The organism is Virgisporangium aurantiacum (genome assembly GCF_016863635.1).
Lineage (GTDB): Bacteria > Actinomycetota > Actinomycetes > Mycobacteriales > Micromonosporaceae > Virgisporangium > Virgisporangium aurantiacum.
Map to the genome: position 1 here is coordinate 111,502 of NZ_BOPG01000049.1, position 56,125 is coordinate 167,626.

General features: G+C 70.3%; 57 protein-coding genes, 1 pseudogene and 1 riboswitch (2 of these 59 running past the window's edge). Of the genes and pseudogenes, 32 read left to right on the forward strand and 26 right to left on the reverse strand.

Annotation, left to right across the window (positions count from 1 at the left end; genetic code table 11):
• Positions 1–887 carry the 5' portion of a phosphoserine transaminase gene (gene serC / locus Vau01_RS37205; RefSeq protein ID WP_239152165.1) on the reverse strand. It extends 235 nt beyond the left edge of the window, so only the first 887 of its 1,122 coding nucleotides appear in the window; the start codon lies at positions 885–887; its stop codon lies beyond the left edge, outside the window.
• A gap of 91 nt (positions 888–978) precedes the next feature.
• Positions 979–2,085: a citrate synthase 2 gene (locus Vau01_RS37210; protein ID WP_204003424.1), complete on the reverse strand. Its 1,107-nt coding sequence runs from the start codon at positions 2,083–2,085 to the stop codon at positions 979–981.
• A gap of 142 nt (positions 2,086–2,227) precedes the next feature.
• On the opposite strand from Vau01_RS37210, the gene pdxH reads away from it, so the two are divergent.
• From pdxH to Vau01_RS37275, 13 genes are all read left to right on the forward strand, one after another.
• Entirely contained in the window at positions 2,228–2,848 is a 621-nt protein-coding gene (pdxH, locus tag Vau01_RS37215) for a pyridoxamine 5'-phosphate oxidase (RefSeq protein WP_204003816.1), read from the forward strand.
• 5 nt (positions 2,849–2,853) lie between these two features.
• Entirely contained in the window at positions 2,854–4,098 is a 1,245-nt protein-coding gene (locus Vau01_RS37220) for an MFS transporter (RefSeq protein WP_239152166.1), read from the forward strand.
• Between the two features lie 11 nt (positions 4,099–4,109).
• Positions 4,110–5,039 (forward strand): aldose 1-epimerase family protein, encoded by a 930-nt coding sequence (locus Vau01_RS37225; RefSeq protein WP_204003430.1) that lies wholly within the window; start codon positions 4,110–4,112, stop codon positions 5,037–5,039.
• A complete protein-coding gene (locus tag Vau01_RS37230; protein ID WP_204003433.1) occupies positions 5,039–5,644 on the forward strand; it encodes a nitroreductase family protein in 606 nt (201 codons plus the stop codon). The genes Vau01_RS37225 and Vau01_RS37230 overlap by 1 nt, the downstream gene beginning before the upstream one ends.
• A gap of 97 nt (positions 5,645–5,741) precedes the next feature.
• Positions 5,742–6,050 (forward strand): type II toxin-antitoxin system VapB family antitoxin, encoded by a 309-nt coding sequence (locus Vau01_RS37235; RefSeq protein WP_204003436.1) that lies wholly within the window; start codon positions 5,742–5,744, stop codon positions 6,048–6,050.
• The gene (locus Vau01_RS37240) at positions 6,047–7,201 is read left to right on the forward strand and encodes an acyl-CoA dehydrogenase family protein (RefSeq protein ID WP_204003443.1); all 1,155 of its coding nucleotides are present in this window, start codon (positions 6,047–6,049) and stop codon (positions 7,199–7,201) included. Before Vau01_RS37235 ends, Vau01_RS37240 begins: the two co-directional genes overlap by 4 nt.
• A gap of 118 nt (positions 7,202–7,319) precedes the next feature.
• Positions 7,320–8,642: a UDP-glucose dehydrogenase family protein gene (locus tag Vau01_RS37245; protein WP_204003452.1), complete on the forward strand. Its 1,323-nt coding sequence runs from the start codon at positions 7,320–7,322 to the stop codon at positions 8,640–8,642.
• Positions 8,643–8,704: 62 nt separating this feature from the next.
• The gene (locus Vau01_RS37250; RefSeq protein ID WP_204003455.1) at positions 8,705–9,484 is read left to right on the forward strand and encodes a DUF4230 domain-containing protein; all 780 of its coding nucleotides are present in this window, start codon (positions 8,705–8,707) and stop codon (positions 9,482–9,484) included.
• 171 nt (positions 9,485–9,655) lie between these two features.
• Positions 9,656–10,933, forward strand: a complete 1,278-nt coding sequence (locus Vau01_RS37255) for an ABC transporter ATP-binding protein (protein ID WP_204003458.1) — start codon at positions 9,656–9,658, stop codon at positions 10,931–10,933.
• 71 nt (positions 10,934–11,004) lie between these two features.
• Positions 11,005–12,024 carry a hypothetical protein gene (locus Vau01_RS37260; RefSeq protein ID WP_204003461.1) on the forward strand — a complete coding sequence of 340 codons (1,020 nt, stop codon included), beginning with the start codon at positions 11,005–11,007 and terminating at the stop codon, positions 12,022–12,024.
• Positions 12,025–12,123: 99 nt separating this feature from the next.
• Positions 12,124–13,185 carry a hypothetical protein gene (locus tag Vau01_RS37265; RefSeq protein ID WP_204003464.1) on the forward strand — a complete coding sequence of 354 codons (1,062 nt, stop codon included), beginning with the start codon at positions 12,124–12,126 and terminating at the stop codon, positions 13,183–13,185.
• A complete protein-coding gene (locus Vau01_RS37270; RefSeq protein WP_204003467.1) occupies positions 13,185–14,765 on the forward strand; it encodes a VWA domain-containing protein in 1,581 nt (526 codons plus the stop codon). The genes Vau01_RS37265 and Vau01_RS37270 overlap by 1 nt, the downstream gene beginning before the upstream one ends.
• The gene (locus tag Vau01_RS37275) at positions 14,752–15,354 is read left to right on the forward strand and encodes a hypothetical protein (RefSeq protein WP_204003470.1); all 603 of its coding nucleotides are present in this window, start codon (positions 14,752–14,754) and stop codon (positions 15,352–15,354) included. The genes Vau01_RS37270 and Vau01_RS37275 overlap by 14 nt, the downstream gene beginning before the upstream one ends.
• A gap of 58 nt (positions 15,355–15,412) precedes the next feature.
• Here the strand turns inward: Vau01_RS37275 and Vau01_RS37280 are convergent, their stop codons facing one another.
• From Vau01_RS37280 to Vau01_RS37290, 3 genes are all read right to left on the reverse strand, one after another.
• Positions 15,413–16,009: a hypothetical protein gene (locus Vau01_RS37280; RefSeq protein WP_204003479.1), complete on the reverse strand. Its 597-nt coding sequence runs from the start codon at positions 16,007–16,009 to the stop codon at positions 15,413–15,415.
• A gap of 119 nt (positions 16,010–16,128) precedes the next feature.
• Entirely contained in the window at positions 16,129–16,797 is a 669-nt protein-coding gene (locus Vau01_RS37285; protein ID WP_204003481.1) for an RICIN domain-containing protein, read from the reverse strand.
• Positions 16,798–16,804: 7 nt separating this feature from the next.
• Positions 16,805–17,446 carry a nucleoside/nucleotide kinase family protein gene (locus Vau01_RS37290; protein ID WP_373320359.1) on the reverse strand — a complete coding sequence of 214 codons (642 nt, stop codon included), beginning with the start codon at positions 17,444–17,446 and terminating at the stop codon, positions 16,805–16,807.
• Positions 17,447–17,528: 82 nt separating this feature from the next.
• Between Vau01_RS37290 and Vau01_RS37295 the strand changes: the two genes are divergently transcribed.
• Together Vau01_RS37295 and Vau01_RS37300 are read left to right on the forward strand one after the other, a co-directional pair.
• Positions 17,529–18,812 carry a citrate synthase gene (locus Vau01_RS37295; protein WP_204003493.1) on the forward strand — a complete coding sequence of 428 codons (1,284 nt, stop codon included), beginning with the start codon at positions 17,529–17,531 and terminating at the stop codon, positions 18,810–18,812.
• An 8-nt stretch (positions 18,813–18,820) separates the two neighbouring features.
• Positions 18,821–19,993: pseudogene (locus Vau01_RS37300) on the forward strand (MFS transporter); the annotation flags it as partial.
• A gap of 39 nt (positions 19,994–20,032) precedes the next feature.
• Here the strand turns inward: Vau01_RS37300 and Vau01_RS63835 are convergent.
• Entirely contained in the window at positions 20,033–20,389 is a 357-nt protein-coding gene (locus Vau01_RS63835; RefSeq protein WP_308440506.1) for a DUF6401 family natural product biosynthesis protein, read from the reverse strand.
• Positions 20,390–20,509: 120 nt separating this feature from the next.
• Here Vau01_RS63835 and Vau01_RS37305 point away from each other — a divergent pair, with 120 nt between their 5' ends.
• Positions 20,510–21,961: a glutamate-cysteine ligase family protein gene (locus Vau01_RS37305; protein WP_204003818.1), complete on the forward strand. Its 1,452-nt coding sequence runs from the start codon at positions 20,510–20,512 to the stop codon at positions 21,959–21,961.
• Here the strand turns inward: Vau01_RS37305 and Vau01_RS37310 are convergent.
• Positions 21,903–24,428: an EAL domain-containing protein gene (locus tag Vau01_RS37310; protein ID WP_204003502.1), complete on the reverse strand. Its 2,526-nt coding sequence runs from the start codon at positions 24,426–24,428 to the stop codon at positions 21,903–21,905. The genes Vau01_RS37305 and Vau01_RS37310 overlap by 59 nt on opposite strands.
• An 82-nt stretch (positions 24,429–24,510) precedes the next feature.
• Here Vau01_RS37310 and Vau01_RS37315 point away from each other — a divergent pair, with 82 nt between their 5' ends.
• From Vau01_RS37315 to Vau01_RS37345, 7 genes are all read left to right on the forward strand, one after another.
• The gene (locus Vau01_RS37315; RefSeq protein WP_204003505.1) at positions 24,511–25,713 is read left to right on the forward strand and encodes a PP2C family protein-serine/threonine phosphatase; all 1,203 of its coding nucleotides are present in this window, start codon (positions 24,511–24,513) and stop codon (positions 25,711–25,713) included.
• Positions 25,714–25,813: 100 nt separating this feature from the next.
• Entirely contained in the window at positions 25,814–26,194 is a 381-nt protein-coding gene (locus Vau01_RS37320) for an STAS domain-containing protein (protein ID WP_204003507.1), read from the forward strand.
• Between the two features lie 10 nt (positions 26,195–26,204).
• Positions 26,205–27,239, forward strand: coding sequence for a chemotaxis protein CheB (locus Vau01_RS37325; protein ID WP_204003509.1), 1,035 nt, complete (start codon positions 26,205–26,207; stop codon positions 27,237–27,239).
• A complete protein-coding gene (locus Vau01_RS37330; protein WP_204003511.1) occupies positions 27,236–27,949 on the forward strand; it encodes an ATP-binding protein in 714 nt (237 codons plus the stop codon). The genes Vau01_RS37325 and Vau01_RS37330 overlap by 4 nt, the downstream gene beginning before the upstream one ends.
• Before the next feature lie 43 nt (positions 27,950–27,992).
• Positions 27,993–29,828: a CheR family methyltransferase gene (locus tag Vau01_RS37335; RefSeq protein WP_204003513.1), complete on the forward strand. Its 1,836-nt coding sequence runs from the start codon at positions 27,993–27,995 to the stop codon at positions 29,826–29,828.
• A gap of 57 nt (positions 29,829–29,885) precedes the next feature.
• Complete coding sequence (locus Vau01_RS37340; protein ID WP_204003515.1) at positions 29,886–31,028, forward strand: SigB/SigF/SigG family RNA polymerase sigma factor; 1,143 nt, start codon at positions 29,886–29,888, stop codon at positions 31,026–31,028.
• Positions 31,029–31,096: 68 nt separating this feature from the next.
• A complete protein-coding gene (locus tag Vau01_RS37345; protein ID WP_204003517.1) occupies positions 31,097–32,065 on the forward strand; it encodes a LysR family transcriptional regulator in 969 nt (322 codons plus the stop codon).
• Positions 32,066–32,082: 17 nt separating this feature from the next.
• Here the strand turns inward: Vau01_RS37345 and Vau01_RS37350 are convergent, their stop codons facing one another.
• Together Vau01_RS37350 and Vau01_RS37355 are read right to left on the reverse strand one after the other, a co-directional pair.
• A complete protein-coding gene (locus tag Vau01_RS37350; protein ID WP_204003526.1) occupies positions 32,083–32,391 on the reverse strand; it encodes an AzlD domain-containing protein in 309 nt (102 codons plus the stop codon).
• Positions 32,388–33,086, reverse strand: a complete 699-nt coding sequence (locus Vau01_RS37355; RefSeq protein WP_204003529.1) for an AzlC family ABC transporter permease — start codon at positions 33,084–33,086, stop codon at positions 32,388–32,390. The genes Vau01_RS37350 and Vau01_RS37355 overlap by 4 nt, the downstream gene beginning before the upstream one ends.
• 63 nt (positions 33,087–33,149) lie before the next feature.
• Between Vau01_RS37355 and Vau01_RS37360 the strand changes: the two genes are divergently transcribed.
• The 4 genes from Vau01_RS37360 (at position 33,150) to Vau01_RS37375 (ending at position 37,457) form a co-directional block, all read left to right on the forward strand.
• Complete coding sequence (locus Vau01_RS37360) at positions 33,150–33,710, forward strand: helix-turn-helix domain-containing protein (protein ID WP_204003532.1); 561 nt, start codon at positions 33,150–33,152, stop codon at positions 33,708–33,710.
• 37 nt (positions 33,711–33,747) lie between these two features.
• A complete protein-coding gene (locus tag Vau01_RS37365; protein ID WP_204003535.1) occupies positions 33,748–35,343 on the forward strand; it encodes a GGDEF domain-containing protein in 1,596 nt (531 codons plus the stop codon).
• Between the two features lie 342 nt (positions 35,344–35,685).
• Positions 35,686–36,747, forward strand: coding sequence for a hypothetical protein (locus tag Vau01_RS37370; RefSeq protein WP_204003538.1), 1,062 nt, complete (start codon positions 35,686–35,688; stop codon positions 36,745–36,747).
• An 80-nt stretch (positions 36,748–36,827) separates the two neighbouring features.
• On the forward strand, positions 36,828–37,457 hold the full coding sequence (locus Vau01_RS37375) for a hypothetical protein (protein WP_204003541.1): 630 nt from the start codon (positions 36,828–36,830) through the stop codon (positions 37,455–37,457).
• A gap of 51 nt (positions 37,458–37,508) precedes the next feature.
• Here the strand turns inward: Vau01_RS37375 and Vau01_RS37380 are convergent, their stop codons facing one another.
• Entirely contained in the window at positions 37,509–38,519 is a 1,011-nt protein-coding gene (locus Vau01_RS37380; protein ID WP_204003544.1) for a coiled-coil domain-containing protein, read from the reverse strand.
• An 11-nt stretch (positions 38,520–38,530) separates the two neighbouring features.
• Positions 38,531–38,667, reverse strand: a riboswitch (cyclic di-AMP (ydaO/yuaA leader).
• Between the two features lie 176 nt (positions 38,668–38,843).
• Between Vau01_RS37380 and Vau01_RS37385 the strand changes: the two genes are divergently transcribed.
• Both Vau01_RS37385 and Vau01_RS37390 read left to right on the forward strand, forming a co-directional pair.
• Complete coding sequence (locus Vau01_RS37385) at positions 38,844–39,512, forward strand: DUF2470 domain-containing protein (RefSeq protein ID WP_204003548.1); 669 nt, start codon at positions 38,844–38,846, stop codon at positions 39,510–39,512.
• A gap of 15 nt (positions 39,513–39,527) precedes the next feature.
• Entirely contained in the window at positions 39,528–40,613 is a 1,086-nt protein-coding gene (locus Vau01_RS37390; protein ID WP_204003551.1) for an alpha-hydroxy acid oxidase, read from the forward strand.
• A gap of 4 nt (positions 40,614–40,617) precedes the next feature.
• Here the strand turns inward: Vau01_RS37390 and egtD are convergent, their stop codons facing one another.
• From egtD to Vau01_RS37435, 9 genes are all read right to left on the reverse strand, one after another.
• Positions 40,618–41,589 (reverse strand): L-histidine N(alpha)-methyltransferase, encoded by a 972-nt coding sequence (egtD, locus tag Vau01_RS37395; protein WP_204003563.1) that lies wholly within the window; start codon positions 41,587–41,589, stop codon positions 40,618–40,620.
• Positions 41,586–42,344 carry an ergothioneine biosynthesis protein EgtC gene (gene egtC, locus Vau01_RS37400; RefSeq protein ID WP_204003566.1) on the reverse strand — a complete coding sequence of 253 codons (759 nt, stop codon included), beginning with the start codon at positions 42,342–42,344 and terminating at the stop codon, positions 41,586–41,588. The genes egtD and egtC overlap by 4 nt, the downstream gene beginning before the upstream one ends.
• 3 nt (positions 42,345–42,347) lie before the next feature.
• Positions 42,348–43,652, reverse strand: coding sequence for an ergothioneine biosynthesis protein EgtB (egtB, locus tag Vau01_RS37405; RefSeq protein WP_204003568.1), 1,305 nt, complete (start codon positions 43,650–43,652; stop codon positions 42,348–42,350).
• Positions 43,649–44,842 (reverse strand): ergothioneine biosynthesis glutamate--cysteine ligase EgtA, encoded by a 1,194-nt coding sequence (gene egtA / locus Vau01_RS37410; protein WP_204003570.1) that lies wholly within the window; start codon positions 44,840–44,842, stop codon positions 43,649–43,651. Before egtA ends, egtB begins: the two co-directional genes overlap by 4 nt.
• 140 nt (positions 44,843–44,982) lie before the next feature.
• Positions 44,983–45,297 (reverse strand): DUF397 domain-containing protein, encoded by a 315-nt coding sequence (locus Vau01_RS37415; RefSeq protein WP_308440505.1) that lies wholly within the window; start codon positions 45,295–45,297, stop codon positions 44,983–44,985.
• Between the two features lie 96 nt (positions 45,298–45,393).
• The gene (locus Vau01_RS37420) at positions 45,394–45,579 is read right to left on the reverse strand and encodes a DUF397 domain-containing protein (protein ID WP_204003574.1); all 186 of its coding nucleotides are present in this window, start codon (positions 45,577–45,579) and stop codon (positions 45,394–45,396) included.
• Positions 45,580–45,701: 122 nt separating this feature from the next.
• Positions 45,702–46,664, reverse strand: coding sequence for a helix-turn-helix domain-containing protein (locus tag Vau01_RS37425; RefSeq protein ID WP_204003576.1), 963 nt, complete (start codon positions 46,662–46,664; stop codon positions 45,702–45,704).
• Between the two features lie 151 nt (positions 46,665–46,815).
• Positions 46,816–47,241: a DUF6232 family protein gene (locus Vau01_RS37430; RefSeq protein ID WP_204003578.1), complete on the reverse strand. Its 426-nt coding sequence runs from the start codon at positions 47,239–47,241 to the stop codon at positions 46,816–46,818.
• A 174-nt stretch (positions 47,242–47,415) separates the two neighbouring features.
• Positions 47,416–47,820 carry a DUF6232 family protein gene (locus Vau01_RS37435; protein ID WP_204003581.1) on the reverse strand — a complete coding sequence of 135 codons (405 nt, stop codon included), beginning with the start codon at positions 47,818–47,820 and terminating at the stop codon, positions 47,416–47,418.
• Positions 47,821–48,071: 251 nt separating this feature from the next.
• On the opposite strand from Vau01_RS37435, the gene Vau01_RS37440 reads away from it, so the two are divergent.
• Positions 48,072–48,686 carry an MBL fold metallo-hydrolase gene (locus Vau01_RS37440; RefSeq protein ID WP_204003584.1) on the forward strand — a complete coding sequence of 205 codons (615 nt, stop codon included), beginning with the start codon at positions 48,072–48,074 and terminating at the stop codon, positions 48,684–48,686.
• A 12-nt stretch (positions 48,687–48,698) separates the two neighbouring features.
• On the opposite strand, the gene Vau01_RS37445 is transcribed toward Vau01_RS37440, so the two are convergent.
• On the reverse strand, positions 48,699–49,487 hold the full coding sequence (locus tag Vau01_RS37445; RefSeq protein WP_204003587.1) for an ABC transporter permease: 789 nt from the start codon (positions 49,485–49,487) through the stop codon (positions 48,699–48,701).
• Complete coding sequence (locus Vau01_RS37450; protein WP_204003600.1) at positions 49,484–50,428, reverse strand: ATP-binding cassette domain-containing protein; 945 nt, start codon at positions 50,426–50,428, stop codon at positions 49,484–49,486. The genes Vau01_RS37445 and Vau01_RS37450 overlap by 4 nt, the downstream gene beginning before the upstream one ends.
• Before the next feature lie 49 nt (positions 50,429–50,477).
• Between Vau01_RS37450 and Vau01_RS37455 the strand changes: the two genes are divergently transcribed.
• Complete coding sequence (locus Vau01_RS37455) at positions 50,478–51,245, forward strand: TetR/AcrR family transcriptional regulator (RefSeq protein WP_204003602.1); 768 nt, start codon at positions 50,478–50,480, stop codon at positions 51,243–51,245.
• Here Vau01_RS37455 and Vau01_RS37460 read toward each other — a convergent pair.
• From Vau01_RS37460 to Vau01_RS37480, 5 genes are all read right to left on the reverse strand, one after another.
• Positions 51,230–52,855, reverse strand: coding sequence for an asparagine synthetase B family protein (locus Vau01_RS37460; protein WP_204003605.1), 1,626 nt, complete (start codon positions 52,853–52,855; stop codon positions 51,230–51,232). The genes Vau01_RS37455 and Vau01_RS37460 overlap by 16 nt on opposite strands.
• 11 nt (positions 52,856–52,866) lie before the next feature.
• Positions 52,867–53,364 carry a hypothetical protein gene (locus Vau01_RS37465; protein WP_204003606.1) on the reverse strand — a complete coding sequence of 166 codons (498 nt, stop codon included), beginning with the start codon at positions 53,362–53,364 and terminating at the stop codon, positions 52,867–52,869.
• Positions 53,364–54,122: a hypothetical protein gene (locus Vau01_RS37470; protein WP_204003611.1), complete on the reverse strand. Its 759-nt coding sequence runs from the start codon at positions 54,120–54,122 to the stop codon at positions 53,364–53,366. The genes Vau01_RS37465 and Vau01_RS37470 overlap by 1 nt, the downstream gene beginning before the upstream one ends.
• A 73-nt stretch (positions 54,123–54,195) precedes the next feature.
• Positions 54,196–55,206, reverse strand: coding sequence for a hypothetical protein (locus Vau01_RS37475; RefSeq protein WP_204003614.1), 1,011 nt, complete (start codon positions 55,204–55,206; stop codon positions 54,196–54,198).
• Positions 55,203–55,844: a cupin domain-containing protein gene (locus Vau01_RS37480; protein ID WP_204003617.1), complete on the reverse strand. Its 642-nt coding sequence runs from the start codon at positions 55,842–55,844 to the stop codon at positions 55,203–55,205. Before Vau01_RS37480 ends, Vau01_RS37475 begins: the two co-directional genes overlap by 4 nt.
• Before the next feature lie 55 nt (positions 55,845–55,899).
• On the opposite strand from Vau01_RS37480, the gene Vau01_RS37485 reads away from it, so the two are divergent.
• On the forward strand, positions 55,900–56,125 hold the 5' portion of the coding sequence (locus tag Vau01_RS37485; RefSeq protein ID WP_204003620.1) for a YciI family protein. The gene runs 116 nt beyond the window's last position; 226 of the gene's 342 nt are visible here — the first part of the coding sequence; its start codon is at positions 55,900–55,902; the stop codon falls past the right edge of the window.

The window sequence follows — 56,125 nt, forward strand, 5'->3', positions numbered from 1 at the left end:
GTCGCCACCGAGGACTTCTCGGCCCAGCCGTACAGGACCGACGCGCTCTCCGCGCTGCGCCGGACGCCGAAGGCGAGCCCGCCGTTGGCGTTCAGCCAGTCGGTCGTCTCCGCCGCCAGGAAGATCGTGGCCAGCGCGGGCGTGTTGTAGGTCTGTTCGAGGCGGCTCTGCTCGACGGCCGTCGCCAGGTCGAGGAACGCCGGCGTCCACCGGTTCGTCGCCTTGATCTCCTCGATCCGGGCGATCGCGGCGGGCGACATCAGCGCGATCCACAGGCCGCCGTCGCTGCCGAAGGCCTTCTGCGGCGCGAAGTAGTAGACGTCGGTCTCGGTGAGGTCGACGTCCAGGCCGCCGGCGCCGGACGTGGCGTCGTGCAGCATGAGCGCGCCCGGGTCGGCGCCGACCACGCGCCGGACCGGAACCGCGACGCCGGTGGACGTCTCGTTGTGCGGGGTGCAGTAGGCGTCGATGCCGTCCTCGGCGACCAGGTCCGGCGCCGAACCCGGGTCGGCCTTGCGCACCGACGCGGGGCCGAGGTGCGGTGCGGTGTCGGCCGCCTTGGCGAACTTCGCGCCGAACTCGCCGAAGTTGGCGAACTGCGCCCGGTGGCGGATGAGCCCGAACGTGGCGGCGTCCCAGAACGCGGTGGTGCCGCCGTTGCTGAGGATGACCTCGTAACCCTCGGGCGCGCCGAACAACCGGGCGATGCCCTGCCGCAGCCGCGCGACCTCGTTCTTCACCGTCTTCTGCCGGTGTGAGGTACCGAGGAACGTGGTGGACACGGAGGCCAGCGCCTCGACCGCCTCGGAACGGACCTTGCTGGGTCCGCAACCGAACCGACCATCGGCCGGCTTGAGTGCGTCGGGAATCTGGATGCTCTCGGCCACGGGGAAATCCTCTCGGGCGACGGTTACCCCGAGAATCCTGCCATCTTCGGCAGGAAGGCCCGAAATTCAGAACCCCCGAAAGCAGTAGACGTCACACGCCGTGGGGAATCTCGGCCCACCCCTCGACCTCCTGCGGCTTGCGCGGGGCCGGGCCCACGTACGTGGCCGACGGCCGCACCAGCCGGCCGAGGCCGTGCTGTTCGAGGATGTGCGCGCTCCACCCGGCCACCCGGGCGCAGGTGAACATCGAGGTGAACATGTGCGCCGGTACCTCGGCGAAGTCGAGCACCACGGCCGACCAGAACTCGACGTTCGTGGCGAGCACCCGATCGGGCTTGCGGGCCTGCAGTTCCTCCAGCGCCGCCTTCTCCAGCGCCTCGGCCACCTCGAAGCGGGGCGAGCCGAGTTCCTTCGCGGTGCGCCGCAGCACGCGGGCGCGCGGGTCTTCGGCCCGGTACACCCGGTGGCCGAAGCCCATCAGCCGCTCGCCGCGGTCGAGCGCGCCCTTCACGTAGGCGGTCGCGTCGCCGATCCGTTCGACCTCGCCGAGCATGTGCAGCACCCGCGACGGCGCACCGCCGTGCAGCGGGCCGCTCAGCGCCCCGATCGCGCTGGAGATGCAGGCCGCGGCGTCGGCGCCGGTGGAGGCGACCACCCGGGTGGTGAACGTCGACGCGTTCATCCCGTGCTCGGCCGCGGAGATGAAGTACGCGTCGACGGCCTTGACGTGCCGCGGATCGGGTTCGCCCCGCCACCGCTTCATGAACCGCTCGACGATCGTGGTCGCCTTGTCGATCTCCTTCTGCGGCACCGCCGGCAGGCCGAGACCGCGCGCCGACTGCGCCACGAACGACAGCGCCGTGACCGATACCCGCGCGAGGTCCTCGCGTACCTGGGGAGAGTCGATGTCGAGCAGTTGGCCGAGCCCCCAGTAGGGCGCCAGCATCGCGACCGCCGACTGCACGTCGACCCGGATGTCGCCGGAGTGCACCGGCACCGGGAACGGCTCGGCCGGCGGCAACCCGGGCCCGAACCGCCCGTCGACGAGCAGCGCCCACACGTTGCCGAACGACACCTGACCGATCAGATCTTCGATGTCGACCCCGCGGTACCGCAGCGCGCCGCCCTGCTTGTCGGGCTCGGCGATCTCGGTTTCGAAGGCGACCACACCTTCGAGGCCCGGTTTGAAATCGGACATCGTGTACTCCCAGGTCAAACGGCGCGGCGGTGACAACTCTATTGCGAAAGCTATGTGGTTCCGCACATCTTCACGCATTTCGTTGACGTAACGGAAGGATGTCAGCGTGACACATGGCACATCTGAAGACCCGCTGGCCCGGATGCGGCGCGAGTACTCCGGAGCATTGACAGAAGACGATGTGACGGTCGGATGGCCGGAGCTGTTCTCCGCCTGGCTCGCCGCGGCCGTGGCCGCTGACCTGCCCGAACCGAACGCCATGGTGCTCGCCACAGCCGATGGGCAGGGCCGCCCGAGCGCGCGTACGGTGCTGCTGAAGGGCTACGACGAGCGGGGGTTCGTGTTCTACACCAATTACAACTCCCGCAAGGGCGTCGAGCTGGCCGCCAACCCGCACGCGAGCCTGGTGTTCCTGTGGCTGCCGGTGTCGCGCCAGGTGCGCGTCGAGGGCACCTGTTCACCGGTGAGCCGGGCCGAGACCGAGGCGTACTTCGCGCTGCGGCCCCGCGGCTCGCAGCTGGGTGCCTGGGCCAGTCCGCAGTCGGCCGTGGTCGGGTCGCGGGCCGAGCTCGACGAGGCGGCCCGCGCCGTCGAGGAGAGGTTCGCGGAGACGCCGGACGTGCCGCCGCCCCCGCACTGGGGCGGCTACCGGGTGCGGCCCGACACGGTGGAGTTCTGGCAGGGCCGGCAGGACCGGATGCACGACCGGATCAGGTACAGCCGCGCAGCGGATGAGTGGAAAGTGGAGCGACTCGCACCTTGAGCCTCTTGGGCTTCGTCAAAAAGCACGCGATCGACGTCCGGGCGCTGCGTTATCCGGCGTTCCGCCGGTTGTTCATCGGTAACGCGGTCTCGTTCATCGGGTTCCAGTTCACGGCGGTCGCCGTGCCGGTGCAGATGTACGCCATCACCGACTCGTCGCTCTGGGTCGGGCTGATCGGCATCGCCGGGCTCGTCCCGTTGCTCATCTTCGCGCTCTGGGGCGGCGCGGTCGCCGACGTGCGCGACCGCCGCTCGGTGCTCCTGGCCAGTTCCACCCTCATGTGGACGGCGACGCTCGGCCTCCTCGTCCACGCGCTGAGCGGCGTCGACAGCCCGCAGGTGCTGCTCGGCCTGGTGGCGGTGCAGTCGGCGGCGTTCGCGATCAGCTCGCCCACCCGGTCGGCGATCCTGCCGCGCCTGGTGCCGGCCGAGGAGGTGGCCGCGGCGAGCACGCTCGGCTTCACCGTCTCGAACATCGGACAGGTGCTCGGGCCGCTGGGCGCGGGGCTGGTGCTCGCGCACGGCGACTTCGCGCTGGCGTACGGCGTCGACGCGGCGCTGTTCACGGTCGCGATGTGGGCGGCGCTGCGGCTGCCGGAGATGCCGCCGGCCGTGCGCGCGCCGGACGCACCCACGAGCCGCCTCGGTGACCTCGTCGACAGCCTGCGTTACCTGCGTCACCAGCCGGTGCTGCTGCTCACGTTCGCGATCGACATCGCCGCGATGGTGCTCGCGATGCCGCGGGCGGTCTTCCCCGAGGTGGCGGCCGAGCGGTTCGGCGGCGACAAGGCCGTCGGCTGGCTCTACAGCGCGATCGCGATCGGTGCCGTGGTGGCCGGGCTGGGTTCGGGCTGGGTGACCCGGGTGCGCCGGCAGGGCCTGGTCATCGTGGCCGCGGTGGTCGGCTGGGGGCTCGCGGTGGCGGTGGCCGGCCTGGCGCCGGCGCTGTGGCTGGCGGTGCTCGGGCTGGCGCTGGCGGGCGCGGCCGACCTCGTCAGCGCCGCGTTCCGGCAGACGATCCTGCTGACGTTCGCGCCCGACGAGATGCGCGGCCGGATGCAGGGCGCGTTCATCGCGGTCGTGGCCGGCGGGCCGCGCCTGGGCGACCTGCGGGTCGGCGCGATGGCCGCCACCACCGGCGCGACGGTGGCCTGGGTCAGCGGCGGCGTCGCGGCGGCGGTCGTCGCGGTGCTGCTCGCTGTGGCGTACCCGGCACTGCTCCGCTACACCGTGCGCGAAGCCGAAAGGTAGGGTGCCGTTTCATGGACGCCGCGACCGAAACCGTCCCGTCACTGTCCGGTACCGAGTGGGTGATCTCGTCCGACGACCATGAGGCCGTCGTGGTCGAGGTGGGCGGTGGGCTGCGGGCCTACCGGCACGGCTCGGAAGATCTGGTGGACGGATATGAGCCCGGCGAGCTGTGCCCCGGCTCCGCCGGAAAGGTACTGACGCCCTGGCCCAACCGGGTCCGCGACGGCCGGTACGAGTTCGGCGAGGTCGGCCAGCAACTGCCGATCACCGAGGTGGCCCGGCACAACGCCATCCACGGGCTGGTGAACTGGGTCCGCTGGACGGCCACGGCGGTCGAGCCCGACGCGGTGACGCTGGAGCACGAGGTGGTGCCGCAGCCCGGCTATCCGTGGCCGCTGTTGCTGCGCACCCGCTGGGCGGTCGGGCCCGACGGGCTGACGGCCACCCACGAGGCGACGAACACCGGCGTGAAACCGGTGCCGTTCGGCCTGGCGACCCACCCGTACCTGCGGGTGCCCGGCGTGGCCGTCGACGACGTGGTGCTCGAGGTGCCCTGCCAGAGCCGCGTGCTGGTCGACGGCCGGCTGCTGCCGATCGGCACGGCGAAGGTCGCCGGCACCGAGTACGACTTCACCACCGGTCGGCGGATCGGCCCGGCCGTCCTCGACACCGCGTTCGGCGAGGTCGACGCCGGCGACAACGCCCGCAGCGTGGTCACGCTGCGCGGCCCCGACGGCAGGGGCGTCGCGTGCTGGGCCGACGACGTGTTCCGCTGGTGGCAGGTGTTCACCGGCGACACGCTGCACGGTGAGCGGCACCGCCGCTCGATCGCGGTCGAGCCGATGACCTGCCCGCCCGACGCGCTGCGATCCGGCAAGGACGTCATCACGCTCCAGCCGGGGGAGACCTGGCGGGGCACGTGGGGGATCATGCCGGTCTGATGGAACTCGACCGCGTGATCAAGCGTCGGCGGATGGTCCGCAACTACGACCCCGACCGGCCGGTTCCGCCCGAGGTGGTCGACCGGCTGGTCGACTACGCGATCCGGGCCCCGTCGGCCGGGTTCTCGCAGGGCTGGGGCTTCCTGGTGCTCGAAACGCCGGACGATCGCGAGCGATTCTGGACGGCCTGCTCGCCCGAGGTCACCACCTCGTGGTCGGACGGCATGCGCCGGGCGCCGCTGATCGTCGTGCCGCACTCCAACCGCGACACGTACCTCTCCCGTTACGCCGAGCGCGACAAGGGCTGGACCGACCGCGACGAGGCCCGCTGGCCGGTGCCGTACTGGGACATCGACGCGGGCTTCGCCAGTCTCCTGATTTTGCTGGGGGTGGTCGATGCCGACCTCGGCGCGTGCTTCTTCGGCATCCCGCCCGACCGGTTCGACGCGTACCGGAGCGCGTTCGGCGTCCCGGCGGAGTTCACGCCGATCGGCGCGATCACCGTCGGATTCCCGGCGCCCGACCGCCGCTCGCCCTCGCTGGCCCGCGGTCGCAAGCCCGTGACGGAGGTCGTCCATCGCGGACGGTGGGGTACGTCGTACTGACCGTTGCGAATCGGTGAAATGTCTGCCTCGGTCGGTACCCTGATCACTGGTGTTGTGCAACAGTGCCTGCTGGTCCACGAAAGGGAGGTGCCGCAACTTGATCTTCAAAGCTGTCCGGGACGGCCGGCCCTACCCGGATCACGGAACGACGATCAAGGATTGGGCCCAGATCCCGCCCCGCCAGGTTCGCCTCGACCAGCTCATCACCACCAAGCGCGAGCTGGCGCTCGACCGGCTGCTCGCCGAGGATTCCACGTTCTACGGCGATCTCTTCCCGCACGTGGTCGAGTGGCAGGGCGCGATGTACCTGGAAGACGGTTTGCACCGGGCGCTGCGCTGGGCACTCCAGCAACGTACGGCGATCCACGCCCGCGTGCTGGTTCTTCCCCGGGAGTCCGCCTCATGACCGACCTGCTGGGCCTCGACGAGCAGCACTCCGAGGAGGAGCTGCAGATCCGCGCCGTCGTGCGCCGGCTGGTCGACGACAAGGTGCGCCCCAACGTCGCCGCCTGGTACGAGGAGGGCCGGGTGCCGGTCCGCGAGCTGGCCAAGGAGTTCGCCCAGGTCGGCCTGCTCGGCATGCACCTGGAGGGCTACGGCTGCGCCGGCGCCTCGGCCGTCGCGTACGGGCTGGCCTGCCTAGAACTCGAAGCGGCCGATTCCGGCGTGCGCAGCCTGGTGAGCGTCCAGGGGTCGCTGGCCATGTACGCGATCTGGCGGCACGGCAGCGAAGAGCAGAAGCAGCAGTGGCTTCCGGCGATGGCCGCGGGCGACGCCATCGGGTGCTTCGGCCTCACCGAGCCCGACCACGGCTCCGATCCCGGTTCGATGGCCACCCGCGCCCGCCGCGACGGCGACGACTGGATCCTCACCGGCGGCAAGATGTGGATCACCAACGCCCCGGTCGCCGACGTGGCGGTGGTCTGGGCCCGCGCCGAGGAGGGTGTCGTCGGCTTCGTCGTGCCGATGAACACGAAGGGCGTCTCCGCGCGCGAGATCACGCGGAAGATGTCGCTGCGCGCGTCCAGCACGGGCGAAATCGTATTGGACGCCGTGCGCCTGCCCGCCGACGCTCAGTTGCCCGGTGCGCGGGGCCTGAAGGCGCCCCTGAGCTGCCTCACCGAGGCCCGGTACGGGATCGTGTGGGGGGCGCTGGGTGCCGCCCGCGAGTGCCTCGACGTCACCCTCGACTACGCCAGGACCCGCGAGCAGTTCGGCCGCCCGATCGCCGGCTTCCAGCTCACCCAGGCCAAGCTCGCCGACATGGCGGTCGAGTGGGAGAAGGGCTACCTGCTGGCCCTGCACCTCGGCCGGCGCGCCGACGCCGGAAAGCTGGAGCCCCACCAGGTGAGCGTCGGCAAGCTCAACAACGTGCGCGAGGCGCTGACGATCGCCCGCCAGTGCCGAACGATCCTGGGCGCCAACGGCATCAGCGGTGAGTATCCGGTGCTGAGGCACGCCAACAATCTGGAGAGCGTTCTCACATACGAAGGCACCAGCGAGATCCACCAACTGGTGATCGGCCAGAAGCTGACCGGCCAGAACGCGTTCGCCTGACAGTTCGGCGTCCCGGTCCTGTCCGGACATTGGGGCCTCTTACGACGAGAAGGTGACAGGGGTCCCGGCGGGATTGAGTAGAGTCCGTTGCGGCGACCCGGCAGTACTGGAGGTATCGATGCAGAACCCTCGCCTCACCGTCATCGGCACCGGATATCTCGGAGCTACCCACGCGGTGTGCATGGCCGCGCTGGGCTTCGAGGTGCTCGGCGTCGAGATCGATGAGCGGAAGGTGGCCCGTCTCGCTTCGGGCGAGGTCCCCTTCTTCGAGCCAGGGCTGCCGGAGCTGCTGGTCAAGGCGCTGGAGTCGGGCCGGCTGCGGTTCACCACCTCGTACGAGGAGGCGGCGGAGTTCGGCGACGTGCACTTCATCTGCGTGGGCACCCCGCAGAAGGAGGGCTCCGACGCCGCCGACATGACCTACGTCGACGCCGCGTTCTCGACGCTGGCGCGGCACCTGAGGCGCAAGACGCTGGTGGTGGGCAAGTCGACGGTGCCGGTGGGTACCGCGGCGCGGCTCAGCGCCCTGGTCAAGGAGCTGGCCCCGGCCGGCGACGAGGTGGAGCTGGCCTGGAACCCCGAGTTCCTCCGGGAGGGCTTCGCCGTCGACGACACGATGCACCCCGACCGCCTGGTGTTCGGCGTCCAGTCGGAGTGGGCCGAGCAGCAGTTGCGGGCCGCGTTCGCGCCGGTGATCGGCAGCGGCTCGCCGGTCAAGGTCACCGACCTGCAGACGGCCGAGCTGGTCAAGGTGGCGGCCAACTCGTTCCTGGCCACCAAGATCTCCTACATCAACGCGATGGCCGAGGTGTGCGAGGCCACCGGTGCCGACGTCCACGACCTGGCCGAGGCGCTGGCGTACGACGACCGCATCGGCGGCAAGTTCCTCAAGCCGGGCCTCGGCTTCGGCGGCGGCTGCCTGCCCAAGGACATCCGGGCGTTCACGCACCGGGCCCACGAGCTGGGCGTCGGCCAGGCGGTGGCGTTCCTGCGCGAGGTCGACCTGATCAACCGGCGCCGCCGGGCCCGCACCGTCGACCTGGTGCGCGAGCTCGCCGGCGGCGACCTGAACGGCGTCCGGGTGGCGGCGCTGGGTGCGTCGTTCAAGCCGAACTCCGACGACATCCGCGACGCGCCCGCGCTCGACGTGGCCACCACCCTCCAGAAGGCGGGCGCCGTGGTGCACGTCTTCGACCCGGCCGCGATGGACAACGCCCGCCGGACGTACCCGCAGCTCTCCTACGGCGACAGCGCGTTCGACGTCGCCCGCGACGCCGACGTGGTCGTCCTGCTCACCGAGTGGGCCGAGTTCCGCGAGATCGACCCGGCCACCATGGGCGCGATCGTCCGGCAGAAGCGCATCGTCGACGGCCGCCACGCCCTCGACCCGGTGAGCTGGCGGGCGGCGGGCTGGGAGTACCGGGCACTGGGCCGCCCGTAACGGTCGGGTTTGGCCTGTGGCGACACGTGGGCACTATTGAGTCACACAAGGGTGGTGACACGATGGCCGAGCGTACCGAAGCCGAGGTCCGGCGAGACCCGCCGACCGCCGAGTATCCCGAGGTCAGGGAACGGGAAGGAGAGCGGCAGACCGAGGAGATTCCCGATCCCGCACCCGCTCCTGCGACGAGCGTCAGCTCCAACCGGTTCCTGCGTGGCCTGTTCTGGGTGATCGCCTCGATCGGCCTGGTCATGGCCATGATCGTCGGCGCCCAGTCGGTCGGGTGGCTGCCGGAGTTCAAGAACCCGTTCGCCACCGAGAAGCAGGACCGTAGCCAGCCGCCGCTGCTCAACTCTATCCAGGATCTCAGCCGCTACGTGGCGGCCGAGGGCAACTTCCAGGTCATCATCGACGTGCAGGAGAACCGGAAGTACATTCCGGACTTCCTGGTCAACGACCGGGTGCTGTTCGTCGCGGCGGGCACCGTCGAGGCGTACGTCGACTTCGGCAACATCGGCGAGGGCGCGATCAAGGCGTCGGAAGACCGCCGGACGGTCGAGATCACGCTGCCCGAGCCGCAGATGGGCAAGCCGAACATCGATCCGGAGAACTCGCGGGTCTTCTCGCAGTCGCGGGGCCTGCTCAACCGGATCAAGGACGCCTTCTCGAACGACCCGAACCGCATGGCCGAGGTGTACCAGTTGGCCGAGGAGCGGATCGCAGAGGCGGCGAACGCCAGCACCATGGGCGAGCGTGCCAAAGAGAACACGAAGAAGATGTTGGAAGGCCTGCTCCGGTCGCTCGGTTACCAGGTGATCACCATCACCTACAAGGCACCGTAGCCTTTTCCAGCTTCCGCGCCCCGGCTCACCCCTTGGCCGGGGCGCGGTGCTGCTGTCCCGCGCCTGTAGTGCACCGATCACACGCCGTACTTGAGCCGTTTACCCGATGGTTCATCGTCCGTGGGGTTCGTCACAGTCACAGATCGCAGCGGATACATATGCGGAGGCAACGTGTCTACGGTCGGGCTGCGGGACGTGTCCAAGGTCTTTCCTGACGGCACAGTCGCCGTCGACGGAGTGAACCTAGATATCGGCAACGGCGAGTTCATGGTGCTGCTCGGGCCGTCCGGCTGCGGTAAGTCCACGATTCTGCGGATGATCGCCGGCCTGGAGGATCCGAGCATCGGTGAGGTGCTGCTCGACGGCGAGCCGGCCGCGACGCTCACCCCGCGCGAGCGCGGCGTGGCGATGGTCTTCCAGGACTTCGCCCTGTACCCGCACATGTCCGTCGGCGACAACATCGGCTTCCCGCTGAAGGTGTCCGGCCAGGCCAACCGGGAAGACCAGGTGTCCGAGGTCGCCGGCGCCCTCGGCATCGGCGACGTGCTGGCCCGTCGGCCCGGGCAGCTCTCCGGCGGCCAGCGGCAGCGGGTGGCGATGGGCCGGGCGATCGTGCGCCGGCCGCGGTTGTTCCTCATGGACGAGCCGCTGTCGAACCTCGACAGCCAGCTCCGGGGCGAGCTGCGGGCGGAGATCTCGTCGCTGGTGCGCGAGCTCGGCGTCACCTGCGTGTACGTCACCCACGACCAGGCCGAGGCGCTGACGATGGCCGACCGGGTCGCGATCCTGCGTCGCGGCGTGCTCCAGGACGTCGGCACGCCGACCGACGTGTACGGCCGGCCCGCCACGCTCTACGTGGCGGCGTTCCTCGGCAGCCCCCGGATGAGCCTGATGGAGGCCACCGTCAAGGTGGTGCTCGACCGGTACGTCGCCCTGCGGCTGGGCGACCAGGAGCTGCACATCCCCTGGAAGGACCTGCGGGCGCGGGCGGTCGCGCGGTACCACGGCGAGCGGATCGTGGTCGGCGTGCGCCCGGAGGCGCTGCTCCCGGTTCCGATGGACTCGCCCGGCGACGTGCTGCGCGGGCGGATCCGGCACATGGAGCACCACGGGCACGAGTCGCTGGCGTTCGTCGACGTCGGCGCCACGGCGGTGGTGGTCGACGAGATGGCCACGCCGGCCAACGGCCGGATGCCGGCCACCCGTGGCCTGCGGAAGTTCATCGACCGGCTGGTGGGCTCGCCCGCTCAGGTCGCCGTCGAGGAACGCGCCCACCACGCCGAGGACGGGGGCGGCGGCCGGCACAGCCGCAAGCCGGCCGAGCTCGTAGTGCGGCTCGCGCCGTACCCCGGCGTCAACGCCGGGCATCCGCTGGCGGTGGCGGTCCGCACCGACGCACTGCACTTTTTCGAGGAGAGCGGGAACCGGATCGACGTCGGTCACCGGTAACCTGCCAACTTTGGTGGGTCGCTCGGGCGTCAATACGTGTGACCCTCGTCATCTACCGACCGGGAGAGCACATGGCCACGGGCCTGCTCGTGATCGAGCGGATCCTCCGGGACCGCGACAGCATCTGGACGCAGATCGGCGACGAGCGTGATCTCAATCGCCTGATCCGGGACATGCTCACCAGCTCAACCCTCGCGCTCGCCTGCTACGGCGCCGTGCTCGGCGCGTTCAGCGACCACGCGCTGCTGCAGTCGCCGATCTCGGCGATCAAGCTACCCCTGTTGTTCCTCGTGACGCTGGCGATCTGCCTGCCGACGCTGTACCTGTTCAACCTCGTCTTCGGCGCCCGGCTACAGGTGAAGCAGGCGCTGGCGCTGGTGATGGTGGCGATCACGGTCATCTCGACGCTGGCGTTCGCGTTCGCGCCGATCAGCCTGTTCTTCCTGATCACCGCGAACCAGTACTCGTTCTACAAGATCCTCAACGTCGCGATCCTCACGCTGGCGGCGATCGTCGGGCTGCGCTTCCTCACCGCCGGCATGGCCGCCCTGAACAGCCACAACGAGGCGCGCGACAAGGCGAAGCACGAGGCGGTGCGGGCGGCACAGGAGTCCGAGCGCAAGGCCATCGAGTCGGCGGCGAAGACCCTCGACAAGCCGGCCGAGGAGAAGACCGAAGCGAAGGAGACGGGCGGGCTGGTGCCCGTCGACAGCGGCCCGACGCCCGCGCCCGTGCCGCCGCCCGGTGGCGCCCTCGCCCCCGCGCCGCCGCCCGGCAGCGCCCTCGTGCCCGCGGGCACGGGAGGAGGCGCGGTGGCCACCCTCGCGCCGGCGCCGAACGGCGCGACGATGCCGCACGGCCGGCCCGAGGCGCTCATCCCGTCGTGGGCATCCGCGCCGGCGCCGCCGGAGAAGCAGGCCAGCATGGGCCTGCTGTACGTGTGGATCCTGCTGTTCGGCTTCGTGGGCACCCAGCTCGCGTGGACCCTGCGGCCGTTCTTCGGCAGCCCCGACCGCGACTTCGCGATCTTCCGGTCGATCGACGGCAATTTCTACGTCGACATCGTGCGGACGCTGGGGAACCTCTTCTAGCAAGATCAAGTTAACAGGCACCGGGCGTTCACCCGGAGTTCGTCGAAGCTTCTCGATCCGTCTGCCGTAAGCGATCCGCGCAGGCGCCACCGTGAGGCCGTGAGACGAGTATTGAGCATAGTTCTCGCGGTGGCCCTCCTCGGCGGAGTGGCCGCCGCGATCTACTTCGGCCGCCAATCAGACGGCGAGAACTCCAGCCAGGACCTGACCGAGGTCCGCGGCGTGATCGGGTCGGAGAAGCGCACGCTCTTCGAGGACCCCGCGTTCGTCGGCGTGCTGGCGAAGCACGGCCTGAAGGTCACGGTCGACCAGGCGGGCTCGCGCCGCATCGCCGAGTTGAACCTCGACAACCTCGACTTCGCGTTCCCGTCCAGCCTCCCGTCGGCGGAGAAGATCCAGCGCACGAGGAACATCCAGAAGTCGTGGTCGCCGTTCTACTCGCCGATGGCGATCGCCACCTTCACGCCGGTGGCCGACGTGCTGCAGGCCCAGGGGCTGGTGCAGGCACAGGGTTCGTACCGCGTCCTCGACGTTCCGGCGTTCGTTGCCGCGGCCGAACGCGGCCTCCGCTGGGACGCGATCCCGAACAACCAGGCGTACCCGGCCGGCAAGGTCGTGTCGATCACGACCACCCACCCGCGCGACTCGAACTCCGCGGCGATGTTCGCGGCCGTGGTCTCGTACCTGCTCAACGGCAGGAACGTGGTGCGTGACCAGGCGCAGGTGAACAAGGTCATGGAGCGGGTCGTGGCGCTGTTCCTGAGCCAGGGCTACCTGGAGACCAGCAGCGAGGGCCCCTGGGACAGCTACCTCGCCACCGGCCTCAACTTCAAGCCGCTGGTGTGGGTCTACGAGGCGCAGTACGTCGGGCGGCAGTTGGCCGGCGGGGTCCGGCCCGATGCGGAGCTGATCTATCCGTCGCCCACGGTGCTGTCCAAGCACACGCTGGTTCCGCTGACCGACGCCGGCGACCGGCTGGGCAAGCTGCTCACCGAGGATCCGGAACTGCAGCGGCTGGCCGCCCGGCACGGGTTCCGCACCGCGCAGTTCGCCGACGTGGTCGGCGAGAAGGCGCCGGCCACCGTGCCGAACAGCATCGATCCACCGGCGTTCGAAATACAGGAGGCCATGCTCGACGAGATCGCGAGGCGGTACAAGTGATGAAGAGGTTGATCGCGCTGGCCGCCGTCGTGGTCCTGGTTGTGGGCGGTTGCACGGCAGATTCCGACGATCCGGAGCGAGGTGACGGCGGGGGCGCCGGTCCGGCGGGCGTGCTGCGGGTGCTGGCGGGAAGCGAACTGCAGGACCTGGAGCCGATGCTCGACGAGGTCCGCCGGGCCACCGGTGTCCAGGTGAAGCTGACGTACACCGGCACGCTCGACGGGGTCGAGCGGGTATACACGGGCGCCGCCGCCATGGACACCGACGCCATCTGGTTCTCGTCGAACCGGTACCTGGAACTGCACGGCGACGCCATCGACAAGATCTCGACGCAGACCAAGGTGATGTCGTCGCCGGTGATCCTCGGCGTGCGCTCGGCGCAGGCGGCCGAACTGGGCTGGGACAAGCGCCGGCCGACCTGGAAGGAGATCGCGGAAGCGGGCGCCTCGGGCCGGTTCACGTACGGGATGACCAACCCCGCGGCGTCCAATTCGGGGTTCTCGGCCCTGGTGGCCGCGGCGTCCGCGTTGGCCGACGCCGGTACCGCGCTCACCGGCGACCAGGTGCGCCAGGTTGGTCCGCAGCTCACGGCGTTCTTCAAGGGCCAGGCGTTCGCGGCCGGGTCGTCGGGCTGGCTGGCCGACGCGTTCAAGCAGCGTACCGACGTCTCCGGGCTGATCAACTACGAGTCGGTGCTGCTGTCGATGAAGGCACAGGGCGTCGACATCACGCTGGTGCACCCGAGCGACGGCGTCGTGACCGCGGACTACCCGTTGACCCTGCTGGCCGGGGTGCCGACCGACGTCCGCGACCGCTACCAGCGGGTGGTCGACTACCTGCGCCGCGACGACGTGCAACGGAAGATCGTGGAGCGCACCAACCGGCGTCCGGTGGTGGCCGCCGCGGCACCGGCCGACCGGTTCGTGGGTCCGCTCGTGGAACTGCCGTTCCCGGTGCGGCTCGACGTCGCCGACGCGCTGATCGGCGCGTACCTGAACACGTTGCGACGGGCGCCGCGCACGCTCTACGTCCTCGATCTTTCCGGATCGATGGCGGGTGACCGCATCGACAAGCTCAAGGCCGCGATGACCGCGCTGACCGGTGCCGACACCAGCCTGTCCGGGAGGTTCTCGCGGTTCTCGAACCGGGAGCAGGTGCTGCTGGTGCCGTTCAGCTCCCGGCCGAACGCCGTGCAGCGGTACGAGGTGCCGGCGGAGAACCCGGAGGCGGAACTGAACCGGATCCGGGGCGCGGTGCAGGCGCTGAAGGTGGGCGGTGACACCGCGATCTACGACGCGCTGGCGACCGCGTACGACGAGGCACGGAAGCTGATCGCCGCCGACCCGTCGCGGTTCACGACGATCGTGCTGCTCACCGACGGCGTGCGCACGGCCGGCCGCGACCTCGACGCGTTCACGTCCACGGTCGGCGATCCGAAGATTCCGGTGTTCCCGGTGCTGTTCGGGGAGTCGGTGGTCGCCGAGATGGACGAGGTCGCCCGCGTCACCGGCGGCAAGGTGTTCGACGGCCGGAGCGGGTCGTTGCAGGAGGTGTTCAAGGAGATCCGTGGCTATCAGTAGATACCTGGTGTCGAACCGGAACCTGGTGGGATGTGCGCTCGGGCTGGTCGGGCTCGGGCTGCACGTCGTCGGGCTGGCCGGGCGCTACTGGCCGCTGGTGGTGATCGGGCTGTACCTGGTCGGCGTGGTGGTGACGCCCGACCGGAGGGTGCGGCTGAGCGGGCCGATCGGCACCGGCCCGGAGGACCTGAAGGCGGCGTTCGACCGGCTGGTCAGGCGGGCCCGCAAGGAGAAGGTGCCCACGCTGGTGCTGGTGCGGCTGCGCCGGATCGAGGTGCTGGTCGACGGGCTGCTGGCCCGGCCGTCGGAACTGGCGGCCAAGCCCGACGCGTGGCTGGCGGTCGACTCGGCGGTGCGTACCGACCTGCCGGCGTCGTTCGAGGCGTACCTGAACCTGCCGCGTTGGTACGCCGGCCGCCGCCAGTTGCCGGGCACCGGACGCAGCGCGGAGCAGGAACTGGTGGAGCAGTTGCGCTCGGTGGAGCGGGTGCTCCGGGCGACCGCCGACGCGGTGCACGGTGACCAGGCGAGGTGGCTGGTCGAGCACGGTCGCCGGCTGGACGAACAAGCGGAACAGGCCGACCCCTGAGGGTCGGCCTGTTCGCTTTTTATGTGGCTGTGCGATAATTCATATATTTGTGCATTATTTAGACGGGCGTGCCCTTTTCGAGGACCTTGGTCGACACGCTGAGCGTCTTCGACTTCGGCTCGCCGGACCCACCGGTCGTGGTGATCGTGTACTTGTGCGTCTCGGTCGAGCCGACCGCGCCGCCGCAGCTGAACGTGAACTCCATCGTCTCTTCGAGGCCGTACGAGCCGTAGCTGCCGACCCGGTGCGGGTCGTCGACCGACAGCGCGACGCCGGTGGCGCCGGTGACCTTCCACCGGATCTTCAGCGGAACCGCGGGGGTCTCGTACTTGGTGGTGCCGCTCGCGCAGCGCGGCTGCTGCACGATCTCGAAGCTGACGATCTGCGCGCCGCCGTGTCCCGAGTTCTTGTCGCCGGAGCCGGAGCCGGTGCCCGTCCCCGTGCCGTTGCTCTTGCCGGTGCCGGAGCCCGCGCTCTTGCCCGGCCCGGGCTCGTCACCCTTGTGGCTGGCGCTCGCCGAAGCCGCCACCGGCTGCTGCGCCGGAGCCGCACCGTCGGCCTTCTTCTCACCGAAGGAAATGTCGCAGGCCGTCATCGACAGGACAGCGACCATGCCTCCCAGCGCCATCGCGCCGACCCGAACCGCCTTGCTCATTTCCGCCTCCGCATTGCGTTTTCCTGTTGCGAAAGACGCTATGGGTCACGGACCGTCGCGAGATCACACCTTCGTGCCACCTGCGGTTTTACGAGAGTCGCCTGCTTTACACCGGCTGCCTACACGGGTTGGAGGAACCAGCGTTGGGCCGGTGTCCCGTTGCAGCCGAACTGCTGAACCGGAGTGCCGGGTGCCGTCCCGCCGCCCTGGACGTCGAGGCACCGGCCGCTGTGCTGGGCGCCGAAGGATGCCGACCCGTCGGCGTCGAGGAACAGGGCCCAGCGCTGATGCGGCGCGTCTCCGCACGGCTCCTGCTGCACGCGGGCGTTGTCCTCGACGGCCGCTCCGGCCACGGTGATGCACAGCCCGGTGGCGCCGTTGACCATCATGCCGGTGGGCGTGCGTTGCCAGCGTTGGCTGGGGCTGCCCGGCGTGCAGGGGAGGATCATCAGCAGGCCGCCGGCGGTCGGCTGGTCGGGCTGCACGTCCAGGCAGAGGTTCGAACCCTGCCCACGCACCGCGCCGAACTGCTGGGGCTGCTGCGGGGGCGCGCTCGACGGCGGAGCACTCGTGGGCGGCGGGCTCGACGGTGGCGCCGGTCGGCTGGACGCCGGCGCCGGTGTGGGGCTGCCGGCGACCTTGACCGTGCCGATCGGGTCCGCGTCGTTGAGGGCCTGGAATCCCAGCGCGATGCCGGTCAGCACGCCGACCAGCAGCACGCCCAGCGCGATCAGGACGAGAGGGTGCGGCCCACGGCGGGGGGAGCCGTAGACGTTGGAGCGCGTCACCGCGACATCATGAACGTCCGGCCCCGATCATGGAAATCGCCGGATGGTCCGGATCGTCGGAGCGGACCACCACGTCCGCCCAGTCCGCCGGGCCGACCTCCGCGGCGTACCGCTCGTACGCGGGCAGCGTCCATCGGTCCGCGGCGTCCGTGCGGCGCTTCAGCGCCGCCGGGGTCATGAGCAGGTGGACGCTGTAGTCGACGGCCAGTCCGGCTCCGAGCAGCAGGGGACCGTGGAGCAGCAGCACCCCGCGCGGCGGCAGCTCGACGTAGGTGCTGCGGGTAGCCCGGTCGGTCACCGGGTCCCAGAGGTCGGGCAGCACCCGGCCCGTCGGCAGGGGGTCGAGCACCTCCCGGACGAGGGCCGGCAGGTCGAACCAGCTCTCGTAGAACGCGTCCGGGTCGGTGCGTCCGCGTTCGAACCGGACCGAGGCCGGACGGAGGAAACCGCTGGTGGCGACCGCCAGCGCCGCCCGGCCGCGGGCCCGGAGCGGATCGACGAGACTGGCCGCCAGCCGGTCGGGCCGGGCGGGCGGCGGGCCGTCGATCGCGACGCTCAGGTAGCCGCTCGGCCGGCGTTCGGCGAGGTCGTCGGCGAGGGTTTCGGCCAGGGCGACGGGCGCGATCGGGCGGAAGTGCACCCGTCCCATGGTGCCTGCCGGTGTGGCAATCAGTCGTGCGGGTGACAATGGAGCTCAGGCCCGCCAGCTACATCCGAACGGAGCGCCTCCCATGACCGACTTCAGCCTGGAACACCCGGGCGGAACGCTAGCTCTCTCTGTCCACGAGGCGGAAGAAGGCCCGGCCGGTATCGAGATCACCAAACTGCTCAAGGAGACCGGTTCGGTCACATATGACCCGGGTTTCGTGAACACCGCCTCGTGCCGATCCGACATCACGTACATCGACGGTGACGCGGGCATCTTGCGGTACCGGGGCTACCCGATCGACCAGCTGGCCGAGAACGCCTCCTTCCTCGAGGTCAGCTACCTGCTCATCTACGGTGAGTTGCCGTCCGCGACCGAGCTGGAGTCGTTCTCCGACAAGGTGCGCCGGCACACGATGCTGCACGAGGAGATGAAGGGGTTCTTCGCCGGCTTCCCGAGCGACGCGCACCCGATGCCCGTGCTCTCGTCCGCGGTGAGTGCGCTGTCGACGTTCTACCAGGACAGCCTCAACCCGTTCGACCGCGACCAGGTGGAGATCTCCACCGTGCGCCTGCTGGCCAAGGTGCCCACGATCGCCTCGTACGCGTACAAGAAGTCGATCGGGCAGCCGTCGCTGTACCCGGACAACTCGCTCGGATACGTCGAGAACTTCCTGCGGATGACGTTCGGCGTGCCGGCCATGCCGTACGAGGTCGACCCGGTGGTCGCCAAGGTGCTCGACATGCTGTTCGTGCTGCACGCCGACCACGAGCAGAACTGCTCCACGTCGACGGTCCGGCTGGTCGGTTCGAGCCAGGCCAACCTGTTCGCGTCGGTATCCGCCGGGGTGAACGCCCTGTTCGGGCCGCTGCACGGCGGTGCGAACCAGGCCGTGCTGGAGATGCTGCAGGAGATCCACGATTCGGACGACGACGTCGATTCGTTCGTGAACAAGGTGAAGAACAAGGAGGCCGGGGTCCGGCTCATGGGCTTCGGGCACCGGGTCTACAAGAACTACGACCCGCGGGCGGCGATCGTGAAGAAGGCCGCCCAGGACGTCATGGCGAAGATGCAGACGCCCGACCCGCTGCTCGAAATCGCGATGAAGCTCGAGGAGATCGCGCTCGCCGACGATTTCTTCGTTTCGCGCAAGTTGTACCCGAACGTCGACTTCTACACCGGGCTCATCTACAAGGCGATGGGCTTCCCGACGAAGATGTTCACGGTGCTGTTCGCGCTGGGCCGCCTACCCGGGTGGATCGCGCAGTGGCGGGAGATGATCAACGACCCCGACACCAAGATCGGTCGTCCGCGGCAGGTCTACACCGGGGCCGGTGAGCGCTCCTTCCTTCCGATGGACAAGCGCTGAGTCAAGGCCTGAAGAACCACGGGGACTTTCGCCGGCTCTGGGTCGGCGATTCGCTGAGCCAGTTCGGCTCGCAGATCGGGGTCCTCGCGCTTCCCCTGGTGGCGATCACCACGCTCGACGCCACCACGTTCCAGGTCGGCCTGCTGGTCGCGGTGCAGTCGGCGGCGTTTCTGGTCATCGGTCTCCCCGCGGGGGCCTGGTGTGACCGGATGCGCCGCCGGCCCGTGCTCATCACGTCCGACCTGGTGCGGGCCGCCGTCCTGCTCACCGTCCCGGCGGCGGCCCTGTTCGACCGGTTGACGCTGCCGCACCTGTACGCGGTGGCGATCACGCTCGGCGTCGCGACGGTGTTCTTCGACGTCTCCCACCAGTCGTACCTGCCCGCCCTGGTCGGGCGGGAACATCTGGTCGACGGCAACGGCAAGCTGGAGGCCAGCCGCACCGTCGCGCACGCCGCCGGCCCGGCCGCGGGCGGCTACCTGGTGCAGTGGTTGGGCGCGCCGCTCGCGTTGGCCGCCGACGCGCTGACCTACCTGTGGTCGGTGGGGTGGCTGGCTCGGATCAGGACCCGGGAGCCGGCGCCGGATCCGGCCCGGCGGGCGCCGCTGCGCACCGAGATCGCCGAGGGCGTGCGGTTCGTGTTCCGTCAACGGGTGCTGCGGGCGATCGCCCTGTCGGGCGCCACCGGGGTGCTGTTCGGCTCGGTTGCCCAGGCCGTCACGTTGATCTTCCTGGTGCGCGACATCGGGCTGTCGGCGGGCCGGGTCGGGCTGCTGATGACCATCGGCAGCGCCGGTGCCGTGGGCGGCGCGTTGCTGACCACCCGGCTGTCGCGCCGGTTGGGTACCGGCCGGTCGCTGATCGGGTTCCAGGTGGTGGTTTTCGCCTCACGCCTGCTGCTGCCGCTCACCGGGCCGGGGTGGCGGCAGGTGTTCTTCGTGGTGGCGAACACGATCGTGGCCGCGTTCGTGGTGGCGTACAACATCGTCCAGGTGAGCTACCGGCAGACGATATGCCCCGATCATCTGCTCGGCCGGATGAACGCCACGATGCGGTTCATCATGTGGGGAATGATCCCGGTGGGTGGCGTGCTGGGTGGTGTGCTGGGCACCGCGGTGGGTGCCCGTAACGCGCTGTGGATCTCCGGTGCCGGGATCGGGCTGTCGATCCTCTGGCTCGTCTTCTCACCGCTCGGGCCGGCGGCCTGGCACGGTGCGGAGCTAGAGCAGCCCGGCGCTCTCGGCCAGGGCGCAGATGCCGACCAGGCGGAGCACGTGCCCGTTGGCCGTGTTCCAGTCGATGGCGTCGGGCTCGGGGAGGCTGTGGCCGTGCCGGCTGAGCAGAGCGAGCACGGAGCGGGCGTACCCGGCCAGCGCGACCAGGTCGACATCGCGGCCGGCGGCGCGGATCGCCTCGCGGGTGGCGGCGGCGTTCTGGTCGACGGCGGCCAGGAGGCCGGGGTTGCGCAGGGCGGCGACGAGACCGTCGACACCGACGCTGGCCATGAGCTGGTCGAGGACGGCGTGGGCGGTGAGAACCCGAGCTGAGTGCGTCATGTGAAGACCGTATGGGGGCATGGCACCCCCTTACCCACGGAGCAACTCCCAAGCACTTTTTGATCCACCAATCTGCAACTCGCCGAAACAGAAGGTGGGAGGCCGGTGGCGGGCCGGTTGCGGTTGTGCCACGGTGACGACGTGGGCAAGGACGTGGAGCACCGCGAGTTCAGCCGCGAAGACCGCATGCGGTACCGGGAGAAGGTCCGCACCAACCTCGACGCCCTGACCAGGATGCTGGCCGAGACGCAGTTCGAGTGCGACCGGCCGCTCACCGGCCTGGAAATCGAGCTGAACCTCGTCGACGAGCAGGCCGAGCCGGCCATGCGCAACGCCGAGGTGCTCGACGCGGTCGCCGATCCGGACTTCGTCACGGAACTCGGCCAGTTCAACATCGAGATCAACGTGCCGCCCGACGTGCTGGAGGGCGACGGGCTCGCCCGGTTCGAGAAACGCATCCGCGGCAGCCTCAACGCCGCCGAGGGTCACTCGGCCGCGCTCGGCACGCACACCCTCATGATCGGCATTCTGCCGACGCTGGAAGAGCGCCACATGCACCTCGGCGCGCTGAGCGACAACCCGCGGTACGCGCTCCTCAACGAGCAGATCTTCGCCGCGCGCGGCGAGGACATGCTGATCGACATCGACGGCGTGGAGCGCCTCGTGACGCGCACCGACTCGATCGCACCCGAGGCGGCGTGCACGAGCGCGCAGCTGCACCTGCAGGTCGCGCCGACGAACTTCGCGAACTACTGGAACGCCGCGCAGTGCATCTCCGGCGTGCAACTGGCGCTGGGCGCGAACTCGCCGTACCTGTTCGGCCGGCAGCTGTGGCGAGAGACCCGGATCCCGCTCTTCGAGCAGGCCACCGACACACGGTCCGATGAACTGAAGGTCCAGGGCGTCCGCCCGCGGGTGTGGTTCGGAGAGCGCTGGATCACCTCGATCTTCGATCTTTTCGAGGAGAACGTCCGGTACTTCCCGTCGCTGCTGCCGATCTGCGACGACGAGGATCCGGTGGCCGTGCTCGACAGCGGCGGCGTCCCGAAGCTCGGCGAACTGACGCTGCACAACGGCACCATCTACCGCTGGAACCGCCCGGTGTACGCGGTGGTCGACGGCCGGCCGCACCTGCGGGTGGAGAACCGGGTGCTGCCGGCCGGGCCGACCGTGATCGACATCATGGCCAACGCGGCGTTCTACTTCGGGCTGGTGCGCATGCTGGCCGAGGCCGACCGTCCGGTGTGGACGCAGATGTCGTTCAACGCGGCCGAGGAGAACTTCCACGCCGGCGCCCGCGACGGCATCGACGCGTTCCTGTTCTGGCCCGGGCTCGGCACCGTGCCGGCAACCGAACTGGTGCTGCGCCGGCTGCTGCCGCTGGCCCACCAGGGGCTGGACCAGTGCGGCGTCGACCCGAGCCACCGCGACCGCCTGCTGGGGTTGATCGAGCGGCGCTGCGTGGCCGCCCGCAACGGCGCCTCCTGGCAGGTCGACGCCGCCTCACGGCCCGGAGCGACGCTGGCCGGCATGCTCACCGAGTACCGCTCCCTGATGCACGAAAATGTTCCGGTACACGAATGGCCGGTATGACCTCGTGGTCGCGTAGCCAGGTGGCGAAGGCGTCGGCGGCCAGCGGGCGGGAGACGTAGTAACCCTGCACCAGGTTGCAGCCCTCGCGGGTGAGGTGCGCGTACGTCTCGATGTCCTCGACGCCCTCGGCGACCACCTCCAGGTCGAGCGCGTGGCCCAACTGCACGGCGGAGCTGACCACGGCGCGGTCGCGGCGGTCGACGGCCATCCGCTGCACGAACGACTTGTCGATCTTCACCTCGTCGATCGGCAGGTCGCGGAGCCGGCCCAGCGACGAGTAGCCGGTGCCGAAGTCGTCGATCGCCAGCTTGACGCCGAGCGTGTGCAGCCGGTCCAGCGTCCGGATGCTCCGGGTCGGGTCGGCCATGATGCTGCTCTCGGTGATCTCCAGGGTCAGTGACCCCGGCGGGACACCGGTCTCGTGCAGCAGCCGGGCCACGACGTCGGGCAGGTCGGCGTCGAGCAGGCTGTTCGGGGACAGGTTGACCGCGACGTCCAGGTCGTGTCCGGCGGTCCGCCAGGACGCGCACCGGCGCAGCGCCACGTCGAGCACGTGCAGGGTCAGCGGACGGATGAGGCCGGAGTGCTCGGCCAGCGGGATGAACTGGTCGGGTGGGATGAACCCCTGCTCCGGGTGCTGCCAGCGGGCCAGCGCCTCGGCGCCCGTCACGTGACCGGTGGCCGGGTCGACCTTCGGCTGGAACACCACCTGGAGGTCGCGCCGTTCGACGGCCTGCCCGAGGTCGCCGATCAGGGCCAGCCGCCGGGGCGTGTTCCGGTCCTGCTCGGGGTGGTAGACGCGTTCGCCGGAGCGGGTGTCCTTCGCCGAGTACATGGCGACGTCGGCGCGTTGCAGCAGCGTGCGGGCGTCGGTGCCGTGCACGGGCGCCAGCGCGATGCCGGCGCTGGTGCGGGCGGTGAGGCGCAACGAGCCCACCGGGATCGGCTGCTCCAGGGCGCCGGTCAGTTCGGCCGTGACGGCGGCGGCCGCGTCCTCGGTACCGGCACCGGGCAGGAGGACGGCGAACTCGTCGCCGCCGAGGCGGGCGACGACGCCGCGCCCGTCCAGTTGGCTCTTCAACCGGGTGCCGATCTCCCGCAGCATGGCGTCGCCGATGTCGTGGCCGAGCGCGTCGTTGACCTCCTTGAAGCGGTCGAGGTCCATCAGCACCACGGCGGCCGGTTGGTCGCCGGCGACGGCCTCCTGCACCAGTTCGTTGAACCGGGTGCGGTTGGGCAGGCCGGTGAGCGGGTCGTGCTGGGCGAGGTGCTCCTTCTCGGTGACCTCCTGGCGGAGCCGGTCGACCAGGGTGGCGTTCGAGAGCGCGACGCTCGCGTGGTTCGCCAGCGCCTGGAAGAGCTTCGCGTGGTCGTCGGTGAACGTGGGACGGTCGGGGAGGCTGTCGGTCACCGTGAGCACGCCGGTGCCGTCGCCCATCGGCAGCGGCACGGCGATGCCGTCGACCGGGTCGGCGCGGTCCTCGTCGAAGCCCAGGAGCACGGGCCTGCCCGCGGCCGCCGGCGTCCACCAGCGGGCCGGTGCGTCGGCCGGGAGCCAGTCGCTGGTCAGGTCGTCGGCGCCGGTCAGCCGAGTGTGCAGCAGCCCGCGTCCGTCGGTGCCGGGCACGATCAGGTCGGCCGATCCGGCCCGGAGCTGGTCCCGTACCTGGGTGAGGACGATCCGCGCCACCTCGGCGGTGTCGCGCGACCCGTCGAGCGCCCGGGTGAACGCGTACAGGTCCTCCACCTGGGTATGGCCCTGGCTCTGCTTCACGTAGGCCCGGTAACCGCCATAGGTGACCACGGCCGCGACGCCGAGCAGCAGCAGCGCCCACGCGTCGTACTGCACCGCCATGGCCCCGATCAGGGCGACGGTCGCGGTGATCGCCACCAGCGGCAGGCCGTGGAACGCCTGGCTGAGGCGGCGCAGCTCGCCCGGGTCGTCGTGCAGCGCGATGACCACCGTGATCAGCACCGCCGCGAGGGCGTCGGACGCGAACACCGCGACGTAGGTGGCGAGCCACTCGTTCGGCCCGACCGCGGTGGGCCGGCCGACCAGCGCCGCGAAGATCAACGCGGTCACGGTGGCCTGCACGCCGAGCAGCACCACGTTGAAGCCGAGCTTGATGCCGCGCTGCTTGCGCAGCACCGCCAGCCCCAGGCCGCCGCCGACCACCCGCGCCACCAGCAGCGTCACCGGGTCGGTCCAGAGGATTCCGAGGACGACGGGAAACTCGCCGACGTTCATTGCGTGCCCGCCGCGGCGGACCCGCAGGTGGATCACGAACCCCTCGCTGACGAAGAAGATCGCCGCCAGCGCGGCGACGCCCGGGAGTTGCCCGACCAGGTCCGGGGTGCCGGCGCGCAGCAGGTGGACGCCCTGCGTCACCGCGGTCGCGGCGGTGAGCACCAGGCTCAACGCGACGACCCGGTTGCCCGGATGTGACCACCAGTGGCGCGTGCTCAACCTCGGCTCCCCGTCGTCGGTGTCCACCTTGGGGTTCGGCCGGCAGAGCGAGGATCTGAACGTTCCCGGGTACGGTCGCCACATGCCTGATTCGGTCGGTGACAGCGCGTGGGGGTGGCGTACGGCGACGGCCGAACTGGTTGCACGCACCCGCTTCATCACGCCGAGCCGGCTGCCGGAGGCGGTTGCCGCCGCGGCGGCGACCGCGGGCTCCGCGACCACGCTGTACCTGGTGGATCACGAGCAACGCCGGTTGCGGCCGTTCCCGCCCGGCGGCGACCCGCTGCACGTCGACGCGTCCCCGGCCGGAACCGCGTTCCGGACCACGACGCCCGAGCGCGACGGTGCCCGGCTGTGGAACCCGCTGCTCGACGGCAGCGAGCGGCTGGGCGTGCTCGGCCTGGACTCGGCGGCCGCCGACCGGTCCGATCCGGCCGTGCGGGTCGAGGTCGACCGGTTCGTGGCGCTCGTGGGTCACCTGATCGCGGTGATGTCGGCGTACGGCGACGCGTTCGAGCACGTCCGGCGGACCCGGCCGATGTCGGCGGCCGCGGAACTCGTATGGCAGATGCTGCCGCCCCTGACCTACGGTGCGGACAGCTTCGTGATCTCGGCGATCCTTCAGCCGGTGTACGCGGTGGGCGGCGACGGCTTCGACTACGGCGTCAGCGAGTCAACGCTGTACCTGGGCATCTACGACTCCACCGGGCACCACCTGCGGGCCGGGCTCACCACCGCCGTCACGCTCTCGGCCGTTCGGGCCGCCCGCCGGGCCGGTTCCGGGGTGCTGGAGCAGGCGACCGCGGCCGACGCGGCGCTCGCGGAGGAGTTCGACGATTCCCGGTTCACCACCGCCGTGCTGGCCGGCGTCGACCTGGCCAGCGGCGCCGTCCACTACGTGAACGCCGGCCACCCGCCGCCGCTGGTGCTGCGCGGCGACCGGCTCGTGGCGACCCTCGACGGTGGCCGCCGGTTGCCGCTCGGCCTGGGTGGCATCGCCGGTGGCCCGACGACGCCGGGCAAGCTACGGCTGGAAGCCGGTGACCGCCTGCTCGCCTACTCGGACGGCGTGGTCGACGCCCTCGACCGCGACGGCGAGCCGTTCGGCGTCGACGGGTTGACCGCGCTGGCCCTGCGACACGCGGCCGACGACCTGCCCGCGCCCGAGACGCTGCGTCGAATGAACCATGATGTCCTGTCTCGACAAGATGGTCCGTCGGCCGACGACGCTACGCTGCTGCTCGTGGAGTGGTCGGGCGAGGCGGTCAGGCGGTTGGCGCCGTGATCGAGGGAAGCGAGATCACAATTCAGTTCAGCAGAGCTGGTGCGCTCGCGGAGCGAGCGGACCGGCGGCACGGGCGCGGCTCGCGCAGCGAGGCGCGACCGTGACGGACCTGTCGGTCACGGCGGACGCCCATCCGCACCACACGGTCCTGTGGGTGCGGGGAAAGATCATGTTCGACTCGCAGGAACCGCTCGGCGAGGCGCTCACGGTGGCGCTGACGGTGCCGGCGCCGCGGATCGTCGTCGACCTGCACGAGGTCGCCATCTGCGACTCGTCCGGCCTGCAACTGCTGATCGACGCGCACCGCCGGGCCGCGGCGGCCGGTGGCTGGTTGCGCTTGAGCCGGCCGCAGGGGCTGGTCGAGCGGGTGCTCAAGATCACCAACCTCGACGCGATCCTGCCCGTCCACCGCAGTGTCGACGCCGCTGTTTCGGATCCCGGCCCACCGGGTAGCGGTGCCCTTTCCGACGGCACAGTTTAAGAGGCAGAGAATGAGCAGCCCGGCGCTACCGTCCGCGTTGGTCGTGGTGGGTGCCTCGGCGGGCGGGGTGGAAGCACTCCGTGCCCTGGTGGCCGGCCTGCCTGTCGATCTCGACGCCGCGGTGCTCGTGGTGCTGCACGTGCCGCGCGAGGGGTCGAGTGCCCTCCCGCAGATCCTGAACCGCTGCGGCACGCTCCCCGTCACCCATGCGGTCGACGGGGACCCGCTGGTCCGCGGCCAGGTGCTGGTCGCGCCGACCGACCATCACCTGATCGTGTCCGACGGACAGGTCCGCCTCTCGCACGGACCCGCCGAGAACGGTCACCGGCCGGCCGTCGATCCGCTGTTCCGGTCGGCCGCCCGGGCGTGGCGGGAGCGGACGATCGCCGTCGTGCTGTCGGGAACCCGGGACGACGGGACGTCCGGCGCCGTGGCGGTCGCCGACCTGGGCGGGACGGTGATCGTCCAGGACTCCGACGACGCGCTGTACCCGTCGATGCCGCGGTCCGCCCACGAGCACGTGTCCACCGCTCTGGCGCTGCCGGCGCCGGCAATGGGAGAGTCGATCCAGAAGGCCGTGGCGGCGCTGGGTCCGGCCGAGGAACCGGAGCCGCGAAGCGGAACCGACCTCCTCGCATGGGAGACGGCGATTGCCACCATGGCCGACATCACCACAGACGAGTCGAACGCGATACCGGCGGGGTTCGGTTGCCCGACCTGTCATGGCGCCCTGTTCGAACTGCCCGGCCTGCCCGCGCCGCGATTCCGCTGCCGGGTCGGCCATGCCTGGACGGCGGAGAGCCTCATCGGCGAGCAGTCCGCCGCACTGGAGGGCGCGCTGTGGATGGCGCTGCGCAGCCTGGAGGAGAAGGCGTCGCTCAGCCGGCGGATGGCCGTAGCGGCCCGGGAGCGCGGCAACACCATGGCCGCGGCGCGCTTCGACGCGACGGGCCTGGACACCGAGCAGGCCGGGCACCTGATCCGGCGGCTGATCGGTCGGCTGGGCGGAGTGATCGACCTGCCCCATCCGGATGGCACCCCATGATCGCCGAGGTCACCGAGGTGGCCGGGCCGGCGGGAACGGCGGCGGTCGTCCGGCTGGCCGGTCCGCTGACGTTCGACACCGCCCCGAGCGCGCGCACCCACCTGTTGAAGGCGGTGGCCGTCCAGCCGGTGGTGGTGGTCGCCGACGTGGCCGAACTCGAGGTACGCGACGACGTCGCCCTGACGCTCTTCCCGGCCGTCGCCCGGCACGCCGCGGCCTGGCCGGGCATCCCGCTCGTGCTGGCCGCGCCCAGCCGATGGTTGCGGGCGGCGCTCGAACGCACGGCCGTGATGCGTTACGTGCCGGTCGAGGCGACGGTCGCCGCCGCCTGCGCCGCCGTCGACGGGACCCCGCCCCGCCGCGTCACCGAGTTGATGGCGGGTGGGCCGGAGACGGTGTCGACCGCGCGGGCCGTGGTCCGCGCCGCCTGCCTCCGGTGGGAGCAGTCCGCGATCAGCGAGACCGCGGAACTGATCATGTCCGAACTCGCGAGCAACGCGGTCCGGCATGCCGGCGGCATCATCGAGATCTCGGTGAGTGTGCGCCGGCGTTATCTGCACCTCTCGGTGCGGGACCGGTCATACGAGCAGGCCCGGATCGGTCGCAACAACGGGCGCGGGCTCATGCTGGTCGACGCGATGACGACCGGCTGGGGCAGCACCGAACTGCCCGACGGAAAGGTGGTCTGGGCGACCCTGCCGCACGCGTGAGTGCCCGGTGTGACCACAGTCACCAACGCGCTACCGTGAGGCGGTGAGCGAGCCCGACCCCCAGTTCGAAGCGCTGCTGGTCTATCTGAAGGAGGCGCGCGGCTTCGACTTCACCGGGTACAAGCGATCCAGCCTGATGCGGCGGGTGAGCCGCCGGATGAGCCAGGCGGGCATCGAGTCGTACGCCGACTACGTCGATCACCTGCAGGTCCACCCGGACGAGTTCACCGCGTTGTTCAACACGATTCTGATCAACGTCACCGGGTTCTTCCGCGACCCCGAGGCCTGGGACCACCTGCGCGCGGAGGTGCTGCCGCCGATCGTCGCCGGTACCGAGCCCATCCGGGTCTGGAGCGCCGGCTGTGCCAGCGGCCAGGAGGCGTACACGCTCGCCATCGCGTTCGTCGAGGCACTCGGCCCGGACGAGTTCCGGCGGCGGGTGAAGATCTACGCCACCGACGTCGACGAGGACGGCCTGAACCAGGCGCGGCACGCGTCCTACAACGACCGGGAGCTCGCCGGCCTGCCGCCCGAGTACGGCGAGCGCTACTTCGAGGCCAACGGCACCCGGTACACCTTCCGGAACGACCTGCGCCGGTCGGTGATCTTCGGCCGCAACGACCTCATCCAGGACGCCCCGATCTCCCGGATCGACCTGCTCGTGTGCCGCAACGCGCTGATGTACTTCAACGCGGAGACGCAGTCGCGCATCCTGTCCCGGTTCCATTTCGCGCTGGCCGCCGCGGGCGTGCTCTTCCTCGGCAAGGCCGAGATGCTGCTCAGCCACGGCGACCTGTTCACGCCGGTGGACCTGAAGCGGCGGATCTTCCGCAAGGTGGCCCGACACGCGCCGGCGACCGGTCCGTTCCCGGCCGAGGCGATTCCGGCCCGGCCGAACGCGGAACTGTTCGGGCTCGACCGGGTGCGCTCGGAGGCGTTCCTCGCGAGCCCGGTGGCGCAGGTGGTGGTCACCGGCGACGGGTTCATCGCGCTCGCCAACCGGCAGGCCGAGGTGATGTTCGGCGTCTCGGGCCGCGACGTCGGACGGCCGTTCCGCGACCTGGAGCTGTCCTACCGGCCGGTCGAACTGCGCGGCTACATCGAGCAGGCACAGGTCGAGCGGCGTCCGCAGCGGGTCACCGACGTGGAGTACGCCCGGGGTTCCGGCGACGGGGTTCACCTGGAGATCCAGGTGAACCCGCTGGTCGACAGCGACTCCCGGCTGCTCGGCGTGGTGCTGGTGTTCCTCGACGTCACCGCGGCCCGCCGGCTGCAGGACGAGCTGGAGCACGCCAACCGCCAGCTGGAGACCGCGTACGAGGAGCTCCAGTCGACCAACGAGGAACTGGAGACCACCAACGAGGAGCTCCAGTCCACGGTCGAGGAACTCGAGACCACCAACGAGGAGCTGCAGTCGACCAACGAGGAACTGGAGACGATGAACGAGGAGCTCCAGTCCGCGAACGACGAGCTCCAGAGCATCAACGACCAGCTGCGTGACCGCACCGCCGAGCTGGACTCCGTCAACGAGTTCCTCGAGGCCGTGTTCGTCAGCCTGCAGGCCGGTGTGGTGGTGATCGGTAGGGACCTCCAGGTGCGGGTGTGGAACCGCCGGTGCGAGGACCTGTGGGGGCTGCGCGCCGAGGAGGCGGTGGGGCAGCACTTCCTGAACCTCGACATCGGGCTGCCCACCGACCTGCTGCGGCCGATGATCCGGCAGCTGCTCGGCTCCGAGAATGGCAGCAGCGAGGCGCGGTTGCCGTCGGTCAACCGGCGCGGCCGGCAGATCGAGGTGCGGATCGTCGGCACCCCGTTGCGCCGCAACGGCAGCGGCACCACCGGCGTCATCCTCGTGATGGACATGGAAGAACCGACGTAATCCGTTTCGGGGGCCCGGCGCCGTGGTACGAGCTATGGGTTGACCCCTGGAGGTGACGTGGACGAAACCGGCTTCCACATCTGGCGGATCGGCGACGTCGACGTCGTACGCGTCGAGGGCGTCCTCGATTTCAGCGCCTCGGTGCGGCTGCGTCTCACGCTGTTCGGCCGGCTCGACGCGGGCGCCCGGCACATCGAGGTGGACCTGTCGCGGGTCCGCCTGCTCGACGCCAGCGCGGTCAACGTCCTGTTGAAGGTGCGGGAGCGGCTGGTCGAGGACGACGGGTCGCTGGCCGCCCGCGGCGCGACCGGCCTGGCGCTTGAGGTGCTGGAGATCGCCGGGGTCGCCAAGCAGCTGGGCGCGCACGAACCGCTGGCCGAGCGGCTGTCCGATCCGACCGCCGACACCGCGACACCGGCCGCGGCACCGGGCCGTGGCGCGCAGGGTCGCTGGGGCGACGAGATCAACGAGATGATCGGCCAGATGTGCCGCGCGCCGGCCGGTTCGCCGGCCCGGGCCGCGTTGCGGGACCGGGTGATCACGCTCTGCCTGCCGTTCGTCGAGCGGCTGGCGCGGCGGTTCGGCGGGCTCGGCGAAGCGTCCGCCGACCTCGGCCAGGTGGCGGCGTTGAGCCTGGTCAAGGCCGTCGACCGGTTCGACCCGGAACTCGCCGTCGACTTCGCCGCGTACGCGACGCCCACGGTCGTCGGCGAACTCAAGCGGCACTTCCGCGACCGGGGCTGGGCCGTGCGGGTGCCGCGCCGCCTGCAGGAACTGCGGATCGACATCAACCGGGCCCGCGACGACCTCACCCACGACCTGAACCGGTCGCCGACCGTCACCGACATCGCCCGCCGGCTCGACGTCGACGAGGAGCAGGTCATCGAGGCGATGACCGCGGCCGGCGCGTACCGGACCACCTCGCTGTTCACGCCCGTCGGTGGCGAGGACGGCAGCACGCTCATGGATCTGCTGGGCGAGGAGGACGCCTCGATCGCGGCGGTCGACGCCCACGAGTCGCTCAAGCCGTTGCTCGCGACGCTGCCGGCGCGCGAGAAGGACATCCTCGCGATGCGGTTCTTCGGCAACCTCACCCAGGCGCAGATCGCCGAAAGGCTCGGAATATCCCAGATGCATGTATCACGGCTTTTGGCCCGTACGCTGGCGCAGCTCCGGCGGGGTATGGAGGCCGACGCGTGAACGTTCGAGGGAACGGAGGGGGGCCGTAGGGCTTCCTTGCATCCTCCGTTCGGCCTAACGTCGGCGGTATGGAACTGGAGTTGCGCCACCTGAAAGTGGTGTGCGCGATCGCGGAGCTCGGCAGCGTCACGAAGGCTGCCTCCGCGCTGGGTCTCGCGCAACCCGCGTTGACGGCCCAGTTGCAGCGGATCGAGCGCACTCTCGGTGGCGCGTTGTTCGAACGCGACCGGCGGGGCGCCCGTCCGACGGCACTAGGCGAACTGGTACTCAACCGCGCCCGGGTGGTGTTACCAGCGGTCGACGGCCTGCGCGACGAAGCGGCGCGCATGGCCGGCTCCGGCACCTCGGAGTTGCGGTTCAAGATCGGCACCGTCGGTGGCCCGATCCTGGGCGGGCTGGTCGACCGGCTCGCCGTCGAGCGTCCCGACGTGCAGCTCACCACGTACACCTCGCACTACGCCGACGAGTTGGCCTCGATGGTGCTCGCCGGCCGGCTCGACCTCGCCCTGATCGGTGTCTGCGGCAACGCGGGTCCGCCGGTGGCGCCCGGCATGATCTGGCGGGAGGTGGCGGTCGAGGCGGTGGCGGTGCTGTTGCCGGCCACACATCCGTGCGCGTCGCTGTGCGAGGTCGATCTGGTCGATCTCGCCGATGCCGACTGGATCGCACTGCCCGGCGACGGCTGTTTCGCCGAGTGTTTCGCGAAGGCCTGCGCCCGGGCCGGGTTCACGCCCCGGCCGGTGCAGGAGGTCGACCATTTCAGCGCGCTCGACCTGGTGGCGGCCGGTCGGGCCGTCGCGTTGTGCAAGCCGACCATCCGCACCCCGCCCGGGGTCGAGTTGGTCCCGCTGGCCACCGGGCCGTTGCGCTGGCGGCACCTGCTCGGCTGGCATCAGGACGGGCGGGTCGCCCCGCTGGCCTCCGAACTGGTGTGGAACGCCAACCGGGGCCACGCCATGGCGGTCCGCCGCACCACCCGGTACGCCGAGTGGCTCGCCCGCAACCCCGGCCTGGTCACGGACCCCCTGGCCGCCTGAGTCCGAACTGCTGAAAGTCAGGGCACCCCGGCCAGCCGCAGCAGCGCGGTGGTCACCGCCGCGCCCACCACCACGACCACGAACGGCAGCCTGCGCCAGGCGGCGAGCGCACCGGCGAGAACGCCGGCCGGCCGGGCCCACCCGGCGAACTCCGAGCCGACGAACAGCGCCGCGGTCGCGATGAGCGCGGCGAGCAGCGCCACCGCCGAGTGCGAGAGATAGGTCTGCACCACCGCGGGTAACCGCAGGCGGCTGCGCAGCAGCGGCCCCGCGATCCGCAGGCCGTAGGTTCCGGCGGCCAGTGCCGCGATCGCCAGCCAGGTCATCGACTTCCCACCTTCTGCGACTCCGGGCGCCCGGCGCGCGGCAACGGGAGGGCGAACACGAGGCCGAGCAGGGCCGCCAGCACCGGCAGGCCGGGCGGCAGGAACGGTGCGGCAGCCAGCGCCAGCACGGCGGCGCCGAGGGCGACCCGCAGCGCCGGACGCTCCTTGAGCGCGGGCAGCAGCAGCGCGAGCATGCCGGCCGGGAACGCCGCGTCGATGCCGAACGCGTTCGGGTCACCGATCGCGCTACCGGCGACGACGCCGACCACCGTGCCGACGTTCCAGACGACGAACAGCGTGCCACCGGCCAGCCAGAACGCCTGGCGACGGCTTCTCGACCCGGTGCGGGCGAGGGTAAACGCCACGGCCTCGTCGATGATGAGGTGGCTGCCGAGGAGCCGGTGGCGGCCCAGGACGTCGCCCATCGCCAGCCCGAACGGCAGGTGGCGGGCGTTGAGCACCAGCCCGCCGAGCACCGCGGCGAGCACGGTGCCACCGGCACCGACCACGCCGACGGCGAGGAACTGCGCGCCGCCGGCGAACACGAACACCGACATCACGACCGCTTTCGGTCCCGACACGCCCGAGGCGATCGCGATCGCGCCGAACGAGACGCCGACCACGAACGCGGCGGCGGCGAGGGCCGCGACGTCACGCGCCAGCCCGGGCGGTAGTGTTCGGAGGAACGAACGCATGTTCTCTACCATGAACGCTGATCGAGTGTTCGTCAAACCGAATACTTGTACGGGAGGCCGAACGTGGATGCTCGACGCAGCGCTCCCATCGATGCCATCGCGGCGGCGATCCGTCGGGAGCGCGAGCGGGTGGGGCTGTCCCTCAGCGAGTTGGCGAAGCGCGCCGGGGTGGCCAAGTCGACGCTGTCGCAGCTCGAAGCGGGCACCGGAAACCCGAGCGTGGAGACGCTGTGGGCGCTGGGGACCGCGCTCGACGTCCCGTTCAGCCGGCTGGTGGAGCCCCGGGTCGCCCCGATGATCGTGATCCGGGCCGGTGAGGGTCCGGCGGTGCCCGCCAGCAAGGCCAACTACTACGGCACGCTGCTGTCGGCGTGCCCGCCGGGCGCCCGTCGCGACATCTACCTGATCACGGTCGAGCCGGGCCCGGCCCGGGAGGCCGACGCGCACCTGCCGGGCAGCATCGAGCACGTGGTGGTGATCTCCGGCCGGCTCCGGGCCGGGCTGCCCGGTCACCTGGTCGACCTCGACCCGGGCGACTACGCGATGTTCGCCGGTGACGTGGACCACCGGTACGAGGCGCTGGCCGCCGGGACCGCGGCCGTGCTGGTGATGGAGCACGTGTAAGGCTCAGGTCGGCCGCGCTGCTACCGAGTGTCGTGGCATGCTCACCCGCTGGATGATCCGGCTCCCCCTGTGCGCGTTTGTCGTCGCTGCCGGGGCCATGCTGGCGTCCGGGCTGGCGCCCGGTGCGAACGGGGAGCCGGCGACGGCGGTGACGAGCATCTGCATCGGGGTCTTCAACCTGTTGGCGCTCGGCTTCGGGATCGTGGCCGCGGCCGGCCCGAACACCGACCGGCGCAGCCGCCGGGCCTGGCTGCTCCTGGTCGGCGTGTTCGTACTGCTCGCGATCAGCGGCGCCGCGTTCGCCCACGGACTCGCCGACGGCAAGCTGGAACTCGACGAGGCCATGATCGGCTACGCGGTCCGGATGGCGACCGTGCCCGTGCTGATGGCCGGCGTCCTCTCGTTCCCCCGGCAGCCGCCGACCCGGCAGCAGCGCCAGCGGCTGGTGCTCGACATGGTCATGGTGGTCATGGGTGGCCTCATGCTGCTCTGGTACTCGATCGTCGGCGCCGCGATGAACCGGGGAATCTCGGACGCGGCGTGGGCTTCGGTGCTGTTTCCGCTGTGCGACCTGTTCCTGATCTTCGGCGTGGGCGCGGTGCTGCTGCGCGGCTCTCCGACGGCGCACCGCCCGTTGGTGTTCCTGATCGGCGGCCTCGCCTTCTACCTGGTGGTCGACCTGATGTCGACGAACGCCATGCTCAGCGGATCGAGCGACGTGACGCTCGGCTCGTCGATCGACTACCTCGTGCTGGCGGCCATGGCGCTGGTGGCGCTGGCGGCCGCCGCCGGCGCGGCCAGGGGCTGGACCCGCGCCGACCGCCCGGCCGCGCGTTCCGTCGTCCGGACGGGGCTGCTCCGGCCCGCGTGGCTGAAGCGCCCGGGGTGGCTGGCGCGGCCCGGTTCGGGCGGCGGGGAGGGCCGACCGGTGACGATGCTGCCGTACCTGGCCCTGGCCGTCGGCTACGCGTCGCTGTTCCTCGGCGAGGTGCGCAACGGCGTCGACGAGTCCGACGTGATGGTGTTCGCCGCGATCGTCCTCACCGGCACGGTCGGCCTGCGCCAGGTGCTCGCGATGCGGGAGAGCCACCGCCTCGTCGTCACCGACAGTTTGACCGGCCTGGCGAACCGCCGGCGGCTGCGTGACAACCTGGACCGGGCGATCGACCAGGGCCGCCGGACCGGTGAGCCGGTCGCGGTGCTGCTGATCGACCTCGACGGGTTCAAGGAGATCAACGACGAACTCGGCCACGCCGCCGGTGACGCCGTGCTGGTGCATTTCGCGTCGGTGCTGAGCCGCCAGGTGCGCGGCAGCGACACCGCCGCCCGGCTGGGCGGTGACGAGTTCGCGGTCGTGCTCACCGGAATGACCGGTGCCGACGCGGGTCACCTCGCGCAGCGGGTGCTCGACGCCGCTCGCGAGCCGGTGACCGTCGCCGGCCGGACGCTGCCGATCCGCGCGAGCATCGGTGTGGCGGTCTCCGAGCCCTGCGGCACGGAGGCGCGCGACCTGCTGCACCGTGCCGACGTCGCGATGTACCGGGCGAAGCGGCAGCAGACGCACACCTGGCAGCTCTTTTCGGGCACCGAGGCGGAGCCCAGGCTCGACGTTCCGGTCGCCCACGCCGCCTGATCATCCTGGTCAACCAGCTTTCGGCGTCACCCGACAGGGGCCCGGCAATAACGCTTCAGTAACACTGGATCTCTATTACGCCCGTTTTGTGGGTAAAGATCACTGATCTCGCTCATTCAGAGTGACTGTCGAGTTGCTGTGCGAGATTCACGCTTGTCATGGCCTTTCGGCATCCTTTGATCTGCCTTTATGCTCCTCCGGTCATCGATTGAGACGCCTGTTCCCGATGGCGCCCGTGAGACCAGAAGCCTTTCTCCCCAAGGGTTCCCTCGAAACCCTTGCCCGGACGAAGGCCGCTCCGGCGCGCCCGTCGACGGGCGACTGAGACCTTTGGGGGCTCGTTTGCGCCGCTTTGCTCGGCTTCCCAGCCGAATCCTGGCCGTATCCGCCGCCACCTTCATCGGCGCGCTGGGCGCCGTCGCTCTGACCGCCGCCCCGGCCAGCGCCCACCACGCCACCCTTGTGTCGACGACCGAATGCGTCGTCGGCAAGCCCAACACGGCGAAGGTGACCTGGACGATCACCAACACCTGGCGCGGGCAGGCCACGGTCACCGGCGTCGTCCTCGAGGTCGCCGGCAGCGCCCCGGCCGCCGAGGTGGGCGACATCAAGAACACGGCCACTGTCAGACGGAACAACGGCACCCTCGTCGGCTCGAAGGAGTTCAGCACCACCGGCAAGCCGCCGACGCTCAAGGCCACCGTCGGCTGGGACGACAAGGTCGCCGAGGACGTCGGCAACGAGGCGGTCTGGCCGAAGGACAACTGTGCGCCGAAGAAGGTGCCGACCTACAAGGCCGTCAGCAACTGCGACGGCACCCAGACGATCACGATCGTGAACACCAGCGACGCGACGCGGAAGTTCGTCGTCAACGGCAACGGTGCGTGGAAAGAGACCAAGGACCTGAAGGTCGGCGAGGAATGGGTCGTCCTGGTTCCCCAGGAGCACGCCCGCAAGCCGTCGATCAAGTGGAAGTTGGACGGCGCCAACAAGTGGGAGGTCGACGAAGAGGTCTCCTGGGTCAAGCCCGACACCTGCTTCACCGCGAAGTCCGAGTCGACCTGTGAGGCTCTGAAGATCACGGTCGAGAACACCGGTGCCAAGGCGATCAAGGCGGTCATCACCGTCGGCGAAACGCCCAAGGAGACGACGATCGAGCCCGGCAAGAACAACGTCTTCACGGCCGAGGGCGTCGAGGGCCTGGTGGCCAAGCTCGTCGTCAACGATGGCAAGGCGCAGGAGTTCACCTGGACCAAGCCGACCGACTGCGGTGGTGCCGGCGGTGGCCTGCCGACCACCGGTGTCAACGCCGGCCTGCTCGCCGGTGCGGCGTTCGTGCTGGTGTCCGGTGGCGGTGGCCTGTTCTACCTGGCCCGCCGGCGTCGCATCCGGTTCGCTGCCTGACCTGAACTGATCTGAAGCACCCCGCAACCGGGGCCGGCGACATGCCGGCCCCGGTTGCTGTTGCCGGTAGGGTCTTCGATGTGAGTTGGTCCGACTACGCTCGCGCCGCACGGGAACTGGCCGAGTTGCGCCGGGTCGAAGACGCGGCAGCCGCCGACCGCGCGGCCGTCACCCGCACCGCCGCCGACGACCTCGACAATCTCACCCGCCACCTCGAGGCGCAGCGGGACCTGCTGCACAAGCTCGCCGGCACGCTCAAGCTGCCCGAGCCCTGGATCGGCCGGGCCGACCGCAGTTCGGTCACCGACGTGGCGCAGGCGCTGCACCTGGCCGCCGACGCCGCGAACGCCGCCGACGTCGAGGCGCGCCGGGCCGAGCACATCGGCACCCGGCCCATCCTGCTGCCCGACGTCTCACCCACCACCCGCAACGTGATCATCTACAGCGTGTGGGCGGGGCTCGGCTGGCTGCTGCAGTGCGGGCTGATGACGTTCAGCTCGGAGACCGACTTCGGGGTGCTGGCCTGGTCGCTGTGCGGGCTGCCCGCGCTGGCGTTCTTCGCCGGTTACCTCACCGTGTCGACGCTGGGCCAGCCACGGGTCGGCGCGAGCCTGCCGAAGCAGGTCAGGCTGGGCGGCGTGATCTGCTTCGGCGGCATGACGCTGGCCTGGATCGCCCTGATCGCCGCGTTCTCGTTCCTTCGTGGATGAAAGCAAAGGCCGCGGCCCCCTCGGGGAGCCGCGGCCGGTTGTCGCTCCGAACTAGACCACCGACAGGTGGACGTGGTTCGTGTGGTCGCAGGACGGGCTGCCGCACTGACCGCCGTACGTCTTCCAGTTGCCGGTCGCGGTCTGCCAGATCTGCTTGAACCAGATGACGTACAGCACGCCCAGCGCGTCGGCGTTGCGGATGTAGTACGCCGCGAGGTTGTTGCCGTACGTCCGGGAGTCACCGGCGGCGACGCCGCCGAAGCCACCCTTGTCGGCCGCCCAGTCGCAGGCGCGGCCGCGCGGGTGCTCACCGCCGTCTTCACCGGAGCGGTAACACGAGACGTAGTGGTTGAACCCGGCCGCCTTCGTCTGGTTGTACGCGTGCAGCAGGCGCGGGGTGACACAACCGCCCGTGGTGGGGTCGTCGACGTTGCACGACTCCTTGGGCCACGAGCCGTCGGGGTTCCGCGGTGCCCGTTGGGCCTGTGGCGACGTGGCGCTGACGAAGCCGGCGCTGTTCTGGCCGCCGACCTGTGCCACCGCCTTCTCGGCGTCCTTCTTCCGCTTCTCCATCGTGGCGAGTTGCTGCTCCTGCACCGCGACCTCGGCATCGACCTGCTTCTTGGCCTCGGCCAGTTCGCGGTTGAGCTGGTTGAACTCGCGCAACTTCTTGTCGTTGCGCAGGGCCATCTCGTTGGCGGCCGCCGCCCGGTCGACGAAGTCGTCGGGCGAGGCGCTGGACAGAATGGCCGCCGCGGTCGCCAGACCGTTGTTGCGGTAGGCCATCTGGACCAGGCCGGCGGTCGCCTCCTTCGTGGCGTCGATCCTCTTCTGCAGATCGGCGATCTTCACGGTGAGCTCGGCCTGCCGCGCGCGGGACCCTTCCAGCAGTGCCTTGGCTTCGACGAAGCCGCGGTTGGCCGCTTCGAGCTCGTCTTTGAGGGTCTTAGGCGTACCGGCGTCCTCACCGGGCTCGGCGGCGGCGGGGCTCGCGATGAACACCGCCAGGATCGCGGACATCACCGCGACCAGCCATCGCCGACTGTGCCTGTCGGTCACCATGGGTGTGGAACTGTTCCTTCCGTCGGCCGCCGACCGGGTTAGCTGACGGGTTCGGGACGGAACAGTGGTGCCCCTACCGCTTTCGCGGATTCACCCCAAGGTGCGTGGGTCCCCGGCTCGCTCGGAAGCGATTAGGCGGCAGCCACCACCGGCACCGGGGGGCGCCGCCTGGCAGTAGCCGAGCGCCAGATTAGCCAACATCGCAACCCCGTCGCACCCCTGCCGTCCGACTACTACCGGTAGCCGACTCCACATGTACGCCGCGTGAGTGTTTTGCTTGTTTCCGGCCTTGTTCTAAGGTAAGCCTTACCTATGGAGGTGGACATGAACCAGCCCTCGCCCGCGGAGCGACTCCGATCGCTGCTCTGCTCCGCCTCCTCGCTGGACATCGTCGCGGCGAGCCGCCGGGTGTCGCTGCTCGACGGGCACGCCGTCGACGACGCGGGCAGGTTGACCATCGAGGTACCGGGCGACAGCGCCCTGGCGCTCGACCTGTCCGATGGCCCGTTGCCGGCGCTCATCGAGATCACCGACGTGTCGCCGGTTGCAATGCGTAATCGGATTCGCGCCCGGGTAACCCTCGCCGGCGGGCTGCGCCCGGCCGGTGGTACAACAACGATCTTCGATATGGCTGCCGCCGATCTCACCGAGCGCGGCGTCACGACGTACGTCGCGCCGGCCGAGTTCGCCGCTGCCGCACCCGACCTGCTCGCCAGCCGCGAGGCGGCGCTGCTCTGCCACCTCGTCGACGCGCACGCCGACCTGGTGAGCTGGCTCAGCCGGCTGGTGCCGGTCGAGCGGTTGCACGGGGTCACGCGCGTGTACCCGCTGCACCTCGACCGGTTCGGCATCGTGCTCCGGCTGGAGTTCCCCAGCCACGACCGCGACGTGCGGCTGCCGTTCGGCCAGCCGTGCGTCGCCGTCGAGGACGCTCCCAGCCGCATGCTGGAACTGCTCGCCCGCGCCCGGGCCTGCCGGCGACGCGTCCCATGAGCCAAGCTGTTGCGCATGGTCGATCAACCACTGTGTCTTGACGACTTCGAAGCGCTGGCCCGGGCGAAGATCCGCCAGGACTACTGGGACTACATCGCCGGCGGCGCCGGTGCCGAACGGGCCCTCGCGGCGAACCGGGCGGCGTTCGCGCGCATCGCGCTGCGTCCCCGCGTTCTGGTCGACGTCTCCGCCTGCACCGCCGCGACCACGCTGCTCGGCCACGAGCTGGCGAGCCCCGTGGTCGTCGCGCCCACGGCCTATCACCGGATGTCGCATCCGGAGGGCGAGCTGGCCACGGCCCGGGGCGCGGCCGACGCCGGTGCCCTGTACATCCCGAGCATCTTCTCGAACTATCCGCTGGAAGACGTCGCGGCCGCGGGTGGTGCGGCGCCGCGTTGGCAGCAGCTGTACTGGCTGCACGACCGGGAGGCCTTCGGCGCCGTCGTCGACCGGGCCACCGCCGCCGGCTACTCGGCGCTGGTGCTCACCGTCGACGCACCGGTGATCGGGCTGCGCCTGCGCGACGCGCGCAACGCGCTGACGCTCGACGCCGACACCCTGCCGGCCAACCTGTTCGCCGCGCAGGACCTGCTGACCACCCGCTCCGAGGGCAGTTCGGCGGTGGCCACGCAGTCGTTGCAGGCCTTCGACGCGTCGATCACCTGGGACGACCTGGCCTGGCTCCGCGACCGGTCGCCGCTGCCGCTGGTGCTCAAGGGCATCGCCACCGCCGAGGACGCGCGGCTGGCCGTCGAGCACGGGGTGGCGGCGATCGTGGTGTCGAACCACGGCGGGCGCCAGCTCGACAACCCGATCGGAACGCTCGACATCCTGCCCGAGGTGGTCGAGGCGGTCGCCGGCCGGTGCCCGGTGCTGTTCGACGGCGGGGTGCGCACCGGTCACGACGTCGCGGTCGCGTTGGCGCTGGGCGCCGACGCGGTGCTCGTCGGGCGGCCGGCGCTGTGGGGTCTCGCGGTCGGCGGGGCGGCCGGTGTCACCCAGGTGCTGCGGCTGCTGCAGACCGAACTGGAACGGGTGATGGCGCTGATCGGACGGCCGACGGTCGAATCGATCGACGCGTCGGCCGTCCGCCGGGCATGACCGCTCAGCCGGCCTGGGCCAGCGTCACCAGGAACCGGCCGTAGCTGTCGGTCCACCGGTGGGTGGTGGTGAAGCCGGCGGCAGCCAGTTCCGCCTTCACGCCGTCGGGGTGGAACTTGGCCGAGATCTCGGTGCGCAGCTCCTCGCCGTCGGCGAAGTCGACGGTGAGGTCCAGGGCCCGCACCGTCACCCGGTACGGGCGTGACGCGCGCAGCCGCATCTCGATCCACTCGTGCCGCGCGTCCCAGACCGCCACATGCTGGAACCCGTCGGGATCGAAGTCGGCACCGAGTTCGCGGTTGATGACGCGCAGCACGTTGCGGTTGAAATCGGCGGTGACGCCGGCGGCGTCGTCGTACGCGGGCACCAGGACGTGCGGCGACTTCACCAGATCGGTGCCGACGAGGAGCCACTCACCCGGGTCGAGTTCGGCCCGCACCTCGTGCAGGAACGCGGCCCGCTCGGCGGGCACCAGATTGCCGATGGTGCCGCCGAGGAACGCGACCAGTCGCTTTCCGCCGGCGGGCAGGGCCGACAGGTGCCGGGTGAAGTCGCCGACGACGCCGCGCACGCTGATGCCCGGATAGGCGGTCGCAATGTCCACTGTGGACTGTTCCAGCGCGCTCGCCGACACGTCGAGCGGCACGAACGCGCCCAGTTCCCCGATGCGGCTCAGCGCGTCGAGCAGCAGCCGGGTCTTGTCGGACGAGCCGGAACCCAGTTCCACCAACGTCTTCGCCCGCGTGACCGCGGCGATCTCGGTGGCCCGCTCGGTGAGGATGGCCCGCTCGGCACGGGTCGGGTAGTACTCCGGCAGGCGGGTGATCTCCTCGAAGAGTTCGCTGCCGCGGGCGTCGTAGAACCAGCGCGGTGGCAGCACCTTCGGGCTGCCGGTGAGCCCGGTGCGCACGTCGTCGCGCAGGGCCCGGGTGATGTCGTCGTCGGAAATGAGATACAGCAGGGTCTCGGCTGTCATCGGATTCCTTCGGTCAGTGGACGTATGTCGACGTCGCCGGCGGTCGCGGTGACCACGTGCCGGTCGGGCACGGGTTGCCAGGCGGGGTCGTCGTCGAGCGGTTCGGAGCTGATCAGGGTGCTCGTGCCGGGAACGAGCCGCACCGAGAGCGAGTGCCACCAGGCGGTGGCCACCGCGGTACGGCCGTCGGTGAGCAGCAGGTTGAGGCGAGACGCGGGAGCGGCGTCGATGACGGCCGTCGCGGTGTCCACAATGGACTTCTCCGGGTCGGCACCCGACCGGAGCCGGTGCCGTACCAGCGCCCACAGGAATGCCGCGTCTGTGGGCGCGTCCAATGTCATCAGGTCGCGGACCGGAAGCGTCGCCGCGAGCCCGGCCACCGAATCCGGCCAGCCCGCGACGACGCCGTTGTGGCTGAACAGCCACGGGCCCTCGGCGAACGGCGCGGCGGCCGTTTCCGTGACGGGCATGCCGACGGTGGCGTTGCGCACCCCGGCGAGCACCGCACCGGCGGACGTGGCCGCGGCGAGCGGCGGCAGCGCCGCGTCCGTCCAGATAGGACAGTCGCGGCGGTACCGGATCGGGGTGGCGGCGCCGGGCGGATACCACCCGACGCCGAACCCGTCTGCGTTGACGCTGCCGCCGCCGCGCATGTCCCTCGGCGCCCAACTCTGCCGCAGCAGCGAGTGGGGCGGATCGAGGAGCAGCGCGGCGAGCGGCACCGTCGGCCCGAGATAGGCCAGGTGCCGGCACATCGGTCAGCTGGCTCCCATGTCTCTGGCGCAGCGGAAGCCGCTGAAGATCTGGCGCCGGATCGGGTAGTCCCAGTTGCGGAACGTGCCGCGGCAGGCCGCCACGTCGGTTCCGAACGAGCCACCGCGCAGGATCTTGTATCCGGGCCGGAAGAAGACCTCGGAGTACTCCCGGTACGGGAACGCGGTGAAACCGGGATAGCCGTGGAAGCCGGTGTCGCACCACTCCCACACGTCGCCGATCAACTGGTGCACGCCGAGCGGCGACGCGCCCTTCGGGTACGCACCGACCGGTGCCGGTGACAGGTGGCGCTGCCCGAGGTTGGCCCGCTCGGGCGTCCAGTCGTCGTCGCCCCAGGGGTTTCGCCGGCTGTGCCCCGTTGCCGGGTCGAACCTGGCTGCCTTCTCCCACTCGGCCTCGGTGGGCAGGCGTTTGCCCGCCCAGCGCGCGTATGCCTGCGCCTCGTGGAAGCAGACGTGCACCACCGGCTCGTCGGGGCGCACCGGTTCGGTGACGCCGAACCGGGTGTACGTCCCGTCGCCGTTCCAGTGCATCGGCCCGCCGAGCCCGGCTTCCTTGCGGTGTTTCCAGCCCTCGACGGTCCACCAGCGTTCGTCGTCGTAGCCGCCGGCGTCGACGAACGCCTGATACTCCGCGTTCGTGACCGGTGCCGCGTCGATGAAGTACGGCGGCAGGTGCACCTCGTGCGCCGGGCGTTCGTTGTCGAGCGCCCACGGGTCGGCCGACGTGCCCATGGTGAACGGGCCGCCGGCGACCAGCACCTCACCACGCACCGCAGTGCCGGACTCCGGCGGCGGCTCCGGTGGCGGCTGTGCGCCGAGCACCGCCGGACCGCGCCGGAGCTGGTGCGTGGCGAGCATCGTTTCGGCGTGCTGCTGCTCGTGCTGCACGATCATGCCGAACGCGAAGCCGCCCTCGGTGAGCCGCCGGCCTTCCAGCGCGACCGTGTCGACCAGGTCGAGCACCTTCGAACGCACCTGACCGATGTAGCGGCGCGCCTCGGCCGGGCCGAGCAACGGCAGGGCCGGCCGGTTGACCCGGGCGTGTTTGAACGCGTCGTACAACTCGTCGATGTCGGACCGCACCGGCTCGCGACCACCCACGTCGCGGACCAGCCACAGCTCCTCCTGGTTGCCGACGTGGGCCAGGTCCCACACCAGCGGCGACATCAACGGCGAGTGCTGGCGCACCAGGTCGCCGTCGTCGACGACATCGGTGAGGTACGTGGTGCGCTCACGGCTGCGGATCAACTCGGCGGCGACGCGCGAGCGCAGTTTCTCGATCGTCATTCCGTTCCCCTGATCTCGTCGAGGCGTCGCCGGATGAGGTCGCCGGCGAGTGCTGGCGCGTCGGCCGGCAGGTTCTCCAGCGCGAGCGCGAGCAGGTCGCGTGCCGCGGCGGCGATCGCGGGGTCGGCCGTGCCGCTGCGGGCGGCGACCTCCCACCGGTCGATCGCCGGCGCCGCGCGTCGCTCGGCCTCGGCGATGATCTCGGAACTGTTCAGCAGGGACGTGAGAGCGGTGACCGGAGCGATCCACTCGCCCGGGGGCTGCGTGTCGAGGTAGCGCACCTCCAGGTACCCGCGCGGGCGCACCGGCGGGAACAGCGTGGTGAGGTGGTACGACAGGTCGTCGTGCGTCGGCCGGGTGGGGAGCGCCCCGTTGATCCAGTCGGCGAACGTGGTTTCCGGCGGTGCCTGCCAGCAGTCGCCGTTGCGCCGTACGCACAGCAGCGGGGCGGTCATCGCATAACGCACCCAGGCGCCGACGGGATCGTGCTCGTCGTAGGCCGGTGCCGTGCGGCGCGGGTCGAGCCGGAGCCAGGCCCGCATGCGTGCCGACGCCCATCCGGTGTCGCGGCCGGCGTTCCGGTGCGAGTTGGCGAACGCCGCCAGCAACGCCGGGCCGAGCGCGTGCAGGGCCCGCCACCGTTCGTCGGGATTCGACCCGGCGTCGACACAGATCTGCAGGCCGGCCGTGCTGCGCATCATGACGTCGCCGTACGGCCGGTACGGCTGGAAGGCGTGCGTCATCGCCGCGTAGCGCGGGGTCTGTACCACGGGTGCCGGTGGCCGGTGCGGATCGATGCCGTTCGGGCCGAGTACCAGGCCTTGCCTGGCGAGGAGCCCTTCCAGAGCGGCGATGTCGCCTTCGACCCGTTCGTACAACTGGGCCAGGGACGCCGCTGGCGGGGTGGAGATCTCCACCTGACCGCCGGGCTCGACGGTGACTGGACTGCCGCCGGGAAGTGGCGACATCGGGCTGGTCGGATCAATGCTGTGTGGAGCGTGCGGGCCGAGTGCGGCCCGGAGTGCGGAGATGTCGAGGGGCCGGGTGGGGTCGTCGCCGTGATGGACGGTCCACTCCAGTTCGACGCCGGTGCGGGCCGGTGGCCCCGTCTTGAAACAGACCCGGGCTATGTAGCCCTCGGCCTCCGCCACCGAGTGAACGACGGCGGTGCCGTCGACAGTGATGGTCATCAATCCCTCCTGGGAGAGTCGGTCTTGCATTCGACCGTACCCAGGGGGAGTGACACTTCCACTGGAACGGGAGTTGGCCTTGGCACAAACTCCCTGATGAGATGACCGGTGGCTGGGGGGAATGTCGGTTTTTCCGGTGATTACCGGCGGTCAAGATCGCCGTTCTTGACGCCTTCGATGAACGTGCGCCACGCGGTGGCGTCGAACGCCAGTTCCGGGCTGAGCGGATCCTTCGAGTCACGCACCCGGATCTCCTCCGGCGTGCTGCTCGCACTGACCGTGGCCACCTCGACGCACGCGTTGGTCCCGCATCGCGTACTTCGCTGCCACGCCACTTGGCGTTTTTCGCACATCGTTGCCTCCCGATCGAAGTCGTTCGAACACACTATGCGATCGGGAAGCGGGCAGAAACGCCGTTCGAACCCTTCGTGGCGATTTGCCGGAAAGACGTTCATTGGCGTGCGACATGAACAAGCACGTGAACTTGCGAGGGCGCGCCGAGCCGTCTCTAGATGTCACCGGACGTCTAGGCGGCGCCCTCGCAAGGTCGATCACAGTGAAACGAACTCGCCCGCCACGGCCGCGGTGACGAATGCATTCCACGCTGACGGCTCGAAGCTGAGGATTGCGCTGTCGCGCACCTTCGAGTCGCGCACCAGAACGGACTCCGCCGTGCTGGCCATCTCCACGCAGCCTCCCGTTGAGCAGCGGCTACTGCGGTGCCAGCTCAGCTGCATGTGTCGCTGATCCACTAGACCGTCCCTTCTTTCATTCAGCCCGCTTTGACTTGTTCGCAGCAGGTCATCCGTGTGCGGGCTGGCAGAGTGGACAAACGGGACGGGCGCCTGCGCGCCGGCCGTTACGACTTCCGGCTGCGCGACCGCGGTGTGGTTGAGCGTGTGGACCTGGTCCCGGCCGCCGGGGGTACCGGCGGAACGGGGCTGGATTCGCTTAGCTCCTTCGCGCTTGCCGCAATCAGTTCCGCGGACGTTGGCTCGTCGAGCGCGGCACCCCAGAACAACTCGAAGATCCGTCGATGCCGACCAACACTGGATCTCTCTTCGACGATCTCGTCATTCAGGTGACTCTCCCGGTAAAGGATCTCGTTCGCCTCGGGGCCGGCGAGAGTGAGGAGATCGAACGGACCCATGCCAGGTAGCGGGGCGTCGGCCGTGTAGAGCAGTACCCGCAGGTGGATCGGCTTCTCGTCGGCGAGCCTCAGGAGATCGAGAAGCTGCTCGCTGGTGGTGCTGGCGTTGTGGATGCGCCGCTTCAGCACCGATTCTTCCAGGAGGAGGAAGGTCTCCGGGAAGTCGCGCCGGGCGAGCATCTCGCGTCGTCGCCGTGCACGCGTCTCCAGCCGTACCCGGATGACGTCTGACTCGAGCGCCTCGTGATGGCTGGTCAGGACGTAGTCGGAGTATGCGGCCGTCTGGAGTGGGCCGGGAATCATGATGTTCGTGAAGTGCCGGATCTGAACGGCTTCCGACTCGTACTGAACGAGTTGCCGGGAAGCGGGGGTGAGGTACTCGCGGACCTCGGACTCGTCCCACCACATCTGGCGACGTCGTGACGTCCGCGCGTCCTGGACGAGCCGGCCGACCTCTACCCTGTCGGTGATTCCCAGGTAGCCAAGCAGGGGACGGAGATCGTTGGGCGAGATGGTGACCTCGCCGCTCTCGATCCGGATCACCTTACTTGTCGACCATTCCATTTCCTCGGCGACCTGAGACTGGGTCAATCCCTGATCTTCGCGTGCTTTGCGCAGCACCAATCGCACGCGACGGCGGGCGCCTGCTGGCGAAGTCTCGGGCGAGGTCATGGCTCTCTGATAACTGTGACGACTGGTGTGGTGTTACGGCCTGCGAGCTAGCAGTTAGGAGTATGGCCGATAACGAGGACCCAAGTAGGCTACTAGCCAAAAGTGGACTTGTGGGGGCGGTCGGGGGCCGACCTCGAATCGATACGTATCCTTAACCAACCGCGGCGCGAGCCTCGCGAGAGGCTTCGAGTGCCCGGATCAAACCGCGCTTGACCTGGCCAAATGTCTGGGCGTCGGTGGTCGAGTAGATGCAGACCTCCAATCCTCGGTAGTTGGCGCGAAGCTGCCACCTCGGCCTTCTCGCGAACAGGAAAACCCCGCCGAATCCGGCCGAACCGAGGAGCGCGAGGGCGGTGACGGCCCAGGCGCCCGGAGAGTCCATCAGGGGACCGAAGGCCACGGCCAGTACGAGCGCGCCCGCCAAGGCGCTCCTGGTCGTCCGGTGTCCCACATCCGGATCGCCGCGAACCACGTGGATCCCGTGGAGGTCGGTGAGTGGATAGCGTTCGGGTGAGAAGAGGGTGGTGAATTCCTCCTGACTGATCACCAATTCCCTGCTTCGGTAGAAGACGGTCATGGTGTGCCTCCGTTCGGCGAGAGCGCCGAGGTAGTGCCGCAACCGGCTGGTTTCTGGGGTGTCCGAAAACAGTAACGCCGCGAGACCCCTGTTGGCTAGCATCCAAGTTGCGATGTGGCAGATGGCGAAGATATCACTTTGTGATCGCGCAAAGTGCTAGTCATTTTCACGTCTTCACCCGGCGGCTTCCGTCGCGCGCATGATCGCCCGACGAACCTGCCCGAATGTCTGCCGGTCTGCGGTGGAGTACACGCATACGTCCATGTCGCGATAGCGCGCGCGTAGTTCCCACACCCGCGGATATATGCGCTGACAGGCGCCGTTCGCGACCATGAAAACGGCGAATGCGGTGCCGGTCAGCGTCACCGTGGCGGTGGCATCGAGCACCGGCCACAGTGCGGCGGTCACCACGATTACGCCGCTGGTGGCATGTGCCGCCAGGGCGCGGTGCGGGTCGAGATCGCCCCGGACGATGCGCATGTCCGCCAGCTCGGCGAGCAGGATTCTGGTCTGCGGTCCGATGAGAATGATCGAATTTCGAGTGACGATCAACTCGTCGTTCTGGAAGTAGATCCCCATGGCGCGTCCCCCTCCGGCTGGTTGCGAGAGGCGGAATTGATGCGCAATGATGGCCCGTGGAGTTACCGACCTCTCGCAGTTGAGGTCGCAACGGCACCCGGTTGCCGCCGGGTGCCGTTGGTGTGAATGGGTTCTGGTTTGCCAGTATGCGGTGTGATGCGACGGTTGGCTAGAACCCAGTCTGCGATATCGCAGACTGGGTAAATGCTGATTGTGATCAGCCTGATGGCGCCATGGAATACGATCAATCGGTGCGGATCATCAAGTTCACCCATTCGTGCGTACGCCTGGAAAACGCGGGGCGGGCACTGGTCGTGGATCCGGGTACGTGGAGCGAGGCCGGTGCGTTGGTAGGTGCCGACGCGGTGCTCGTCACGCATGAGCACACCGACCACGTCGACACGCTGCGGCTCGCCGGAGCCGGCGCGCGGGTGTTCGTGCCGGAGGGGGCCGACCTGCCCGAACTCGCCCGGGTGCGCCCGTTCGACATCGTGCGGGTGTCGCCGGGCGACGAGTTCGAGGCGGCCGGGTTCCGCGTGCGTGCCGTCGGCGGGCAGCATGCCGTGGTGTACGGCGACCGGTCGAGCTGCGTCAACCTGGGCTACGTGGTCGACGGATCCGTCTACCACCCGGGCGACTCGCTCCACGTGCCCGACGCCGGCATCGAGACGCTCTTCGTGCCGTTGCAGGCATCGTGGCTGAAGACCGCCGAGGCGATCGACTTCGTGCGCGCCGTCGACCCCCGCCGCACGGTCCCCATCCACGAGGGTCAGGTGAACGAGCGCGGTCTCGACATGCTCAACCACCACCTGGCCGCCAACACGACGAACGGCTACCGCTACCTGGCGCCCCGCGAAGAGCTTTAGCGGCCCGCGAGCTCAGCGGCTCAGCCGCTGGTAGCGCCGCACCGACAACGGCACGAACACCGCGATCAACGCCAGCGGCCACAGCACCGCGATCAGCATCGCGTGGTCGGTGGCCCACGACGGCTCGCCCCACGTCGGATTGCCGAACAGGTCACGGCAGGCGACCGCGGTGGCCGACATCGGATTCCACTCGGCCGCCGCGCCGAGCCAGCCCGGCATGGTGTCGGGCGCGGCGAACGTGCTGGAGACGAAGGCGAACGGCCACACCAGGATCTGCAGCGCGATCGCGCCCTCGGGCTTGCCGATCACCAGGCCGATGTAGATGCCCATCCACAGGAACGCGAACCGGAGCAGCAACAGCAGCGCGACGGCCAGCATGGTTTCGGCCGCCGTTCCATGGGAATGCCACCCGACCAGTTGACCGCCGATCATGAGCACGCCCAGCCCCAGGGCCGAGTTGAGCATGTCGGCCACGCTGCGCCCGACCACCACCGCCGAGGGTGCCATCGGCATCGAGCGGAACCGGTCGGTGATGCCCCGCGCGGCGTCGGTGGCGACCGCGATCGTGGTGGACTCGATGCCGAACAGCATCGCCAGCGCGAACATCCCGGGCATCAGGAACTCGAAGTAGTCGCCGCCGGGCACCGCCATCGCGCCGCCGAGCAGGTACCCGAACATCAGCATCATGAGCACCGGGAACAGGAGACCGAGCAGCAGGACCCCGGGCTCGCGCACCCACCGGTCGAGGCTGCGCAGGGTCACGGTCCAGCCGTCGGCGACGGCCCATCGCAGCGAGTTCATGCTTTCACTCCCGTTCGGTGCAGGAAGACCTCGTCGAGCGTCGGCCGGCGCAGGTTGATGTCGGCGGCCTCCAGTCCCGCGTCATCGAGAACGCGCAGCGTCTCGGCGAGCGCCGCCATGCGATCGCGCACCGCGACGCTCACGCGGCGCAGTTCGGGTTCGACCCGGACCTCGCCCGGCTCGGCCGACACCATGCCGCCGAGCAGCTCGGTGGCGCGGGCGAGGTCGTCGGGCCGGCGCAGCACGACGTCGACGCGGTCGCCGCCGAGCGAGGCCTTGAGCTCGTCGGGCGTGCCGGTGCTGACCGCGCGGCCGGCGTCGACGAGACAGATGGAGTCGGCGAGCTGGTCGGCCTCGTCGAGGTACTGGGTGGTGAGCAGCACGGTGGTGCCGGCCGCGACGAGTTCGCGCACCGCGTCCCATACCTCCGCCCGGCCCCGGGGATCGAGCCCGGTGGTCGGCTCGTCGAGGAAGAGGACCGCCGGGGCGAGGATGAGGCCCGCGGCGAGGTCGAGCCGCCGGCGCATGCCGCCGGAGTAGTTCTTGACGGCCTTGGTGCCGGTGTCGGCGAGGCCGAAGCGCGCCAGCAGTTCGTCGGCGCGGGTTCGGGCGCGGGCCTTGCCGAGGTGGAAGAGCCGGCCGAACATCACCAGGTTCTGGCGTCCGCTGAGCACCTCGTCGACGGCGGCGTGCTGGCCGACGAGGCCGATGCGCCGGCGGACCTCGGCCGCCTGCCGGGCGACGTCGTAACCGGCGACGGTGGCGCGACCCCCGTCGAGGCGCAGGAGGGTCGAGAGGATGCGGACGGCGGTGGTCTTGCCCGCGCCGTTCGGTCCGAGCAGGGCGCACACCGAGCCGGCCGGCACCACCAGGTCGAACCCGTCGAGGGCGGCGGTATCGCCGTACCGCTTCCGGAGGCCTTCGGCCACGAGTATCTCCATACGACGTATAGTATACGGTGTACGGAGAAGCGGCAAGGAGAATGAACCCGTGGCAACCGAGTACACCGGCACCGGCGACCCCGTCCGCAGCATGGAACTGCTGTGGGGGGTCGAGGACACCCCCGGAACGAAGCGCGGCCCGCGCCCCCGACTGCGCATGGCCGAGGTCGTCCAGAAGGCCATCGCGCTCGCCGACCGTCACGGCCTGGCCGCGCTGAGCATGCGCCGGCTGGCCGAGGAGCTCGGCGTCACCGCGATGTCGCTGTACACCTACGTCCCCGGCAAGGGCGAACTACTCGACCTGATGACCGACGCGGTCTGCGCCGAGACCGCCCGGCCGGAACCCGGCGGCCGCACCTGGCGCGAGCGGCTGACCCAGATCGCGACCGAGAACTGGGCGCTCTACCAGCGTCACCCGTGGCTGCTGCAGGTGGCCACCAACCGGCCGGTGCTCGGCCCGAACCTGATCGCGAAGTACGACTACGAGCTGCGGGCCGTCGACGGGCTGGGGCTCACCGACGTCGAGATGGACATGACGATCGCGCTGCTGGCCGACTTCGTGCACGGCTCGGTGCGGGGCGAGGTCAACCAGGCGCAGGCCCAGCAGCACACCGGCATGACCGAACTCGAGTGGTGGGAGAAGTTCCAGCCGTTGCTGGCAAAGGTCTACGACGCCGAGCGGTTCCCGACCGCCACGCGGGTGGGCGCGGCGGCGGGGGAGGAGTTCCAGGCCGCGTCGGCGCCGCAGCGCACGTTCACGTTCGGGCTGGAAAGGCTGTTGGACGGCGTGGAGAAACTCATTCAGACCAGGTCGTAGGCGCGCAGCCAGAGTTCGAGCGTCAACACCAGCCACAGCTTCCCGCCCTGCCGCGGCAGCAACGCGCCCTCGCCGCGCAGCCACGACCGCACGGTGCGCACGTCGAACAGCGGGTGCGAGCGCCGGTCGAGCAGCACCTCGTGCGTGAGTGTCCGAAGTGGACCGGTGAGCCACTGCTGCACCGGCACCCGCATCCCGCTCTTCGGCCGGTCGACGATCGTGCGCGGCAACAGGTCCCGCACCGCTTCCTTGAGGACCCATTTCTCGCTCGTGCCATGGAGTTTGAGGCGCGGGGGGACGGTGAACGCGTGGTCGACGACGGCCGGCGCGAACAGCGGCGACCGCCCCTGCAGGCCGCGGGCCGCGGTGAGCCGCTCCACCTTGGTGAGGATGTGGTGGGCGCCCTTGGTGCGCAGATTGCAGTGCAGCAACCGGTTCAGGAGCGAGTCCATCGGCCCGTCGAGGTACGGCGCGACGAACCGTTCCAGCGGCGCACCCCGCCCGTCCGTCCTCAGCAGCGTCGGCAGGTCTTCGTAGCACTTGCGGTACGAGCGCAGGTAGGCGGTGGCGCGGGCCGCCGGCGCGGTGTCCTCGCGGTGCATCTCGTAGATGAGCATCGGCAGGTTCTTCGGGCCGCCGAACACGGGGTCGCCGCCCTCGCCGTTGAGCACCACCGTGAGGCCGTCGGCGGCGGCCGCCTCGGCGAGCAACAGGTTCGGGACGGTGAGCGGATCGCGGACCGGGCTGTCGAGCAGCGCGACGGTCTCGGCCAGCCGGCTGGCGATGGCTTCCCCGGGTACGGCGAGCACCGTGTGCGTCGTGTGGCAGTGCGCCGCCACCAGACCCGAGTACGCGAGTTCGTTGGGCAGCTCGGAACCGAAGCTGATCGAGTACGTGCGCACGGTCTGGTCGTGCGACTTGGCCGCCAGCGCCGTCACGAGGCTGCTGTCGATCCCGCCCGACAGCAGCACGCCCACCGGTTCACCGGCCGGCAGCCGGCTCGCGGTCGCCTCCTCCAGCAACGCCCGCAGCCGCCGCGGGTGGTCGTCGGCCGCGACGATCCGCTCCTCGGGTTCCCAGAACGTTTCGTCCACTGTGGACGCGTCCGGCCGCAACCGCAGCACCCGTCCCGGCAGCACGTCGCGCACCCCGCTGACGAGCGTCTCGTCGCCGGGCAGGTAGGCGAACGTCAGGAAGGACCGGACCGCGTCGAGGTTGAGGCCCGCGCGCAGGCTCGGCGTCCGCCGCAGCGCCAGAAGGCTCGTGGACGCACACCAGCCGGCCCCGCCGTACCCGTAGAACACGGTGCGGGTGCCCACGTGGTCGCGCACGAGTACGAGGTCGTCGCCGTCGGCGATCGCGAGCACGAACATGCCGTCGGCGCGGCGAAGGCCGTCGCTGCCAAGGCTTTTCCAGACGCGGAGCAGGAGTTCGGTGTCGGAGCAGCCGTCGGGTGCCGTTCCACCGAGCGTGGCCCGCAGCGTGCGTCCATTGTGGAGGGTCACCTCGCCGACGGCCGTGAGTTCGCCGACGCGCACAGGCCCCGTCGCGAAGCCCGGCTCGTCCGGCAACAGCCGCACCGCCGACCGGTCGGCCCACAGTCTAGGCATCGGTCACCCGCTCACCCGAAGTCGTCACCGGAGTCGCCGCCGTCGTCGTCGGTCCACGCGCCGCCGCCGTCTCCGCCGTCGCCGCCGCCGTCGTTCGAACTGCTCTGCGCCTGTTGCTGCTGGCGCCGCAGTTCGTCCTCCTCCATCGCCGAGAGTGCCAGCGGTGGCGCGACGATGGCGCCCAGCGCGAAGCCGGCCCCCGCCGCGGCGAGCAGCCGCCCGACCCGTCCACCGAACGTGGTGCGGTTGACGGTGAGCGACCGGTCGCCCCACGCGGTGCGGCCGTAACCCTGATCGCGGCCGTAGAGCACCCGACCGTCGGCGAACGTCCGCTTGATGATGCGCCCGCCCAACGCTTCGTCGGTGCCGCTGCCGCCGGCGTTGTCGCGCCAGTGCACCAGCGTTCCGTGGCCGCGCCACCGCCATTCCTCGCGGCCGTCGGAGAACCGGCGGTGCACGCTGCCGTCGGACAGCAGTTCGTCGGTGAACGACACGTCGCGGTAGGCCATCAGGACGCTCCGGTGCTGTTAAGCAGCTGATTTGTCGCCGAGTGAGGCGACTCGGGGGCGGGCCAACTGAGATAGCCGGTCGCGGCCAGGCGGCGCAGCCGGGGCAGCGAACGGCGGGCCCGGTACTGCTCCCGCACCAGCCGGTGCACGGTGCGCAGCAGGCGGGCCGGGTTGACCGCGGCCACCTCCGCGACCCGTCCGGCCCGGGGCAGGTGCAGCGCCGCCGCGTGCACCGGCCGCAGACCCAACGGAACCACGGGTGTTTCCTCCGCCCAGCCGGTGACCGCATCGATCGTGGCGGCACCCGTGTCGCCGGTGTCGTGCAGCACGTACACCCGGCCGGTGCCCGCCTCCAGCGCGGCCCGCAGCCGGTGGTCGAGTGGCAGGTCGTCGGCGGCGAAGACGGGGCAGACCGACTCCATGTGCAGTCCGTTGGCCAGCAGCATGTCGGCGATCCCGCGGTCCTGGCAGACGAGCACCCGCGGCAGCCCGTACTCGAACACCTCGGGCGGCGGTGCGGGAGCCGGCCGGCGCGGCGCGGTGAGCAGCCCGGGTACCTCGCCGGGCCAGCGGCTCAGCGTCCGCTGGAACCGGCCGTAGCCGATGGGTGCCGGCACGGTGAACCTGAGCCGGCGCGGCGCATGGCACAGCGGTTGCAGGGTGCGGCACAGCTCGAAGTAGAGCTGCCGTTCGGTGAACAGGATTCCGCCGGGCGCGCCGGCCCGCGCCACCGCGCGGCGGAGCGCCGCGCTGATCATCGGGTCGATCATCACTGCTGGCCAGAATCTCAGAAACCTGCGCACGACGACCGCCTCCGCTCCGCTCCGGCAGTCATCGTGCGGTCGGCCAGCTCATGAAGCCGACCGCGGCGGCGGCCCGCTCGTCGGGATCGGCGTTCCGGTTGACGGCGGCGGTCACGCGGTTGATGAGGTTCGAGGGGCGGACCGACTCGATCGGCGTCCACCAGCCCTTGGCGAGCCACGTCACCTCGTCGTCGTCGAGCAGCCGGCTGGCCCGCAGCCAACCCAACACGTCGTCGGCCGCCCGCGGCTGCCGGAGGCGGAGCGCGGCCGCCGCAGTGCGCGCGGCCTTGGGACGCGGCGTCAGGTCGGTCACCACCCGCTGCCCGAACGTCGCCCGGGCCTGGCCCGCGAAGTGGTACCCGGCCACGCTGACGTCGTGCAGCAGCGCGATCGGGACGTCGGGTGGCACCTGGTCGAACGAGTACGCCAGCGTCACCCGGTGCCGGTTCACGACGTCGTTGATGCGCAACGCGGCGAGCGCCGACCGCTTCGGCGCGAGCACCACGAGCACCGGCGTCGACGAGTGCTCGGGCAGGTTCGACAACTCCCGGTCGCGGACGAGCCCGGGCAGGTCCTGCCCGTACGTCTGGCGCCAGCCCTCGACGGCGACCGTGTGGAAGCTGGTGCGGTCCATCGGCGGGTCGATCCGGCGGGTGTGCCGGGTGGAGATGCGGTAGGCGAAGTAGATCGTCCAGCCGAGAACTATCAGCGCCACGGGTAGCAACAGGATCGGGAGGTCGGCGGCCAGCGCGGTGACGGTGAGGATCACCACGGGGAACATCATCAGCGTCAGCGCGGCGACCGGGCCGCATCCTCTGCCGCGCACCGCCTTGCGCGACGCGTTGAAGTAGAGCTGGTTCACCGTGTACCGGTACAAACCGTTGCCGCTGAGCTGCTGCGACAGCCGCTGGAGCTTCACGTCGTGCAGCCGCAACGGGTTGTCCTTGGGCTCCACGGCGAAGCGTTTCCGGCAGGAACTGCACGTCTTGCCGCCGCGGTCCTTGTACTTGAGGTTGGTGGTGCAGTGCGGACAGATCATCGTCGTGCCTCCAGCCGGTGCGCGGCCCGGCGCAGGCGGCCGGCGATCCGTTCCCGCCAGGTCATCGTCTCGGGCCCGTTGTCGGCCTCCAGCGCCCGCAGCGCCTTGGCCAGAGCGGGAAAGGCGCCGTTCTCGGCGCCGCGCGCCTCGGCGGCCGGCGCCGTGATCGCGTAGTCCTCGTGGTCGATGCCGTATCCGGTGTTGGCGGCCAGGATCAGCAGCGGATTTCCGGCGCGGTTGCCGAACGAGTGGGGCATCATTGCCGGGATGCGGATCAGCGTGCCGGGGGTCAGGGCCACCCGTACGCCGCGCTCGGTGTCGAGGTCGTACAGGCCGCACGAGGCGTACCCGAGGCTCAACACGAAGTGCTCGCCGCCGTGCGCGTGCGGGGTGAACGCGCTGTGCGGGCTCACCACGCCGAGCTTGAACGTGGCGTTGCTCGGACGTTCCGGAGAGGTGGCGGCGTCGCCGATGAAGTACCGGGCCCGCTGCGCCGGGTCGATGAACGGGAGGAAGCCGTCGGGTTCGGCCACGCCGGCACGAGTGCGACGAATCGCCGCGCCGTCGGCAGGGAACGAGTAGACCTCTACCCCGGGCGGCAGTTCTGCTTCGCCGCCGGGCGGGTGTACCCGTCTCACGCTGGCGAGGCTACCTGCCGCCGGCCACAACGATGCGAATTCGAGGAGGACACCGGTGAAGTACCTGCTGTTGATCTTCGCAAACGAGGAGACGAAGGAGATCCTGGACAGGGACCGGGACAAAATCTGGGCCGAGGTCGACGAGCTGATGGCCGAACTGACCGAGTCGGGCGAGTGGGTGAGCGGGCACGGCCTCGGCTCGCCCGATCAGGCCCGGCGGGTGCGGGTCCAGGCCAGCGTGCCGGTGGTGACCGACGGCCCGTTCGCCGAGGCGAAGGAGC

Coding starts and splice junctions, on each gene's coding strand:
- pdxH (WP_204003816.1), top strand. CDS start 2,228: ATGCGGCGCGAGTACTCCGGAGCATTGACAGAAGACGATGTGACGGTC.
- Vau01_RS37380 (WP_204003544.1), bottom strand. CDS start 38,519: ATGGTGACCGACAGGCACAGTCGGCGATGGCTGGTCGCGGTGATGTCC.
- Vau01_RS37210 (WP_204003424.1), bottom strand. CDS start 2,085: ATGTCCGATTTCAAACCGGGCCTCGAAGGTGTGGTCGCCTTCGAAACC.
- Vau01_RS37240 (WP_204003443.1), top strand. CDS start 6,047: ATGACCGACCTGCTGGGCCTCGACGAGCAGCACTCCGAGGAGGAGCTG.
- egtD (WP_204003563.1), bottom strand. CDS start 41,589: ATGACAGCCGAGACCCTGCTGTATCTCATTTCCGACGACGACATCACC.
- Vau01_RS37470 (WP_204003611.1), bottom strand. CDS start 54,122: ATGATCAGCGCGGCGCTCCGCCGCGCGGTGGCGCGGGCCGGCGCGCCC.
- Vau01_RS63835 (WP_308440506.1), bottom strand. CDS start 20,389: ATGCCCCCATACGGTCTTCACATGACGCACTCAGCTCGGGTTCTCACC.
- egtA (WP_204003570.1), bottom strand. CDS start 44,842: ATGACCATCACTGTCGACGGCACCGCCGTCGTTCACTCGGTGGCGGAG.
- Vau01_RS37435 (WP_204003581.1), bottom strand. CDS start 47,820: ATGGGGATCTACTTCCAGAACGACGAGTTGATCGTCACTCGAAATTCG.
- Vau01_RS37225 (WP_204003430.1), top strand. CDS start 4,110: ATGGACGCCGCGACCGAAACCGTCCCGTCACTGTCCGGTACCGAGTGG.
- Vau01_RS37425 (WP_204003576.1), bottom strand. CDS start 46,664: ATGACCTCGCCCGAGACTTCGCCAGCAGGCGCCCGCCGTCGCGTGCGA.
- Vau01_RS37280 (WP_204003479.1), bottom strand. CDS start 16,009: ATGAGCAAGGCGGTTCGGGTCGGCGCGATGGCGCTGGGAGGCATGGTC.
- Vau01_RS37315 (WP_204003505.1), top strand. CDS start 24,511: ATGCCTGATTCGGTCGGTGACAGCGCGTGGGGGTGGCGTACGGCGACG.
- Vau01_RS37295 (WP_204003493.1), top strand. CDS start 17,529: ATGACCGACTTCAGCCTGGAACACCCGGGCGGAACGCTAGCTCTCTCT.
- Vau01_RS37350 (WP_204003526.1), bottom strand. CDS start 32,391: ATGACCTGGCTGGCGATCGCGGCACTGGCCGCCGGAACCTACGGCCTG.
- Vau01_RS37420 (WP_204003574.1), bottom strand. CDS start 45,579: ATGCAGCTGAGCTGGCACCGCAGTAGCCGCTGCTCAACGGGAGGCTGC.
- Vau01_RS37325 (WP_204003509.1), top strand. CDS start 26,205: ATGAGCAGCCCGGCGCTACCGTCCGCGTTGGTCGTGGTGGGTGCCTCG.
- Vau01_RS37385 (WP_204003548.1), top strand. CDS start 38,844: ATGAACCAGCCCTCGCCCGCGGAGCGACTCCGATCGCTGCTCTGCTCC.
- Vau01_RS37365 (WP_204003535.1), top strand. CDS start 33,748: ATGCTCACCCGCTGGATGATCCGGCTCCCCCTGTGCGCGTTTGTCGTC.
- Vau01_RS37245 (WP_204003452.1), top strand. CDS start 7,320: ATGCAGAACCCTCGCCTCACCGTCATCGGCACCGGATATCTCGGAGCT.
- egtC (WP_204003566.1), bottom strand. CDS start 42,344: ATGTGCCGGCACCTGGCCTATCTCGGGCCGACGGTGCCGCTCGCCGCG.
- Vau01_RS37230 (WP_204003433.1), top strand. CDS start 5,039: ATGGAACTCGACCGCGTGATCAAGCGTCGGCGGATGGTCCGCAACTAC.
- Vau01_RS37445 (WP_204003587.1), bottom strand. CDS start 49,487: ATGAACTCGCTGCGATGGGCCGTCGCCGACGGCTGGACCGTGACCCTG.
- Vau01_RS37250 (WP_204003455.1), top strand. CDS start 8,705: ATGGCCGAGCGTACCGAAGCCGAGGTCCGGCGAGACCCGCCGACCGCC.
- egtB (WP_204003568.1), bottom strand. CDS start 43,652: ATGACGATCGAGAAACTGCGCTCGCGCGTCGCCGCCGAGTTGATCCGC.
- Vau01_RS37415 (WP_308440505.1), bottom strand. CDS start 45,297: ATGAACGTCTTTCCGGCAAATCGCCACGAAGGGTTCGAACGGCGTTTC.
- Vau01_RS37355 (WP_204003529.1), bottom strand. CDS start 33,086: ATGCGTTCGTTCCTCCGAACACTACCGCCCGGGCTGGCGCGTGACGTC.
- Vau01_RS37330 (WP_204003511.1), top strand. CDS start 27,236: ATGATCGCCGAGGTCACCGAGGTGGCCGGGCCGGCGGGAACGGCGGCG.
- Vau01_RS37345 (WP_204003517.1), top strand. CDS start 31,097: ATGGAACTGGAGTTGCGCCACCTGAAAGTGGTGTGCGCGATCGCGGAG.
- Vau01_RS37390 (WP_204003551.1), top strand. CDS start 39,528: ATGGTCGATCAACCACTGTGTCTTGACGACTTCGAAGCGCTGGCCCGG.
- Vau01_RS37430 (WP_204003578.1), bottom strand. CDS start 47,241: ATGACCGTCTTCTACCGAAGCAGGGAATTGGTGATCAGTCAGGAGGAA.
- Vau01_RS37450 (WP_204003600.1), bottom strand. CDS start 50,428: ATGGAGATACTCGTGGCCGAAGGCCTCCGGAAGCGGTACGGCGATACC.
- Vau01_RS37270 (WP_204003467.1), top strand. CDS start 13,185: ATGAAGAGGTTGATCGCGCTGGCCGCCGTCGTGGTCCTGGTTGTGGGC.
- Vau01_RS37465 (WP_204003606.1), bottom strand. CDS start 53,364: ATGGCCTACCGCGACGTGTCGTTCACCGACGAACTGCTGTCCGACGGC.
- Vau01_RS37260 (WP_204003461.1), top strand. CDS start 11,005: ATGGCCACGGGCCTGCTCGTGATCGAGCGGATCCTCCGGGACCGCGAC.
- Vau01_RS37290 (WP_373320359.1), bottom strand. CDS start 17,446: ATGGGACGGGTGCACTTCCGCCCGATCGCGCCCGTCGCCCTGGCCGAA.
- Vau01_RS37475 (WP_204003614.1), bottom strand. CDS start 55,206: ATGATCTGTCCGCACTGCACCACCAACCTCAAGTACAAGGACCGCGGC.
- Vau01_RS37460 (WP_204003605.1), bottom strand. CDS start 52,855: ATGCCTAGACTGTGGGCCGACCGGTCGGCGGTGCGGCTGTTGCCGGAC.